A 53,296-nucleotide genomic window follows, 5' to 3' on the forward strand; every position below is an offset into this window, starting at 1 on the left:
GCGCGACCTGCTGCGCCGCTACCTGGGGGAACAGGGCTTCACCGTGCTGGTGGCGGAAAACGCCACGGCCATGAACAAACTCTGGCTGCGCGAGCGCTTCGACCTGCTCGTGCTTGACCTGATGATGCCGGGTGAAGACGGCCTGTCGATCTGCCGTCGCCTGCGCGGCGCGAACGATCAGACGCCGATCATCATGCTCACCGCCAAGGGCGAAGACGTCGACCGCATTGTCGGCCTTGAAATGGGCGCGGACGATTACCTCCCCAAACCGTTCAACCCCCGCGAACTGATTGCGCGCATCCACGCCGTGCTGCGCCGCCGCGGCCCCGCCGAAATCCCGGGTGCGCCGTCCGAGACGCCGGAAACGTTCGCTTTTGGCGATTTCGTTCTCAACCTGGCCACGCGCACGCTCAAGAAAAACGACGAAGAGATCACGCTCACGACGGGCGAATTCTCCGTGCTCAAGGTGTTTGCACGCCATCCGCGCCAACCCCTATCGCGCGAGAAGCTGATGGAAATGGCGCGCGGCCGCGAATACGAAGTGTTCGATCGCAGCCTTGATGTGCAGATTTCGCGTCTGCGCAAGCTGATTGAACCTGACGCCAGCAACCCGCGCTTCATTCAGACCGTGTGGGGCCTGGGCTACGTGTTCATTCCCGACGGCGCCAAGTAAGCACCCGAGCAACCTTTCTCTTCCGCATCCGACTTGCGCATCCCGCGTCCGGCCGCGTTGCGGCATCTGCTGATCAGTGTGTTTGGTTCGCTGTTCTGGCGAACCTTCATGCTGATCGCATTGCTCATCGCGATTTCTCTGGGCGTGTGGTTCCAGAGCTTCCGTATTTTCGAGCGTGAACCGCGCGCGCAGCAGATCGCCATGCAGGTGGTCAGCGTGGTCAAGCTCACGCGGGCGGCGCTGCTGTATTCGGATCCGTCGAGACGCCGCTTCCTGCTGCTCGATCTCGTGCAGAACGAGGGCATCAAGGTCTACCCACGCGAGAAGGAAGACGAATACCGGGAGCCGCACACCAACCCTTACCTGACGCAGCTTGTCCAGCAGGAGATCCGCAACCGGCTCGGGGCCGACGCGGTGATCGCCACGGCCGTCAACGACATCCCGGGCGTGTGGGTGAGCTTCCAGATCGAGGGCGACGACTACTGGGTCGCCATCAGCCCGGACCGTTTCGAGCACGTGCCGGGGTTGCAATGGCTGTGGTGGTCGATGGCGGCGCTGGTGCTGTCGGTGCTGGGCGCGGCGTTCATTACGTCACGCGTGAACCAGCCGCTCAAGCGCCTGGCCGATACAGCGCGCGCCATCAGCGCCGGAGACGACCCGAAGGCATTGCCCGAAGGCGGCGGCACCGAAGTGGCGCAGGCGAATCACAGCTTCAACCAGATGGTGCGCGACCTCAAGCAGCTCGAGGCCGATCGCGCCGTCATGCTGGCCGGCATCTCGCACGACCTGCGCACGCCCCTTACGCGCCTGCGCCTGGAAACCGAGATGAGCCCCGTCGACGAGCAGACGCGCGAACTGATGGTGGCCGACATCGAACAGATGGACGCGATCATCGGCCAGTTCCTGGACTACGCGCGCCCCAGCGGGGAGATGCTCGAGGACGTGGACCTGACCGAACTCGTGCGCGACACGGCGCCCGTCTACTCTGCGCATGACGATATCGACCTGACACTCAAGCTCGCGCCCGAGGCCATCGCCCGCTGCAACCGCATGGAAACACAGCGCATTCTCGACAACCTGATCGAAAACGCACGCCGCTACGGCAAGACCCCCGGCACGAACCGCGCAGAGATCACCGTCAGCACGTTCCTGCAAGGCAACGAGGTTGTATTGTGCGTGGCCGATCGCGGTACAGGTGTGCCGGCCAACCAGCTTGCATTGCTCACCCGGCCGTTCTACCGCCTTGAATCGGCACGCAGCGAAGCCAAGGGCGCCGGGCTGGGCATGTCGATCGTCAATCGCATCCTGCAGCGCAGCGGCGGCCGCCTCGTGCTTGAGAACCGCACACCGCCCGAAACGGGACTGCTCGTCAGCGCCTGCTACGCGCGCGCCTGATCCGGCACACTGCGCGGCCTCTCCCGGGCATATCCCCTGCTTCCCACGCCTGTCATGCGTCGCCGATAAGGTGCGGCGGCGGGCAGCGCTATGGCTGGCGTTGAGAATATCAATTGGCCGGTTTTGAATTCATCGCCAATACTCCAGCCGCCAGGCTGCGCGCCTGCGCGTTCTTCGTCTCCGTCCGAACATCCTCCAGTCGGACCGGACGGCCGGTGAGCGTGTGTCTGCAAGTCCCCGCTTGGGTTTCGTACCCATTGCCACACAACTCAAGGAGAAGCTCATGAAGACCATTGGTGACAAGCTCGAACCGTTCAAGGTCGTCGGCGTCAAGCCCGGGTTCAACAATCACGAAGAGAACGGCGAGTCGGCGTTCGAGGACATCACCGAGACCTCGTTCCCGGGCAAATGGAAGGTCATCTTTTTCTATCCGAAGGACTTCACGTTCGTCTGCCCGACCGAGATCGTTGCCTTCGCCAAACTGAACGATGACTTTGCCGACCGCGACACCATCGTGCTCGGCGGCTCGACCGACAATGAATTCGTCAAGCTCGCATGGCGCCGCGAGCACAAAGACCTGAACAAGCTCAACCAATGGTCGTTTGCCGACTCGACGGGTGCCCTGGTCGACCAGCTTGGCGTACGCGAGCATGAGGCCGGCGTTGCGTTGCGCGCCACCTTCATCGTCGACCCGGACAACGTCATCCAGCACGTGTCGGTCAACAACCTGAACGTGGGTCGCAACCCGGACGAAGTGCTGCGCATTCTCGACGGCCTGCAGACGGACGAGTTGTGCCCGTGCAACCGCGCAGTCGGCGGTGCGACGCTGTAACGGCCACGCGGCGCCCTCCGAAGCCGAAGCCCGCCCCTGCGCGGGCTTTCTTTTTCAGCCGCCGCTGACAGGAGACATCGATGGAATTTCTGCAGACGATCAAGGGTCGGATTCCCGACTACGCCAAGGACATCCGCCTGAATCTGGATGGCACGATCGCGCGCTCCTCGCTGGAGGGCAATGATGCCGTGGGCGTCGCGCTGGCGGCCGCTTTTGCCACGAAGAGCAAGGTGCTGACCGACGCCATCCGCAATGCCGGGGTGCTATCCCCCGAGGAGGTGAACGGCGCGCTGACCGCCGCCGCCCTCATGGGCATGAACAACGTCTGGTATCCGTACGTCGAGATGGCCGACGACTCTGACCTCGCGCAGCAGAAAGCGGAGTTGCGCATGAACGCCTACGCCAACAACGGCGGCGTCGACAAACGCCGGTTCGAGATGTATGCCCTGGCCGCGTCCATCATCGGCAAATGCCATTTCTGCATTAAATCGCACTACGACTTGCTGAAGAATCACCAGGGCATGAGCGCGCAGCAATTGCGCGACGTTGGTCGCATTGCGGCTGTCATCAACGCGGCAGCGCAAGTCATCGCGGCCGAATAGCCGCACCAGTTCAGCAAACGAAAACGGCAGCCCGGATCGCTCCGGTGCTGCCGCTTGCCTCCGCGTGATGGCGACGCGGACTTAGTCCTGCTCGGCGGCTTCTGCGCGATAGATCAACACCACCGCCTGCGCGACGATGCCTTCCTCCTTGCCTTCGAAGCCGAGCTTCTCGTTCGTTTTGGCCTTGACGTTGCACCGCTCGGGCGCAATGCCGAGGTCTTCCGCTAAGTTGGCAACCATGCCAGGCACATGTGGTGCGAGTTTGGGCTTCTGCGCGATGACGGTGGCGTCGACATTGCCGACCGCATAACCGGCCTTGTGCACGCGGCGCACGGCTTCGCGCAGCAGCACGCGGCTGTCGGCGCCGGCAAAGGCCGGGTCGGTGTCGGGAAAGTGCCGGCCGATGTCGCCCAGGCCGGCGGCGCCGAACAATGCATCGGTAATCGCATGCAGCAGCGCATCGGCGTCGGAGTGGCCGAGCAGACCGCGTGTGTGCGGAATCTCCACGCCGCCCAGGATCAGCTTGCGGCCCTCCACCAGCGCGTGCACGTCATAGCCTTGACCAATGCGGATGTCCATCCAGTTCATGCTTGCGATGCCTCGTTGGGTTGTGCGCGCTGCGCGAGGATGGCCTCGGCGAGTGCGAAATCGTCGGAATACGTCACCTTGAAGTTGCGCAGCGCCCCCGGCACAAGCAGCGGCGGGTGACCGGCGGCTTCAATGGCGCTGGCTTCGTCGGTGACGATGCGCTGTTGCAACAGCGCCTCCCGCAAGGCGCGCTCCAGCAGGCCAAGCGGAAACATCTGCGGCGTCTGCGCTTGCCACAGGCCATCGCGCGGCACGGTGGCGTTGATGTGCTGAGCCGCATCGGCACGTTTGAGCGTATCTGCCACGGGTAGCGCAAGGATGCCTCCCGCAGCTTGCGTGCCTCCGGCCTCCACGGCCGCGACCAAACGCGCGACCAGTGCGGGCGTCAGGCCCGGACGCGCCGCATCATGCACGAGCACCCAGTCGTCATCGTGCGCACCGAGACCACGCAACGCCGCCAGCCCATGCGTGACGGATGCGTGGCGCGAGTCGCCGCCGCAATCGACCTCCACCAGCTTGGGCGCGTTGAAACCGCCCTCGGGAAAGCGCTGCACGAGCGGCTGTGCGCCGGGCGTTGTCACGACCAGCACGGTGTCGATTTCGGGGCTGGCCAGGAATGCCTGCGCCGTGTGCCACAACATCGGCCGCCCGGCAATCACCTGATATTGCTTGGGCAGATCGCCGCCGGCGCGGGAGCCGGTGCCGGCCGAGGGAATCAGCGCAAAACGGCGTCGGCCAGGGTGTGAAATCGACATGAGAGGCGGGAAAGTGAACGTGGGCGCAGCATTTGCGTGGGTTTTGGCCCGCCCAAGCGCGCGGCTGGCGCGGATTTTATAATAGCGCTCTGCGTCGCGACACCCCGCCTGCACATGCCGGCGGGGTGTCGTGCTTTGTCTTGCAGTCGTGCCCCACACAACCTCACGCCTCATGTCCGATTTTTCGCTCTCTGCCCTGCCCGCCGTCAAACCGGGCGCGCGCTTCGTCTTCAGTGGCCTGCAGGGCGCGGCAGATGCCCTGCTGCTGGCACGCTACCTGGAGCAGCATCGCGCCGCGGCGCCGATGCTGGCGGTGGTCTGCGCCAATGCCGTCGATGCCCAGCGCCTGGCGGAGGAGCTACGCTGGTTTGCCCCGCAGGCGCGCGTGAAGCTGCTGCCGGACTGGGAAACGCTGCCGTACGACAATTTCTCGCCGCACCAGGATTTGATCTCCGAGCGGCTGGCGACGCTGCATGACCTGCAGAACGGTGCGTGCGACATCCTGCTCGTGCCTGCCTCCACGGCGCTGCAGCGCGTGGCGCCGCCATCATTCCTCGCCGCTTACACGTTCTTCTTCAAAAAGGGCGAAAAGCTGGACGAGGCGGCGCTGAAAGCGCAATTCACGCTGGCCGGCTACGAGCACGTCAGCGCCGTGATGCGGCCAGGCGAATACTCCGTGCGGGGCGGCCTGATCGACTTGTTCCCGATGGGCTCTCCGCTGCCGTATCGGCTGGACCTGTTTGGCGACGAAATCGAGACGATCCGCTCGTTCGACCCAGACACGCAGCGCAGCCTCTACCCGGTGAACGAAGTCCGCCTGCTGCCGGGCCGCGAATTTCCGATGGACGAGGCCTCGCGCACTGCCTTCCGCGGACGCTGGCGCGAGGTGTTCGAGGGGGACCCGACGCGCTCGCCCATCTATAAGGACATCGGCAACGGCGTGCCGAGCGCCGGCATCGAGTACTACCTGCCACTGTTCTTCGACGAGACCGCGACGCTGTTCGACTACCTGCCGGGCACCACGCATCTTGCCTTCGTGGGCGACATCGAAGGCGCGGTGCGCCGCTTCTGGGCCGACACCACGCAGCGCTACAACTTCATGCGCCACGACCGCGAGCGCCCGCTGCTGCAGCCGTCTGCGCTGTATCTGGATGAAGAGGCGTTCTTCGTCGCCGCCAAGCCGCACGCACGTCTGGTGTTGCGCGCCGAGCCCGGCGATGCACCGCTTTCGCTGCCGTTGCCGAACGTTGCCGTCAACCGCCGCGCGGAAGACCCGCTGGTCAATCTCGAATCGTTCCTGATGCGCAGCAACTGCCGCGTGATGATCTGCGCCGAATCCGCAGGCCGCCGCGAAACGCTTGCGCAAATGCTTGCCGCCAGCGGCCTGCACCCCGAAGGCGTCGCGGACTTTGCGGACCTGATGAGCGGCGATGCCAAGTTCGTGCTGGGCGTGGCACCGCTGTACCAGGGCTTCATCCTCGGCGACGAACGCATCGCGCTCATCACCGAGACCGAGCTGTACGCGCAGACCGTGCGCCGCGCAGGTCGCCGCAAGCAGGAACAGGCCACCGCCGTCGATTCAATGGTGCGCGATCTGGCCGAGTTGAAGATCGGCGACCCGGTGGTGCACAGCGAGCACGGCATCGGGCGCTACCAGGGGCTGGTGTCCATCGACATGGGTAACGGCGAGGAAGAATTCCTGCACCTCGACTACGACAAGGGCAGCAAGCTCTACGTGCCGGTGCATCAGTTGCACGTGATCTCGCGCTACTCGGGCGCCGATCCGGAAACCGCGCCGCTGCATTCGCTCGGCTCCGGCCAATGGGAAAAGGCCAAGCGCAAGGCGGCGCAGCAGATTCGCGATACGGCGGCTGAACTGCTGAACCTGTACGCGCGGCGCGCATTGCGCCAGGGCTTTGCATTCCCGCTCACGCCCGAGGACTACGCGACGTTCGCCGAGAGCTTCGGCTTTGAGGAAACTCCCGATCAGGCCGCCGCCATCGCGGCAGTGATCGCCGACATGACGTCGGGCAAGCCGATGGACCGGCTCGTCTGCGGCGACGTCGGCTTCGGCAAGACGGAAGTCGCGCTGCGTGCCGCGTTTGTGGCGGTCATGGGTGGCAAGCAGGTGGCCATCCTGGCCCCGACCACGCTGCTTGCCGAACAGCATTACCAGACGCTGGTCGACCGCTTTGCCGACTGGCCGGTGCGCATTGCCGAGATCTCGCGTTTCAAGAACAAGAAAGAAATCGACGCCGCGATCGAAGCCATCAACGCCGGGACCATCGACATCGTGATCGGCACGCACAAGCTGCTCTCGCCGGACGTGAAGTTTGACCGCCTGGGGCTCGTCATCATCGACGAGGAACATCGCTTTGGCGTGCGCCAGAAGGAAACGCTCAAAACGCTGCGCGCCGAGGTGGACGTTCTTACGCTCACCGCCACGCCGATCCCCCGCACGCTGGGCATGGCGCTGGAAGGCCTGCGCGATTTCTCCGTGATCGCCACCGCGCCGCAAAAGCGGCTGGCCATCAAGACGTTCCTGCGCCGCGAGGAAGATGGCGTGCTGCGCGAGGCCATCCTGCGCGAGCTGAAACGTGGCGGCCAGGTCTATTTCCTGCACAACGAGGTCGAGACCATCGAGAACAAGCGCGCCAAGCTCGAAGAGCTGATTCCGGAAGCGCGCGTGGTCGTCGCCCATGGCCAGATGCACGAACGCGAACTGGAACGCGTGATGCGTGATTTCGTGGCCCAGCGCGCCAACATCCTGCTGTGTACGACGATCATCGAAACCGGCATCGACGTGCCGACCGCAAACACGATCCTCATCCACCGTGCCGACAAGTTCGGCCTGGCGCAACTGCATCAATTGCGCGGTCGCGTCGGGCGCTCGCACCACCAGGCATATGCGTATCTGCTGGTGCATGACGTAGACGGCCTGACCAAGCAGGCACAGCGCCGGCTTGAAGCCATTCAGCAAATGGAAGAACTCGGTGCGGGCTTCTATCTCGCAATGCACGATCTCGAAATCCGCGGCGCCGGCGAGGTACTGGGCGACAAGCAATCGGGCGAGATTTCCGAGATCGGCTTCCAGCTCTACACCGACATGCTCAACCAGGCAGTGAAGTCACTGAAGGCCGGCAAGGAACCCGATCTGATGGCGCCGCTTGCGGCCACGACCGAGATCAACCTCGGCACGCCGGCCTTGCTGCCGCAGGACTATTGCGGCGATGTGCAGGAGCGCCTGTCGCTGTACAAACGCCTGGCCAACTGCGAAAGCAGCGAGACGATCGACAATATCCAGGAGGAGCTGATCGACCGTTTCGGCAAGCTGCCGCCGCAGGCGCAATCGCTCATCGAAACGCACCGACTGCGCATTGCCGCCGCGCCGCTGGGCATCCGCAAGATCGACACCGGCGCGAACGCCGTCACGCTGCAGTTCATCCCGAACCCGCCCGTTGACGCCATCAAGATCATCGATCTCGTGCAGAAGAACCGGCAGATCAAGCTGGCGGGGCAAGATCGGCTGCGTATCGAGAACATTCCGGTCGAATTCGCCGCGCTGGCGCAGACCATTCGCCACGCCATGCGGCAATTGACGTGATCCAGTAGGATCAGCCCGTCAGAACAAGGAAACCATCATGAGCACCGCCCTCACCCCGTTCTCCACGCTTGACTGGACGAACAAGCTCGTCAGCTTCGACACCACGAGCCGCGGCTCCAACCTGGCGCTGATCGAGACCGTGCGCGACTACCTGCGCGGCGTCGGCCTCGAGTCGCATCTGTCGCATAACGACGATGGCAACAAGGCCAACCTGTTCGCCACCATTCCGGCAGCGGACGGCAGCGTGCAAGGCGGCATCGTACTGTCGGGCCATACCGATGTCGTGCCGGTGGATGGCCAGAAATGGGACAGCAACCCGTTTGCGCCGGAAGTGCGCGACGGCAAGCTCTACGGACGCGGCACGTGCGACATGAAGGGCTTCATCGCGTCCTCGCTGGCGCTGGTGCCGTCGCTGCTCCAGGCCAGACTGCGCGAGCCTGTGCACTTTGCGCTGTCATACGACGAGGAAGTCGGCTGCGTGGGCGCGCCGCGCATGATTGAAGACCTGATCGCCCGCGGCATCAAGCCTGCCGGCTGCATCGTCGGCGAACCCACCTCCATGCGCCCGATCGTCGCCCACAAAGGCATCAACGCGTACCGCTGCCGTGTGCACGGCCGCGCCGCGCATTCGTCGCTCACGCCGCAGGGTGTGAACGCCATCGAATACGCCGCGCGCATCATCTGCTTCGTGCGTGACCTGGCCGATGAATTCCGCGCCAAGGGCCCATTCGACGACGCGTTTGATGTGCCCTTCACCACGGCGTCGACCGGTCTCATCAACGGCGGTATCGCACTCAACACGATCCCGGCGTTGTGCGAGCTGGTGTTTGAATTCCGCAACCTGCCGGGCGTGGATGCGCCGGCCATCCGCGCACGCGTCGAGCGCTACGTGCGCGAGACCATCGAGCCCGCCATGCAGCGGGAGCATCCTGACGCCCACATCGAACTCGACGAGATTGCCGCCGCGCCGTCGCTGGACGCCTCCGAGCAAGCCGCCATCACGCAGCTTGTGCGTGTGCTGACCGAAGACAACGACAAGCGCAAGGTCGCCTACGGCACGGAAGCCGGCCTCTTCCAGCGTGCCGGCATTCCAGCCGTGCTGTGCGGTCCGGGCAACATCGAACAGGCGCACAAGGCCAACGAATACGTCGAACTGGCCCAGCTCGACGCCTGCGACCGCTTCCTCGCCAAGGTGGCGCGCAGCCTGATGGTCGAGACCGCGTCCGCCTAACGCTTACACAGCAATGCCTCACCTTTTGGTGGGGCGCATGCCGCCCGGGGCGTTCGCTACAATAGCGGGCTTCCCCGGCGCCGAACCGCCCGCTCCCCGCTCCTTTCACCCCATGCCCGTCATTCTGCAAAGCCCGTCGCCGCTGTCCACCGGTGACATTGAATCCGTCCGAAGCCTGTTCGGCAGCGCCACCTATGAGATGCGCGCGCCCAACGTCGCGGCCATCGAATGGGTGCACGAACTGCCCAGCGAATTACGCGTCCAGCTTGATGCCATCTGCGCCAACCTGAAGATGGACTACGCGTGGATTCCCGACGAATGGACGTTCGGCGATTTCCGCGTGCTGGCGATGGACATGGATTCCACGCTCATCACCATCGAGTGCATCGACGAAATTGCGGATTTCTGCGGACTCAAGCCGCAAGTGGCGGCCATCACCGAAGCGTCGATGCGGGGCGAGATCAAGGATTTCAACGAGAGCCTGACGCGCCGCGTCGAACTGCTCAAGGGCCTGGATGCAAGCGTGCTGGAGCGCGTCTACGCCGAGCGCCTGCAGCTCTCCCTGGGCGCCGAAAAGATGCTCAAGGCCGTGCAGGCGCTGGGCATCCGTACGCTGCTGGTGTCGGGCGGCTTCGAATTTTTTACCTCACGCCTGCAGGAGCGCCTGGGCCTCGACCGTACGCGCGCCAACACGCTGGAGATCGTCGATGGCAAGCTGACCGGCCGCGTGCTCGGCGAGATCGTCAATGCGGATGTGAAGGCGCAGACGCTCAAGGCGTTCTGCCAGGATCTGGGCGTGTCGCCGCACAACGCCATTGCCATGGGCGACGGCTCGAACGATCTGAAGATGATGGGCGTGGCGGGCCTGTCGGTCGCGTTCCGCGCCAAGCCCATCGTGCAGGCACAGGCCGACGTGGCGTTCAACGTTGTCGGCCTGGATGGCTTGTTGAATCTGTTTCCGCAGCAATAAGCCGCGATGGCGACCCGCCCGCCTGCCCGCAGAAAACTCGCACCGGTGGTGCGAGAAACGGTAGATGCGCAGGATTACGCCGCCTTGCTCACCGAGATCAGGGCGCGCATCCAGGCTGCGCAATATGCGGCCCTACGGGCGGTCAACAAAGAGCTGGTGGGACTGTATTGGGACATCGGCCAAATGATCGTGGCGCGGCAGCAAACCGAGGGTTGGGGTAAAGCGGTCGTGCAGCAACTCGCCACAGACCTGCAGGCGAGCTTTCCTGGCACGGGCGGTTTTTCGGCATCCAACCTCTGGCGGATGAAGGGTTTCTTTGAGACCTACCGCGACGCAACAAAACTCGCACCTCTGGTGCGAGAAATCGGGTGGAGCCATAACCTGCTCATTCTTGAGCGTTGCAAAGACGCTCAAGAGCGCGAGTTCTACCTGCGCATGACGCGCAAATTCGGTTGGTCGAAAAGCGTTCTGGCACACCAGATCGACAACCAGAGCTACGAAAAGTCACTCCTGGGCCAGACCAATTTCGACAAGGCGCTGACGCCGGCCCTGCGCGCGCAAGCCAAGCTGGCGGTCAGAGACGAATACGCCTTCGATTTTCTCGAACTCGGCAACCAGCACAGCGAACGGGAGCTGGAGCGCGCGCTGATCACCCGCATCGAAGATTTTCTGCGCGCAATGGGCGGCATGTTTGCCTTCCTGGGTAGCCAATACCGGCTTGAAGTGGATGGCGACGAGTATTTCATCGATCTGCTGCTGTTCCACCGCCGCTTGCGCTCGCTGGTGGCCATCGAACTGAAAATCGGCAAATTCGAACCCGAGTTTGTCGGGAAGATGCAGTTCTACCTGGCCGCTCTGGACGAGCAGGTTCGCCAGGACGACGAGAACCCGTCCATCGGCATCATCCTGTGCAAAGAAAAGAAGCGCACCATCGTCGAATATGCACTTCGCGACGCAACGAAGCCGATTGGCGTAGCGACTTACGCCATCACCAAGAGTCTGCCCAAGGAGTTACAGGGCCAGTTGCCTTCGCCTGAAACCATTGCGCGCCTGCTTGAAACGCTGTAGCCACGACGATTGAAAACGGGGCGCCACGATCAACTCGCACGCCCCGCCATCACCGCCGCCTGAAGCTTGAAAGGTCAAGCCCGCAGGTGCGCCTCCATCGCCTGCTTCAAATCCGCAATCAAATCACGCGGATCTTCCAGCCCGATATACAGACGCACGAAACCGCCCGCGTTTTCCCAATCGGCCGGCGGCCAGGCGGTCGCCGTGCGCATCGACGGAATGTTGTACGGCAACGCCAGGCTGTGGGCCCCGCCCCACGAAAAACCGATCGCGAAGTAGCGCAACCCTTCGATAAAGGCGTCGATCTGCGCCTGCGAATAGCGCTCGTGCAGCACGATCGAGAACAAGCCGCTCGCGCCGGTAAAGTCGCGCTTCCAGTTTTCGTGGCCCGGACAATCAGGCAGTGCCGGGTGCAGAACGCGCACGATTTCGGGCCGATCCGCCAGCCATTCGGCCACTTCGCGGGCGTGTGCATCGTGTGCAGCCAGGCGCGTTGGCAGGCTCGGCATGCCACGCAACACGAAATAGCAATCGTCCGCCGAAACGCCCCAACCCATGCGCATGCGTGTGGCAAGCAGCTTATAGTGCAGCGCTTCGTCGTTGGTGATGGCGGCGCCCATGAGCACGTCGCTGCCACCCGATTGGTACTTGGTCAGCGCCTGCACAGAGATGTCGATGCCGTGCTCGAACGGCTGGTAATACACGCCACCGCTCCAGGTGTTGTCGATTGCCGTAATGGCGCCGGCCTTGCGCGCCACCTCGGCGATGGCCGTGCAATCGGGCACCTCCATCGTCACCGAACCCGGCGCTTCGAGCCACACGAGTTTGGTGTTGTGACGGATCAGGTCGGCAATGCCGGCGCCGATCATCGGATCGTAATAGCGCACGGTGATGCCGAACTGGCGTGCCATCCACTCGCCATGGTCGCGGTTCGGACCGTAGGCGTTGTCCGGAATCAACACGTCGTCGCCGGATTTGACGAGCGTGAAGTACACCAGCGAAATCGCCGCCAGCCCTGATGGGAGCAGCAGCGTGTGTGAGCCGCCCTCGATCTGCGCCAGCGCCTGGCACAGCGTGTCGGATGTCGGCGTGGCATGCAGGCCGTAGCGCCAGTGCACCACACTGCCGCTACCGAAGGCACGCATGTCTGCGAGATTCTTGAACACCACCGTCGACGCACGATGCGTGGCATGCGAGAACGCCGTGAAGCCCGGTGGGATATGCAATTCCGGATGCACAGCCTGGGTCGCGGGAAACATGGGCGGGAGCTTGGTGTCGTCGTTCACGTGGTTTCCTGTTTGATGGCGTATGAGCGTTTTGCGGCCGCTTACCAGTGCGCGCTTGATCGTGTTGGACTGCCGGCCGGTGGTGCAATCTGACCAGGCCCCGCTGGGACCAGCGGCGTCATTGGCGTGGCTGGCGAGGCCGCATTGCTGTTTGCTGCGGCATCGTACGGCGGAATCACGACCACGGCGACGGGCCGCAGCACAAACGGCAGCGTATGACCGTCGTGGGCGACGTCCGTCCACGTGCCGCGCACAATGCCGTGGCCGTCGATGGCGCCTTCCCAGGTGCCTGTGACGTGCGTACCGTCATCGGACTCCTCCATGAGGAAGCCGCCGTTTTCGTATTCGCCGGCCACCAAGCGAACGCCCGCCGCGTTGCCCGCGACGTATTCGCCGTGGACGCTGTCGATTTCACCGGCCTTGCGGCCAAGGCGCATGTGGATCGGCATGTCGCCAATTGCGCCTGTGTAGACAGGGTATTTCGCGTAGTCGGGCTGCGGTTGCAACACACGCGGCGACGCGGTCTGTGCGGAGAAGCCGTTGTCGCCCCTCCTGGCCTGAGCGCGACGCTTGTCGCCATCGGCAACGGCGCGGTTCAGGCCCAGGTCACCTGGCTGCACGTTGGTGCTGCCGGTCGACACCTCGTAGCCGTTGTTGGCGGCCGGCGTCTGGGCAGACACCGGCGCCACGCCTGCGGCCAGCACCAGCGCAAGCAACGCGCCGGTTGGCCGAATCAGGCGTTCAATCGAGAAAATGCGTTCAGATGCGCTCGAACACCGCCGCAATGCCCTGTCCTCCACCAATACACATGGTCACCAGCGCGTAGCGACCACCGATGCGCTGCAGCTCGTGCAACGCCTTGACCGTGATAAGCGCACCCGTTGCGCCGATCGGGTGGCCGAGCGAAATGCCCGAACCGTTTGGGTTGACCTTGGCCGGGTCCAGGCCGAGTTCCTTCGTCACCGCACAAGCCTGGGCGGCAAATGCCTCGTTGGCTTCGATCACATCCAGATCCTTGACCGACAGGCCTGCCCGCTCCAGCGCCTTGCGCGTGGCCGGCACCGGGCCGATACCCATGATCTTCGGATCCACGCCCGCATGGCCGTACGACACCAGCCGGGCCAGTGGCTTGAGGCCGCGCTTTTCGGCCACCGAACGCTCCATCAGCACCAGCGCCGCGCCTGCATCGTTGAGGCCCGAAGCGTTGCCCGCCGTCACCGTACCGTTTTCTTTCGTGAAGACCGGCTTGAGCTTGGTCATGTCGTCGATGGTCGCGTCGTGGCGGACGTGCTCATCGGTATCGAACTGGATATCGCCCTTGCGCGACTTGATCGTCACCGGAACGATCTGGTCCTTGAAGTAGCCGGCCTGGATGGCACGCGATGCACGCTGGTGGGACTCCAGCGCGGTCTGATCTTGCTGCTCGCGGCTGATGCCGAATTCGCGGGCGACGTTTTCCGCCGTCACACCCATGTGGATCGTGTGGAACGGGTCGTGCAGCGCGCCGAGCATCATGTCGACCATCTTGGCGTCGCCCATGCGCGAACCCCAACGGGCGGCAGGCGCCAGGTACGGCGCGCGGCTCATGCTTTCCGCGCCACCGGCAATGGCGATATCGGCATCGCCCAGCAGCACGGTTTGCGCTGCGCTCACCACGGCCTGGAGGCCAGAGCCGCACAGGCGGTTGACGTTGAATGCGGGCGTTTCGGCCGACACCCCGCCGTTGACTGCGGCCACACGCGAGAGATACATGTCGCGCGGCTCGGTGTTGATCACGTGGCCAAACACCACGTGGCCGACGTCCTCGCCCTTCACCCCGGCGCGGGCCAGCGCCTCGCGCACGACGAGCGCGCCGAGTTCGCACGGCGCCACATCCTTCAAGCTGCCGCCAAACGTCCCGATTGCGGTACGAACGCCGCTGACCACCACCACTTCACGTGCCATTGCTGTCTCCTGTGCCATCGAAATTGGATGGCGGCCAGTATAAACGCACGACCGTTCGCAAAATTTAGGTACGACTACCTAAGAGGATCAGACCTCGCCCCACAGGTCGTGGCCATCCGCGCCGGTAATCTTGACCGACACGAAATCGCCCGCCTTATAGCGCTTGTACGGCTTCGACGGCGGCGCGATATAGACGAGGCCGTCAATCTCCGGGGCATCCGCCGATGAACGGCCGATGCCGCCGTCCTGATTCACTTCGTCCACAAGCACGCGCAGCGACTTGCCAACCTTGCGCTGCAGACCGCGCGCAGACACGCGCTCGGCGACTTCCATGAAGCGCGCGCGGCGCTCCTCGCGCACCTCATCGGGCAATGCGCCCGGCAGGTCGTTGGCGGTCGCGCCCTCGACCGGCGAATACGCGAAGCAGCCCACGCGGTCCAGTTCGGCCTCGGCAATGAAGTCGAGCAGCGTTTGGAACTCTTCCTCCGTTTCACCCGGGAAACCCGCGATGAACGTGCTGCGGATGGTCAGCTCCGGGCACACCTCGCGCCAGGCGCGGATGCGGTCCAGCGTCTTCTCGGCGTTGGCGGGGCGCTTCATGCGCTTGAGCACGTCCGGGTGGGCGTGCTGCAGCGGCACGTCCAGATAGGGAAGGACCTTGCCCTCAGCCATCAGGGGCATCACCTCATCCACGCTCGGATAGGGGTAGACGTAGTGCAGGCGCACCCAGGCGCCGTACTGCGACGCCAATTCGCCGAGCGCGCCCACCAGCTCGGTCATGCGCGTCTTCAGCGGGCGGCCGTTCCAGAAGCCCATGCGGAATTTGACATCGACGCCATAAGCGCTGGTGTCCTGCGAGATAACGAGCAGTTCCTTCACGCCGGCCTTCAGCAGGTTTTCCGCCTCCAGCATCACTTCGGCCACCGGGCGCGAAACGAGATCGCCGCGCATCGACGGGATGATGCAGAAGCTGCACCGGTGGTTGCAGCCCTCGGAAATCTTCAGATACGCGTAGTGCTTCGGCGTGAGCTTGATGCCCTGCGGCGGCACCAGGTCAATGAACGGGTCGTGCGGCTTGGGCAGGTGCGTGTGCACCGCTTCCATCACCTCGCCCAGCGCATGGGGGCCCGTCACAGCCAGCACCTTCGGGTGCACGCTGGTGATGATGTCCTGGCCCGAAGCGTCCTTCTTGGCACCCAGGCAGCCGGTCACGATCACCTTGCCGTTCTCGGCCAGCGCCTCGCCAATCGCATCCAGGCTTTCCTGCACAGCCTCGTCGATGAAGCCGCAGGTGTTGACGACCACCAGGTCCGCCCCGCCGTACGTGCCGGAAATCTCATACCCCTCCGCGCGCAGTTGGGTGATGATCTGCTCGGAATCGACCAAGGCCTTGGGACAACCGAGACTGACGAACCCCACCTTGGGGCTCTGGGTACTGACGTCGGACATGGGAACAACCTGATGTGGGAGAGGATTTGCGCTGCGCACGTGGGGTGTGCCGCGCGGTTGCGTATTTTAACCGTTCGCCGCGCCTGGGCGGCCAAGCCGAAGCTGCATCTGCTCAATCACGCGCTCGATTTCCAGCGCGTCCTGCAACCTGCGAATGGCATCGTGCAGCTCGGCGGCCTGGGGCCACGTCCGCTTCAGATAGCTCAGCCACAGTTTGACGCGGCCATGCTCGTGCTTGGCAGAGATGCGCGCATGGAGCTTTTTCAAGTAGTCGGCGAGATAGCCCAGCACGATCGGCCATTCCGCCGCGGACGGCGCCTGGTCCATCTGCGCGCGGATGCGCTGGGCCAGGAATGGGTCGGACACGGCGCCACGTCCGATCATCACGTCACTGCAGCCACTGACGGCGCGGCAGCGCTCCCAGTCAGCCACGGTCCAGACTTCGCCGTTGGCGGTCACGGGGATGCTCACGGCATCGGCGATGCGTGCAATCCAGTCCCAGTGGGCGGGCGGACGGTAGCCGTGATCGCGCGTGCGGGCATGCACGACGAGCGATTCCGCACCGCCTTCCGCCAGGGCCGTCGCACAGTCAATCGCACGGGAAGTATCGGAAACGCCAAGCCGCATCTTCGCCGTCACCGAAATGTTGGCCGGCACCGCGGCCCGCACGGCGCGCACGATGTCGTGCAGCACTTCCGGCGTGGCAAGCAGCATGGCGCCGCCGCCATGCCGGTTCACGACCTTGGCGGGGCAGCCGAAGTTGAGGTCGATGCCATGTGGCGTGAGGGTTGCCGCGTATGCCGCATTGCGGGCCAGCCATTCCGGATCGCTACCGAGGAGTTGGATGGTCATCGGCGTGCCGCTGGCGGTATAGCCGCCGTTGCGGATCTCGGGCGTCTCACGCTCATAAGTCCGCGCGGGGAGCAACGAGCCCGTCACCCGGACAAACTCCGAGACGCATCCGTCGTAGCCGCCGGCTTGCGTCAGCACGTCACGCATGACGTAATCCGCGACCCCTTCCATCGGGGCAAGCAAAAGGCAGCTCATGCGAAAACGGAAGACAGCCGGCGCACACGCCGGGGGCGGACATCAAACATGGGAGACCGGGGAGGGAATCGTGATCGACGGAGAGGCGTACACCTCACCTGAAGGACCAGTATTTTACCTTGCTGCCCTCTCCGGCGTGCGCCCAACAAAAAAGGCGAACCGCCATGCGATTCGCCTCGTTTTTCCAGGCCGCCGAACTTACTTTTTCTCAGGCGGCTGGTTGAACGGGAAGGTCCCGAACATGTTCTTGGCCTGGCTCTGCATCTGCTCCTGCATCTGCACGAACAGGTTTTTGCTCTGCTCGATGTAGTTGCTCATCATGCCTTGCATCATCGGGCCCTGCATGTTCATGAACTGCGACCACATGTCAGGGTTGAACGTGTTGCCGCTGTAGAGGTCCTTCGAGTTCTCGGCCAGCTTGCTCTGGATGTCGACAAATGCCTGGATGTTCTTTTCCAGGTACGTGCCCATCATGCCCTGCATGGCGTTTCCATAGAAACGGATGATCTGCGCGAGCATCGCGCCGGAGAACATCGGCACGCCGCCGGTTTCCTCTTCCAGAATGATCTGCAGCAGGATGCTGCGGGTCAGGTCTTCACCGGATTTCGCATCGACGACGCGAAACTCTTCGGTTTCCATGACGAGCTGCTTGACGTCTGCCAGCGTGATGTAGGTGCTGGTCTGGGTATCGTAGAGCCGGCGGTTGGGATATTTCTTGATCAGCCGTTCGGTGCCCTTCTTGCTGGTGGCCATCGTGCCTTTCCGTGTTGGCGATGCTGCTGCGGTGCAGCCGATGCACTGCGAAATGACTGCACCGAGCGATGCAGCAAAATACGCGGTTGCCCGGCTGTTCCGATCTGCGCGCGAATGCTGCATTCAAGAGCAGCGCAGATGCATCCGTTTATGATCGGACGCCCCGTGTCTCCCTGCGGAGCGCCTCCGTGATTGGATTCTATGCGGATCGCTCTGCAAAGAAAAGGCGACCTCCCCCGGTAAAAACCCGCAGCATTTTGATGCGGCTCACGCACTCGGACAGTTGTACAGAGAGGACGCAAAAGGCCTGCTGCAATGCACTCAAGCATCGCAGCATGCAGGCAAATCAGGGGAAAAATTGCTGCGCCTGTGCTGCAGCATCGCCGCAGCACAGGCGTGGGAGCGTCAGCCCATGTGCAGGCCGCCGTTGAGGGAGAAGTCCGCACCGGTGGAGAAGCCGGACTCTTCCGATGCAAGCCATGCGCAGATCGAGGCAATCTCGGTCGGCTCGCCCAACCGCTTGACCGGGATCGTGCCAATAATCTTGTCGAGCACATCCTGACGAATCGCTTTCACCATGTCGGTGGCGATATAGCCCGGCGACACGGTGTTGACCGTCACGCCCTTGGTAGCGACTTCCTGCGCCAGCGCCATGGTGAAACCATGCAAGCCAGCCTTGGCGGTCGAGTAGTTGGTCTGGCCAAACTGCCCCTTCTGGCCGTTCACCGACGAGATGTTGATGATTCGACCCCAGCCGCGATCCGCCATGCCGTCGATGACCTGCTTCGTCACGTTGAACAGCGACGTCAGGTTGGTATCGATCACCGCATCCCAGTCGGCGCGGGTCATCTTGCGGAACACCACGTCGCGCGTAATGCCGGCGTTGTTGATCAGGACATCCACCTCGCCCACTTCGGCCTTGACCTTGTCGAACGCGGCCTTGGTCGACTCCCAGTCACCGACGTTCCCTTCGGACGGCACGAAATCGAAACCGAGCGCCTTTTGTTGTTCGAGCCATTTCGCCTTACGCGGCGAGTTCGGGCCGCAGCCTGCGACAACAGTGAAGCCGTCGCGCGCCAAGCGCTGGCAAATCGCCGTTCCGATACCGCCCATGCCGCCGGTGACGTATGCGATGCGTTTGGTCATGTCCACTCCTAGTCCTTGTTGTTAGAATCGCCCGGCCTCTTGCCGGGCGGCAAATGCTCAGGTGTCTCGGATTGGCGCGTCAGGCATTCGTTCCGATTCACGCCAATCCCACTGCAAAAAACTTACGGGCGCTCAACGGCCAGCGCCACGCCCATGCCACCGCCGATACACAGCGAAGCCAGGCCCTTCTTCGCATCGCGCTTCTGCATTTCGTGCAGCAGCGTGACCAGGATGCGGCAGCCCGACGCGCCGATCGGGTGACCGATCGCAATCGCACCGCCGTTGACGTTGATCTTGGACGTGTCCCAGCCCATCTGCTGATGCACGGCCAGCGCCTGAGCGGCGAACGCCTCGTTGATCTCCATCAGGTCCAGGTCGCCCACCGACCAGCCGGCGCGCGACAGGCAGCGTTTGGATGCCGGCACCGGCCCCATGCCCATGACCTTCGGGTCCAGGCCGGCGCTCGCGTAAGCACGGATGGTGGCCAGTGGCGTCAGGCCCAGTTCCTTGGCCTTGGCGGCCGACATCACCACGACTGCGGCGGCGCCATCGTTCAGGCCCGAGGCGTTGGCCGCCGTCACCGTACCTGCCTTGTCGAAGGCGGGCTTCAGGCCAGCCATCGACTCGAGCGTGGCACCATGGCGAACGAACTCGTCCTGCGAGAAGGCAATCGGATCGCCCTTGCGCTGCGGGATCAGGATCGGAACGATTTCGTCATTGAAGCGGCCCGACTTCTGCGCAGCTTCCGCCTTGTTCTGCGAAGCCACGGCAAACTCGTCCTGCGCTTCACGCGTGATGCCGTATTCCTTGGCGACGTTCTCGGCCGTGATGCCCATGTGGTACTGGTTGTAGACGTCCCATAGCCCATCCACAATCATCGAATCGATCAGCTTGGCGTCGCCCATGCGGAAACCGTCGCGCGAGCCTGGCAGGACGTGCGGCGCGGCGGACATGTTTTCCTGGCCGCCAGCCACGACGATCTCGGCATCGCCCGCGATGATGGCGTTGGCGGCCAGCATCACGGCCTTCAGGCCCGAGCCGCACACCTTGTTGATGGTCAGGCCAGGCACCATGTTCGGCAGCCCAGCCTTGATGACGGCCTGGCGCGCCGGGTTCTGACCCGAGCCTGCCGTCAGCACCTGGCCCATGATGACTTCGCTCACCTGGTCCGGCGCCACCTTGGCGCGCGCCAGCGCTTCACGGATAACGGCCGCGCCAAGCTCAGGCGCAGCGATCTTCGCCAGCGAGCCACCAAACTTGCCCACGGCGGTGCGTACCGCCGATACGATCACAACATCGGTCATTTGCTTACCTTCCACTGTCGAAAGAGAGGGTCGTTGGATACCGTCAGCGGCCGAAGCCGCGACGGCAACGGGGGTTCATGCGCGCGATCTTACGCTTTCTGTTTGACGTAGCGGCCGGGCGCCGGCTCGATGGCCGGGTAGTCCGCATTGCCGTAGCCCTTGGGCGCAGCTTTCTGCGCACCGGCGTGGGATGCGAGCCAAGTTGACCAATCCGGCCACCAGCTGCCGGGATGCTCCTTGGCACCCTCGAACCACGCATCGGCGGACTCGGGCAGCTTGGCATTGATCCAGTGCGAACGCTTGTTGGCCGCAGGCGGGTTGATGACGCCTGCGATATGTCCCGAAGCGCCCAGGACGAAACGCCGCTTGCCCTTGAGCAGCGGCACCGAGCCATAGGCCGACTTCCACGGAACGATGTGGTCTTCACGCGAGCCGTAGATGTAGACCGGCGCCTCGATCTTGCCGAGATCCACTGGCGTGCCGTTCACCTTCAGCTTGCCCGGCGTCTTGAGGTCGTTCTGCAGGTACGTATGGCGCAGGTACCAGCAGTACCACGGGCCCGGCAGATTGGTGGAATCGCCATTCCAGTACAACAGGTCGAACGGCGCGGGCGTCTTGCCCTTCAGATAGTTCTCGACAACGTAGTTCCAGACGAGATCGTTCGGGCGCAGGAACGAGAACGTGTTTGCCAGCTCCACGCCACGCAGCAGGCCCGGGCCGGTCGGCGCATTGCTGCCGATGGTCTTTTCACGCATTTCCACCTGGGCCTGGTCGACAAACACGTCGAGAATGCCGGTGTCCGTAAAGTCGAGCAGCGTGGTCAGCAGCGTCAGGCTCGCGGCCGGGTGCTCGCCGCGCTCCGCGAGCACGGCCAGGGCTGTCGAGAGGATCGTACCGCCTACACAAAAGCCCAGCACGTTGATCTGGTCCTGCGCGGAGATCTCGCGTGCAACGCGAATGGCCTCGATCGCACCACCTTCGATGTAGTCGTCCCACGTGCGGGAGGCCATGCTCGCGTCCGGATTGCGCCACGACACCAGGAATACGGTATTGCCCTGCTCCACCGCATAGCGGACGAGCGAATTGGCCGGCTGCAGATCGAGGATATAGTACTTGTTGATGCAGGGCGGCACCAGCAGCAGCGGGCGCGCATGCACCTTGGCTGTCAGCGGCTTGTACTGGATGAGCTGGAAGTAGTCGTTCTCGAAAACGACCGCGCCTTCGCTGTTGGCGACGTTGCGGCCGATCTCGAACGCAGTTTCGTCTGTCTGCGAGATCTTGCCGCGCTCCATGTCCTGCAGCATGTTCAGGATGCCGGTGCGCAGGGATTCGCCACGCGACTCAATCAGTTGTTTCTGCGCTTCCGGGTTGGTCGCAAGGAAGTTGGACGGCGACATGGCCGCTGTCCATTGCGAAACGGCAAAGCGCACGCGCTCGCGGGTCTTGACGTCCGCCTGGACTGCATCGGCCATTTCCATCAACGTGCGGGCGTTGAGCACGTAGAACGCAGCCGCGTAGCCGTAGAGCGGGCTCTTGCGCCACGCATCGTTCGAGAAACGGCGATCCGACGGCGCCACGGCTTCGGCGCTTTCGCCGGTGCTCATGTGGCGCCAGATCTGAAGCCATTCTTCAAGATACTTCTGCTGGATTTCGGCCAGCCGCTCGTGCGGAATCAGTGCGAACGGAGCCGCACCCTCACCCATCGCTGCGCCGTTGAACTGGCCAAGACCAGGCGCCGCCGCACCGGGTTGCGCGAAGGCGCCCGCAAAGGCTTGCCATTGCTTGAACTGCTCTGCCCACTGCGTAGGGTCCGACAAGCCCGGCCAGGGAGCTTGAGTGTGGGCGCTAGATGCTTTGGATGATGTCGATTGACGCGATGCCATAGTGCCCTCGATCCGACGATATGCGCCGCTCCGGTTGGAACGGCGGCGCAACTCGTAGTATTGCGAGGCATTGTTGCCTTGCCGTTTCAAGGCTGTCAATCGTAGTTACCTGACGATCGAACAGAAACGCCGGCCCAGCGCGGGTCTTGCGGCATTCAACGAAAACGGCGGCCACCAAATGGCTAAGCGCGGCGCCAGGGCTATGATCCAATTTGCGCAGTTTCGTGCGAGACTGCCCCATTGCGCCAACGCCGGGCACCGCTTCTTCCCATGTATATCGTCGCCATCGCGTGGCTCTATGTCGTGCTGATGATGTCCTTGACTGAGCAATCTTGGATTGCTGGCATCGGCACATTTGTCTTCTACGGCGTGGCGCCGCTATCGCTCTTCCTGTGGATTGTCAGCACGCCGGCGCGCAGGCGGCGCCGGAAAGCCCAGGAAGCTGCGCAGGACGAGGCGGACACCACCGCCACATTGAGCAGCGACACAGGCGACGGCGCCGCCTGAACGCTTACTCGGCGCGCCAGATCAGCGTGGCCATACGGCCTGTGATGCGCTCCCGTCGGTATGAATAGAAGCGCTCGACGTCCATCATCGTGCACAGGCCGCCGCCGTACACGTCGGTACAACCAACCCGCGCCAGCCGCAGCCGGGCCAGCGCATACAGGTCGGCAAAGACCTTGCCAGCCGATACGCCCTCCCGGAACGCCGCTTCCGTGGCAGGCAGTTCGCCGGGCCTGACGGCGTCGATAAAGGCTTGACGCACTTCCTCACCCACTTCAAAGCATGATGGTCCGATGGCGGGCCCCAGCCATGCCAGCCACGTGGGATCGGCCTCCTGCCCGCTGGCACGCAGCCGCTGCATCATGGCGTCGAGCGTGCGCTCGATCACGCCGCCACAGAGACCACGCCAGCCCGCATGCGCGGCGCCCACAGTGACGCCGCGGGCGTCGCTCAGCAAGACAGGCAGGCAATCGGCCGTCATGACTACGCAGACGCGATCCCGCCAGGACGCCACCGCCGCATCGGCGACCACAGGCGCTGACGTACCAACGAGTTGATCAAGATCAGCCACATCGGTGCCGTGCACCTGTTCCATCCATGTTGGATCGGCGGGTAGCGCTGCACGCAAGATGCGGCGATTCTGATCAACGGCTTCGGGCGCGTCACCGACGTGCTGGCCGAGGTTCAGGCCACCCGGCAAACCGCCGGCCAAACCGTAAGGTCCTGTACTGACGCCACCCAGGCGCGTCGTGGCCAGCGCCTTGACGCGAGGATGCGCAGGCCAGTCGGGGACGATCCAGTCAGTTGACATCGGCATCGGGGTCCAGGTCGAGAGCTTCCAGCAGATCGGCAAAATCGTCGGGCACGCCGGCTTCCCAGTGCACCGATTTGCCCGATGCTGGGTGCACGAGCCCCAGGCGCACTGCATGCAGCGCCTGCCGCGTAAAAGGCACCGGCAACTGCGCCTTGATCGTCTGCGGCTGGCCACGTCGGAAGTTGCGCGTGTAGACCGGATCGCCAAGCAACGGATGCCCCTCCGATTCAAAGTGCACACGAATCTGGTGTGTACGGCCGGTCTCGAGCTGGCAACGCACCAGCGACACCTGTGCGCGCCCGAGGTCCACCACGTCAAGCGTCTTGAAATGCGTGCGCGCCGGCTTGCCGCTGGCTGTCTCGATGATGGCCATGCGCGTGCGGTCACGCGGATCGCGGCCGATCGGAGCATCGATCGTGGCTTCTTCCGGCGTTTCGCCCCACACCAGCGCGAGATAAGTCCGCTTGACGGTACGTGCCTGCAATTGGCGCACGAGGTCGGTCTGCGCAGGCAGCGTACGGGCGACCACCATCAGGCCGGAAGTGTCTTTATCGAGGCGGTGAACGATGCCGGCACGCGGCAACTCTACGGCGTCGGGATAGCGGTGCAGCAGGCCGTTGAGTACGGTGCCGCTCCAGTTGCCCGCGGCGGGATGCACCACCAGCCCGGCAGGCTTGTTGATGACGAGCAGCGTGTCGTCTTCGTACACCACATCCAGGTCGATGGGCTCGGCGACGAAGGCGTTTTCGTCGGCCGCGCGTTGCGGGACGACTTCGATGCGGTCACCGCCGGAGATCGCCGCACGCGGGCGCACCACCTCACCACGCAGGCGCACCGCGCCGGCATCAATCCATTGCTGGAGGCGGCTGCGCGAATAGTCGGGCAGCAGCTTGGCAAGCGCCTTGTCCAGGCGTTCGCCGTGCATGGTTTCCGGAATCTCTATGATGATCGGCTCGGCTGCCTGGCCCGCACCGGCGGCAGGCAAATCGAGCGCCTCATCATCGAGGGCGTCTTCCGTCTCCGGCGCAGTGAGGGAAACGTCAGCCAGTGCGTCGTCTGACACAGGGCTTGGGCTATAATGCTTGATGCGATTTTTCATTCAGAAAAGGTGCCCATGTCGGTCACGAGCGTAAAGCAGGCGCGTATTGTTAGTCGAATTGGCAATCGAATCCGCGCGCAAATCGGAGCAGTGTTGATGGCAGGCGTTGCATGCCTGGCTATCTCGGCCTGCGGCATCCTGCCGGAACAGCAAGACGAAACGGCTGGCTGGTCAGCCAACAAATTATATTCCGAAGCGAAGGACTCGCTCGACGGCGGCGACTACGCCAAGGCGGTCAAGTACTACGAAAAGCTCGAAAGCCGCTATCCGTTCGGCCAATACGCCCAACAGGCCCAGATCGAGACCGCCTACGCCAACTACAAGGATGGCGAGACGGCTGCCGCACTGGCCGCCGTGGACCGCTTCATCCAGTTGCACCCCAATCACCCCAGCGTCGATTACGCCTATTACCTCAAAGGCCTGATCAACTTCAACGACAACCTGGGCTGGCTCGGCCGCTTCTCGAACCAGGACTTGAGCGAGCGCGACCCGAAGGCCGCACGCGCCGCGTACGATGCGTTCAAGACGCTGATCACGCGTTTCCCGAACAGCAAGTACACGCCGGACGCCACCCAGCGCATGCAGTACATCGTGAACGCGATGGCCGAGCATGAAGTGGGCGCCGCACGCTACTACTACCGCCGCGGAGCCTACCTGGCCGCCGTCAACCGCGCGCAGGACGCCATCAAGGATTACGACCGCGCCCCGGCTGTGGAAGAAGCGCTGTACATCATGATGAAGTCGTACGAAGCACTGGGCATGAAAGACATGCGCGACGACACCGAACGCATCATCAAGCAGAACTACCCGAAGAGTGATTTCCTCGCCTACGGCCAGCGCAAGAAAGACAAGCCCTGGTACCAATGGTGGTGAGCAAGGTTCGCACAGCACAGCAAAAAGCCCGGTCGATTGGCCGGGCTTTTTGTTTGTGCGTGCGGGTCAGTCTTCAGAGCCGCCCGTGGGCTGCTCATCCGAATCCGCCCGCAGGGAACGAAGGAATTCGGCAGCCGTCTCGGCCTCGCGCGTACGCTTGAAGGGTGGCAGGCTTTGCCAGATCTGGCGACCGTAGTTTTTCTCAACCAGCCGCGGGTCGCAGATCATCAGCACGCCGCGATCGGTCTCCGAGCGAATCAACCGCCCCGCCCCCTGCTTGAGCGTGATGACCGCGTGCGGCAACTGGTGGACGGCAAACGGGCTCAGCCCCTTTTTCTCCAGCGCCTCCATGCGGGCACTCAGCACCGGATCATCGGGCGGGGCAAACGGCAATTTGTCGATCACGACCAGCGAGAGCGCCTCGCCGCGTACGTCCACACCCTCCCAGAAACTCTGGCTACCGACCAGCACGGCGTTGCCGAGCGTGCGGAAACGGTCCAGCAGTTCCGTCCGGCTGGCCTGACCTTGCACGAGCAGCGGGAAATCCCAACCGCGTTGCGCGAATTCATCCGTCAATCGTTCGGCCGCACGGTTGACGGCGCGCAGCGTCGTGCATAGCAAGAACGTCTTGCCACCCGCTGCTTCAATGAGCGGCAAGGTAGCGTCGAGCACCGCATCGGTAAAGCGCGGATCGCTCGGCTGCGGCAGATCGCGCGGCACATAGAGCAAGCCTTGCGATGCATAGTCGAACGGGCTGTCGAGCGTCATTGATCGATCACGATCCAGGCCCAACTGCGCGGCATAGTGCGTGAAGTTCCCGCGCACCGACAGCGTAGCCGAGGTGAAGACCCACGCGCGCGGCTGGCCGGCACGCTGGCGGGAAAAAATCGGCGCGATCGACAATGGCGTCAGATGCAATTGCACGGAGTTGGCGAATACCTCGACCCAGCGCACACGTTCGTCGACAGCCGCCGCGCTTCCGCCCTCCTTGCCCTCGTCGTCACCTTCCTTCTTTGGCGCCTTTGGAGGCTTGGGATCGACCCACGCCTCAAGCTTCTCGCACAGCGCCACGGCGCGGCGATGGCATTGCTCGATGGTCTCCGCGCGTTCCGCCTGGGCCTCCAGCGCGCCGGTAAAGTCGGAGAGCGCCTGCTCCAGCTTCGGCAGTACCTCGTAGAACGGCTTGGCGAGGGCTGCATCATTGTCGATCTGCTTGATCGACAGGCGGGAGCCATCCTGGCGGAAGACCAGGCGCAGATCACGCGCGGCACGCTCCAGCGGCGCGGCAATCGCGACCCAATCCACCGCATCGCGTGCGTGCGAAAGGCCTTCGGCCACGCTGTCGCGTGCGAGTTCGAGAATCTGGTTCGTGGAGATGGTCTCGCCAAAGAACAACGTGGCGGTTTCTGGCAGCTGGTGCGCTTCGTCGAAGATGATCGTGTTGGCGGCGGGCAGCAACTCCGCCATGCCGGTGTCCTTCAACATCACGTCTGCAAAGAACAGGTGATGGTTCACCACCACCACGTCGGCCTGCTGCGCCTCCTTGCGGGCGCGCATGACGAAGCAGTCTTTGTAATACGCGCAGTCCGAACCCAGGCAATTGTCGCGCGTGGAGGTGACGAGATTCCACACCGGTGCGTTCTCGGGCACGCTGGCAAGTTCGGCTTTGTCGCCCGTTTTCGTCGTCTTCAGGAACAGGTTGATCTGGCGCAGCCACGCGGCGTCCTGGCGCGAAAAGAGACGTCCGTTCTGCGACGCGCGCTCCACGTGGTAATGGCAGACATAGTTGGCGCGCCCCTTGAGCAACGCCACCGACACCGGTGCATTGAGCGCCTTGCGCACCGTCGGGATGTCGCGCAGGAAAAGCTGGTCCTGCAGGTTCTTCGTCCCGGTGGAGACGATCACCTTGCCGCCCCAAAGCATCGCGGGAACAAGGTAGGCGTACGTTTTGCCCGTGCCGGTCCCGGCCTCGACGATGATCGAATCGGCGGCTTCGATGGCGTTGGCCACGGCCTGCGCCATCGTCAGCTGCGCACTGCGGGGCCGGTACCCCTCGATACCCTTGGCGAGCGTACCGTCGTCGGCGAACAGCGTCGACAGTTCGGCATGATGGGCATCGGCGGGTACAGAGGCAGCGGGAGCCGAAGCGTCGCCGGCATCGGCGTCGGAGTCAGCCGACGGCTCGGCCAGCGGGGAAAGCGAAGTCAACGCGGAATCCGTGGGGTCAAATGACGGAGGCCGCACGTGATTGCGGCCTCTCGGGATGAAAATCGAACCAAGTTCGGGCGGGCGCTAGGCCGGCACGTCCGGCTCAAGCTGCAACTGTAGCAGGGTGATGGTGTCCTTGAGTTTCAGGCGGCGCTTCTTGAGACGGCGCAACTGCAACTCGTCGTGATTGGCAGTCGTCGCCAGCCGGTCGATCAGGAAATCCAGATCGCGGTGCTCGATCTGCAATTCAATGATGCGACGCGAGATCGTATTCAGATCGCTGTCCATCGCTCTCCTCCGGAAACCCGGCCTTGGCTGAAGTTTAGAACCCCAGCGGACTGGTGTTGTTCTGGTTTTGCTGGTTTCGGCGCTTGGCTTGTTCGCGGCGCTCTTCCAATTCCTTCTGGCGCTTGGCGGCGTCTTGCTGCTTTTCCTGGAATTGCTTGGCGCTTTCCGCACGCTTGGCGGCATTGGCTGCGCCCTGCTCCTGCGCGGCTTTCAGCTTAGCGTCGTAATCGGTCTGCTTTTTGGCAGCGGCCTGCGCGTTGGCAGCGCGCTGCGGCGCTGCGGCCTGGCGCTGCGCCTCATTCAGCCGCTGCTGCTCCTGCTTGCTCGCAAAATCGGTGCGATTCTTCTGCTCGGCAGCTTCGCGCTGGGGCCGTTCGGCGTTGTACTGGGCCTCGCGGATGGCACGCTCCTGGTCGCGACGGGCAGCGCGGTCGGCGCGCTCGGCTTCGTCTAATGCCAACTCGCGTTCGCGGATGGAGTGGAGTTCCGTGCGACGCACATCCTTGGCCTTGTCGATGCAGCGCGTGACGAGGAATTTGTCGTAGCAGGCCCGCTCGGCCTGGGCGTACCGGTATTCGGCCCAGGATTTGGCGCTGGCGATGCGATCGTGCTCGGCGCCGAAATCGGGCTGCGTGGCGGGCACCGCCGCAGTCGGCGCAGAGGCGGGCTGAGACTGACTCCATGCGGGCGCGGCAAGCAGCGCGACACTGAGCACGGACGCCGGCAGAACCAGCTGGGAAGCGCGGCGCGCAGCAGCGCGGCGACGGGCAGAAAACAGGAGCGTAGGCATGACGCGCATTTTATCACCGCGCCTGTGCGGCAAACGCCGCGCGGCCACGGATTTCAGCTCAGGAACAGGGTTCGCGTTGTGGCAAAATGCGCGGCTTTCCATCGCACTCTCTGGAAGCAATGACTGATTCCGTGTTGCAGAAGATCGTCTCCCGCATCGCCATTGAACTGGCGGTCCGGCCCCAGCAGGTTGCCGCCGCCGTGCAACTGCTGGACGAAGGCGCCACAGTGCCCTTCATCGCACGTTACCGCAAGGAAGTGACGGACAACCTGGACGACACGCAACTGCGCAACCTGGAAGAGCGCCTGCTGTACCTGCGCGAACTGGAAGACCGCCGCGCGGCCATCCTGGCTTCCATTGAAGAGCAAGGCAAGCTGACCGATGCCCTGCGCACCGCCATCGAGGCGGCCGAGACCAAGCAGGTGCTGGAAGATCTCTACCTGCCCTACAAGCCCAAGCGCCGCACACGCGCTCAGATCGCCCGCGAATGCGGCCTGGAGCCGCTGGCCCAGGCGCTGCTGGCCGACCCCACGCTCGATCCTCAAACCGAAGCCGCCAAGTTCGTCAACGGCAATCCGACCGCCGATGGTGGCGTGCCGGACGTGAAGGCCGCACTGGACGGCGCACGCGACATCCTCTCCGAGCAATTTGGCGAGACAGCCGAGCTGCTTGGCAAGGTGCGCGACCATCTTTGGAATCAAGGCCAGGTTTCGTCGACCGTGGTGGAAGGCAAGGAAACCGCCGAAGAAGAAAAATTCCGCGATTACTACGCGTATAGCGAGCCGATCCGCAACGTGCCGTCGCACCGCGCGCTGGCCCTGTTCCGCGGCCGCAATGCAGGCGTGCTGTTCGTCAAACTCGGACTCGGCGAAGAACAGGACGCGCTGAACCCGCACCCGTGCGAAATCATGATCGCGCGCCATGTCGGCATCGAAAACAGGGGCCGCGCAGCTGACAAGTGGCTGTCGGACGTGTGCCGCTGGTGCTGGCGCGTGAAGGTTCAGCCGCATATCGAAACCGAACTGCTCACGCAACTCCGGGAATCGGCCGAAGCCGAGGCCATCAAGATCTTCGGCCGCAATCTGCACGATCTGCTGCTGGCCGCGCCGGCCGGCCCGAAAGCGGTGATGGGCGTCGACCCGGGCATCCGCACGGGCTGCAAGATCGCGGTGGTTGACCACACTGGCAAGCTGCTCGAAACCGCTACGATCTATCCGCACGAGCCGCGCCGCGACTGGAACGGTTCGCTCGCGACGATGGCCCGCCTGGCCAAGCAGCACGGCGTGGCCCTGGTTTCCATCGGCAACGGCACAGCAAGCCGCGAGACCGACAAGTTGGTGCAGGACCTGATGCGTAACGCACCGGAGCTGAAGCTGACCAAGATCGTGGTGAGCGAGGCCGGCGCGTCTGTGTATTCGGCGTCGGAGCTGGCGGCCAAGGAGTTCCCCGAACTGGACGTGTCGCTACGTGGCGCGGTGTCGATCGCGCGCCGCCTGCAAGACCCGCTGGCCGAACTCGTGAAGATCGACCCGAAGTCGATCGGCGTCGGCCAGTATCAGCACGACGTGAACCAGCGCGAGCTGGCACGCGCGCTGGACGCCATCGTCGAGGATTGCGTGAACGCGGTCGGCGTGGATGTGAACACAGCCTCTGCCCCGCTGCTGGCGCGTGTATCGGGCCTGAACTCCATCCTCGCCAAGAACATCGTCGAGTATCGCGATGCCAACGGCGCGTTCGCCAACCGCGACGCGCTCAAGAAAGTCCCGCGCCTGGGCGACAAGACGTTCGAGCAGGCCGCAGGCTTCCTGCGCATCAACGACGGCGACAATCCGCTGGATCGTTCCTCGGTGCACCCGGAAGCGTATCCGGTGGTCAAGCGCATCCTCGACAGCATCAAGAAGGGCATCGGCGACGTGCTCGGCAACCGCGAGGCACTGCGTGGCCTGACCGCCCGTGACTTCACCGACGAGAAATTCGGCCTGCCGACCGTGGTCGACATCCTGTCTGAACTGGAAAAACCCGGCCGCGACCCGCGCCCCGAGTTCAAGACGGCGACGTTCCAGGACGGCGTGGAAGACATCAAGGACCTGCAGCCCGGCATGGTGCTCGAAGGCGTGGTGACGAACGTGGCGGCGTTTGGCGCCTTCATCGACATCGGCGTGCATCAGGACGGCCTGGTACACGTGTCGGCGCTGTCGACCAAGTTCGTGCGCGACCCGCACGAGGTGGTCAAGCCTGGCCAGATCGTCAAGGTCAAGGTGATGGAGGTGGACGTGAAGCGCAACCGCATCGGCCTGACGATGCGCCTCTCGGATGAGCCCGGTCAGACGGCCGCGCGCACGGGCGGCAGCGATCGCCCGAGCAGCGGCGGCGGTCGCCACGGCGGTCAGCAACGTCGTGCGCCGGAACCGTCCGGCGCCATGGCAGAAGCGTTCGCCAAGCTCAAGCGCTAACGCGCATTCTATTGAGCGGAACCCGCCCGGTTTTCGGACTCGGCGGGTTTTTTCATGGCCGCGTGCGGGCCGTTACAAGTCCTTACGCGCATGGATCTTTGCTAACACTCATGCGTCGTCGGCCAGTCTTTTCGGCCCGTTAAGGTGACACAGGCGCACCGCCTGGGACCCACGAGGAGAAACGCCATGAAGACGAGCCACACCCTGATTGCCGCCCTGCTTGCTGTTGCCGGTACCGCCGCTTTCGCGCAGACCACGCCCGTCCAGCAAGTTCAGCAAGACAATCAGCAGATTCGCCAGGACAACCGTGACATCCGCCACGACAACCGCGATGTCCGCCGTGATCGCGCGGACATCGGCGCCGACAAGGCCGCATTGAACGCCGACCGCGCCGCCCGCAACGCCGATCAACGCCGCGAAGACCGCGACCTGGCCAAGGGCAACGTCGGGGGTGCCGAATACTGGAACAAGAAGCGCGCCGAAGAGCAGCATGAAGTCAACGCCGAGCGCCGCGACCTGCACCGCGATCGCAAAGACCTGCGACACGACGTCAAGGACCGCAACCACGACGTCCACGCCCGCAACGACGAAGTCCGCGAGCGCAATCACGCCGCTGCGAAGATGTAATTGCGGCCCCGCCCCAACAAACAAAACGCCCGTGCGTCTCTCTCGCACGGGCCGTTTTGTTATGCAGCGGAAGGTTGATCAGATTTCGACCTTGGTACCCAGTTCCACCACGCGGTTGGCGGGGATGTGGAAGAAGTCCGACGGCTTGGCGCCGTTTTGATGCATCCATGCAAACAGCCGCTCACGCCACATCGACATACCCGGCAGCTTGGACGGCACCACCGACTCACGCGCGATGAAGAACGATGTATCCATCAATTCACAGCGCGTGCCGATCTGCGGCTGCCCCAGTTCGAGCACGCGGTACACATCCGGCGTTTCCTTGAAGCCATAATCCGCCTTGACGATGTAGATGCCGCTGCCGAGATCGCGCACGGACACGCGGTGCTTGTCGTCCACGTAGGGAATATCGCGTGTGACGAAGCTGATGAAGATCACGCGCTCGTGGAGCACGCGGTTGTGCTTGAGGTTATGCAGCAACGACACCGGCACGAATTCGGTATTGCCTGTGAGGAAAACGGCCGTGCCCTCGACCCGATGCGGCGGATGGGCCAGCAACCCAGCCAGGAACGGCTCGAGTGGGATGCCATCCTCCAGGCTGCGCGCACGCAGAAGCTTCTTGCCCTTGTACCAGGTCATCAGGAGGAAGAACACACCGGCGCCCAGCGTCAACGGGAACCAACCGCCATCGCGGATCTTCAAGAGGTTCGCGGCGAAGAACGCCAAGTCCACCACCAGGAAACAGACACTCACGAGCGTCACCAGCGCCGGATGCCAACGCCAGACCGAGCGCATCACCACCGCAGCCAGCACCGTGGTAATGACCATCGTGGTCGTCACGGCGATGCCGTAGGCGGCAGCCAGGTTGTCGGACTTCTTGAACGCCAGCACCACGCCCACCACCAGGATCAGCAGCATCCAGTTGACCATCGGCACGTAGATTTGGCCGATCTCGGCTTCCGACGTGTAGCGAATGCGCATGCGCGGCACAAAGCCAAGCTGAATCGCCTGACTCGTCAGCGAGAACGCTCCCGAAATCACGGCCTGCGAGGCAATGACGGTAGCCGCCGCCGCAAGCATCACCATCGGGAGTTGCAGCGCTTCCGGCACGGAACGGTAAAACGGGTTTTCGATGGTGCTTGGGTCGGTCAGCAGCATGGCGCCTTGGCCGAAGTAGTTCACCAACAAGCTCGGCGCTACGATGAAGAACCACGCCCAGCGGATGGGCCGGGCGCCGAAGTGGCCCATGTCAGCGTACAGCGCTTCAGCGCCGGTCAGCACCAGAAACACCGAACCCAGCACGATGAACGCCTGCAGCGCATGGTCGTGCAGGAACGAAATCGCATACATCGGGTTGACGGCCACCAGAATCTGCGGCGCCTTCACCAGATTCATCATGCCCAGCGCGGCTAGCGCGGCAAACCACAGCAGCATCACCGGACCGAACAGCTTGCCGACCACCGACGTGCCGCTCCGTTGGATGAGGAACAGGACTGCCAGAATCACGATCGTGATCGGCAGCACAAACGGCGACAGCGCGGGCGCGGCGATCTCCAGGCCCTCCATGGCCGACAGGACGGAGATGGCCGGCGTGATCACGGCGTCGCCGTAGAACATGCACGCGCCGAAGACGCCCAGCATCATCAGCAGCGACATGCGCCGGGAATCGGTATTGGCCGTACGCAGCGACAGCGCCATCAGCGCGAGAATGCCGCCCTCGCCGTTGTTGTCGGCGCGCATGACGAACAGCACATACTTGAGCGACACCACGATCACCATCGCCCAAAACAGCATGGAGATGATGCCGAGCACCGCACCGCTGGAGAAGGGAATGCCGTGATCAGGGCTGAAGCATTCCTTGAGCGAATACAGCGGGCTGGTGCCGATGTCTCCGAACACCACACCCACGGCGCCGATCACCATGGCGCGCAGGTTCACGTTGGTCTGGGGCGACCCGGTTGCTGTGAGAGCTTGACTCATTAACTTGGAAATCGGCCGAACTTCTGGCCGCTCAAAAAATCGTGCATTGCACAATGAGGGCGGATTGTACTCCCCGCCTTCGTCACGCCAACCCCTCGAACGGGCATTCGTTGCCGCAGTGCATCACGATGCTCTGCCCTACAGGGAAAACGTTCCCCAGCGCCGAAATAAAATTGCCCAGGCATATAAAACCCGAATGGAGCACATTGTGCAACGCCAATCCGGCTCCCTAGCGTGCGGGCAACACATTGTGCGTGCGGCACTGCACATAGCCGAAAGTAGGACTGCAGCCGACAGAACTTTGTAGGAAAATGCCTGACAAACCTTTATTGCAAACTACGTTGAGCGACTTGCAACCAGCCGCCCGACGCATCCAAAACGGGGACGGCCTTGCCCCACTCATCCATCCGCATCCTGGGGCGTTCCAAGCCTTCGCTGACCGCACTGATCGTGCTGCTGGTTGTGGCCGCCCTATTGTTTACGATCCCGCGCATGATCCTGCCATGGGCGCAATCGGCCTTCATGCAGCGGCTCGACCCGTCTGTTTGGGCCGATTACGCCGGCCCGTACGATCTGGCAGCCGCCGTGGTGGCCGCCAGCGCGCTCATCATCTTCTTGCTGCGCCGCTAGGCGCGACCAGCCAGCATCAACGCGCCAGTGCGCGCGCGCATTCCGCCACCAGACCTGGGCCGCGATAGATCAATCCCGTATACAGCTGCACCAGCTGCGCGCCAGCGTCGATCTTCTCGCGCGCGTGCTCGCCCGCGAGAATGCCGCCCACGCCAATGATGGGCACAGCATCGCCCAGCAAACCATGCAAGGCGCGAATCACCCGCGTCGAGCCCTCGCGCACCGGCTGGCCCGACAATCCGCCCGCCTCTTCCGCGTGCGCCAGACCGGCGACGGCCTCACGGCTGATCGTCGTGTTGGTCGCAATCACGCCGTCCATCTTATGGCGCAGGAGCGCGTCGGCAACGTTGGCAATCTGGTCATCGTCCAGGTCTGGCGCGATCTTCAGTGCCACCGGTACGTAGCGCTTGTGCTGATCTGCCAGGCGCTGCTGTGCCCCGCGTAGCGTCCCGAGCAGACTGTCCAGTTCGCTCGCGCCTTGCAGTTGACGCAGGTTCTTCGTGTTCGGCGACGAAATGTTGACCGTCACATAGCTTGCATGCGGATACACACGCTCCAGGCAATGCAGGTAATCGTCGACGGCGCGCTCGATCGGGGTGTCGGCGTTCTTGCCGATGTTCAGGCCGAGCACGCCGCCGGCCTCACGCCACTTCGATGCCTTCACGTTATTGATGAACGCATCGACACCGCCGTTGTTGAATCCCATACGGTTGATGAGCGCATTGGCAGCCGGCAGCCGGAACATGCGCGGGCGCGGGTTGCCCGGCTGCGCACGCGGCGTGACCGTGCCAACTTCAATAAAGCCGAAGCCGAGCGCGCCGAGCGCATCGATATACGCGCCATCCTTGTCCAGGCCGGCAGCCAGCCCCACCGGGTTGGGAAACTTTACGCCCATCACCGTGCGCGGCCGCGGGGCTACGCGGCCACCGATGCAGCCCGAAAGGCCCATCGCGTGCGCCCGCTTGAGCTGATTCAGCGTGAAGTGATGTGCGTCTTCTGGGTCCATCGAAAACAGCAGCGGGCGGGCAAGCGGGTACAGGGCGTTGAGCACGGTCGGAATCAAGAGAAGAACGCGAAAGGCGGCATTGTAAACGGCCGGCACGCCGCAATGCATCGTGCGCACCGCTTTCGAACATGACTGCGCACGATGTGTCTAAGAACCCGTCGGCGCGTGGCATCGCGGGCCCTCTCCACGGGTAACATGCACCATCAATATGCATGCCGCGCGAAATAAGTGTTGCGTTGCCGCACAGGTTTCCCTATACTCTTTTATTCGACGGACGCGGGGTGGAGCAGTCTGGCAGCTCGTCGGGCTCATAACCCGAAGGTCGCAGGTTCAAATCCTGCCCCCGCAACCAGCCAAAGTAGAACGGCTCGCTCCAAGACCTGAGCCGAATCATCAAGCCCGCACACAGCGGGCTTTTTGTTTTCCGACGCCTCTGTGTGCACCGTTTCGCGTGCAACTCCGTGGATACTCCCGCCCCAACTGCGTCACGCGGGGCCACATCGCCGCGGTGATACACTGAGGCATTCCACCCGCGACGATTCCCCATGAAATTCTGTTCCAACTGCGGCCAGTCAGTCGTCTCGCGCATTCCCGCCGGTGACAACCGACTGCGGGACGTTTGCGACCATTGCAATACGATTCACTATGTGAATCCGCGCAACGTGGTTGGCACCGTGCCGGTTTGGAATGATCAGATCCTCCTGTGCAAGCGCGCCATTGAACCGCGCTACGGCTTCTGGACGCTGCCCGCAGGCTTCATGGAAATCGGGGAAACCACCGCGCAGGCCGCCAACCGCGAAACGCAGGAAGAAGCCGGCGCCAACGTCGAAATCGGCGAGCTGTATTCGGTGCTCAACGTGCCGCACGTGCACCAGGTGCACCTGTTCTATCTGGCCAAGCTGAACGATCTGGATTTCGCCCCGGGCGAAGAAAGCCTGGAAGTCGCACTCTTCCATGAAGCCGACATCCCTTGGGATGACTTGGCCTTCCCGACTGTCATCCACACGCTGCGTTGCTTCTTTGCAGACCGCGCAGCCGGCAGGCTAGCTGACGGCAGCTTCCGCCTCCACACGCTCGACATCTACAAGCCGATGCGCTCGGCTGCAATCGACACGCCGGCCACGACGCCGTAACACACAACCAACGTTGTCCGCATCATGATTGCCTGGCTGGATCCGCACGATCCCTTCCCGCCGGTCGATCGCGCGCTCGGGCCGGAGTCCGAAGCGCCCGGCCTGCTGGCCGCCAGCGCTGAGCTATCGCCGCAACGGCTGCTGATTGCGTATCGACAAGGCATTTTTCCGTGGTATGCCCAGGGCCAGCCGGTGTTGTGGTGGAGCACCGATCCACGCATGGTGCTCCGCCCCGAAGACTTTCGCGTATCAACCACGTTTCGCAAGACGCTGCGCCGCGTGCTTGACGACCCGGCCTGGGAAATCCGCATCGACCACGCCTTCCGCGAAACGATGGTCGCGTGCGCCACCACAGCGCGCCCTGGACAGCACGGCACGTGGATCACCGAAGACGTCATCCAGGCGTACACAGCCCTGCACCGCCGCGGCTACGCGCACAGCGTGGAGACGTGGCACGCCGGGCAACGTGTGGGTGGCCTGTACGGCGTGGCGCTTGGCCGCATGTTCTACGGTGAATCGATGTTTGCGCATCGCACCGATGCCTCGAAAATCGCGCTGGCAGCGCTCTGCGCCTTCCTCGGCGGTCAGGGCGTCGCGATGATAGACTGCCAGCAGGAAACCGAGCATCTGGCGTCGCTGGGCGGTGCCCCGGTGCCGCGCGCGGCGTTTCTCGCACATGTGCGCGAAGCGGCCAGCGCGCCGGCCATTGTGCCGTGGCACTTCGACAAATCGGTGCTCCGCCGGTGGACCGTACGCAATGAGCAAGCTTAAGGAACTCCCCCTCTCGGCATTGCAGTTCTATGCCACCGCGCCTTACGCATGCAGCTACCTCGATGGCCGCCTGGCGCGCTCGCAGGTCGCCACCCCGGCGCACCTGATCAACGCAGACGTCTATTCCAAGCTCGTGCGCGCTGGCTTCCGGCGCAGCGGGATCTTCACCTATCGCCCTCACTGCGACGATTGCCATGCGTGCACGCCATGTCGCGTCGTCGTTGATCAATATTCACCATCGCGGGCGCAACGCCGCGCCGCCGAGCGGCATCAAGGGCTTGAGGCGCTGGTTGCACCGCTCACCTATGTCGAAGAGCACTATCAGCTCTATCTGCTGTACCAGTCTGTCCGCCATGCGGGCGGCGGCATGGACCACGACAGCCGCGATCAGTACGAGCAGTTCCTGCTACAGAGCCGCGTGAATTCGCGTTTGGTGGAGTTTCGTGAGCCGCCCGAATCGCCATCGGCGGGCAAGCTGCGCATGGTGAGCATGATCGACGTGCTGGAAGATGGGCTGTCGTCCGTCTACACGTTCTACGACCCGATCGAGCAGAAGGCGAGTTATGGGACGTACAACGTCCTGTGGCAGATCGCTCAGGCGCAGGCGCTGGACCTGCCCTATGTCTATCTAGGCTACTGGATCGAACAGAGCCGAAAGATGGCTTATAAGGCGCTGTTCCAGCCACTGGAACTACTTGTCAATGGCGAGTGGCGGCGGTTTGAAGACGTGGTGCCGCGGACCACGGAAGAATGATCAGCGCGACGTGCGCTCGATCCCGACGTCGACTACACCGTACGTACTGATGCTGGAACTTTGGTTGTATTGATCGCGGGAAGTCGTACAACCTGCCAACGCACCGCCCACGCAAGCCAAGCCTGTCGCCCACAGTGTGGCGCGCTTCCACCAAGTCATTTTGCTCATGAGGTCGATTCCTTTCAGGGCGCGGTCGAAAGCCGCTCGGCGAGCGCCGTGTTGTTTGCGCGGACCATACCCGGAATCAGGAACATGTCCACCAGCACCCACAGCCCGCCGATGACGGCCAGCACCCAGCCCGCGGTGTTACCCATGTCACGAAACGCCAGCCATGTGCCGCCGATGTTGGCAATGGCCTGCGCGATACCGCTGCCTGGCCGCTTCAGGTAGAAGCGATGCGCCCCCAGGAAGCCCAGCAGAAACCACCAGAGGTAGGCAACGCCCGGACTCTTCTTCTGGGCGTCGTACAGCATGATTTCGCGGGCGGTCTGATTCATGGCATTGGCTGACACGGGAATAAGCTGTCAGACACTAGCACGCATCCTGCGTTCCATGTCGCCCCGCGATTACATGCTGGCGAGCTTCGCCTCAGCCTTGTCCGTCCACAAACGCATTTCGGCCAGCAACGACGACGGCGAGAACGAACAGCTTTCTTCGCCAAACGACACCGCCATATCCAGCCGCTGCAGCAAGGAGCGCCGCACCTGGTCATACGCCGGCGGCAAGATTGCCAACGGCGCGAGCACTGCGTCGTCGCGCCACTGCTTGAGCAAGTGCGGCAGGTCGGGCGACTTTGCGTGACGGTCGAGCGCGTCGCGCAGCGTTTGGAGGGATTCAGCGCTGGTCATGCTCGGGCCTTCTTCTCACGATACAGCTCGCGGAACGTCTTGCCTGCTGGGGCCGGCATGTCACGTGTGTCGGTCCAGCCTTTTCCGACGGGCAGCGAGTGGATCAGCTTCTTGTCACCGCCCATCCAACGCAGCACGCGCGCTGCAACCCAGGTACCGGCCGAGTACAACGCCGGTCGCCGTGCCATGAAGCCCCACACGCGCAAGCCAAAGCGCTCCGCTTGCGGGCGCAATTCGCGCTCCATTTGCTTCTCGCGCAGCGTACGCAACAGATCCGACAACGGGATGGACGCAGGACACACGCGATTGCATTCACCGCACAGCGTGGCCGCTTGCGGAAGGTCCAGTGCGTTCGACAGCCCCACGTAGCTCGGCGTCAGCACGCTGCCCATCGGGCCCGGATACACCCAGCCGTACGCATGGCCGCCGATCTTCTGATAGACCGGGCAGTGGTTCATGCACGCGCCGCACCGGATACAGCGCAGCATCTCCTGGAATTCGCCGCCGATCAGGCCACTGCGGCCGCCGTCGACGATGACGAAGTACATATGCTCTGGGCCATCCTTCTCGCCGGGCGCGCGCGGGCCCGTCAGCAGCGAGAAATAGTTCGAGATCGCTTGTCCGGTCGCCGAACGCGGCAACAAGCGCATGACGGTCGCCAGATCCTCGAGCGTCGGCAGCACCTTCTCGATGCCCGTCACGGCAACGTGCACGCGCGGCATGATCGTGCACATGCCTTCGTTGCCCTCATTGGTGACGATCGCCACGGAACCCGTCTCGGCAATGATGAAGTTGCCGCCCGTCACGCCCATGTCAGCGGACAGAAACTCGGGCCGCAGCACTTCGCGCGCCTCACGCGTCATCTCGGGAATGTCGGTCAGACGCGGCTTCTTGTGCGTCTTGGCGAAGAGGTCAGCAATCTCCTCCTTATCCTTGTGCACTACCGGCGCAATAATGTGCGACGGCGGCTCGCTATCGTTGATCTGCAGGATGTACTCACCCAGATCGGTCTCGATGCTCTGCACGCCCATCTCGCCGAGCACCTGGTTCAGGCGCATCTCTTCGGTCACCATCGACTTGCTCTTGATGACCTTCTTGACCTCGTGCTGGCGGGCGATCTCTGCGACCAGGCGAGCGGCATCGGCCGTGGTTTCGGCAAACAGCACCTTGGCGCCACGGCGCGTCGCTTCCGCCTCGAAGGTGGCGAGCCAGACGTCGAGGTTTTCCAACGCGCGGTTGCGGCGCTCCTTCAGCGCTTCACGCGTAGCCGGAAAATCGATGTCCTGGATGGCTGCCGCGCGTGCGGTGACGAATTTGGTCGAGAGCTTGGTAAGGTTCTGCTGCAGGCGCTTGTCGGCGAGCTTCTGCCCGGCGCGTGCTTTGAATTCCATGCTGCGGACTTGCATGTGATGGCGTCTCCGTCGTGTTCTTGGCGTCGCGATTACGCGTCGCCCGCAAGGACTTGAGCGATGTGCAGCACGCGCGTGTGCGTGTCGCCCATACGGCGTAGCCGGCCTTCGATGTTGAGCATGCAGCCGACATCGCCGAGCACCACGGTATCGGCGCCACTGGCCTTGATGTTGGCGCATTTCTCATCTGCAATGGCGGTGGAGATATCGCCGTACTTGATCGAGAACGTACCGCCGAAACCGCAGCACGCTTCGCATGCGGGCATCTCGGTCAACTGCACGCCCGGCAGTTTGCCAAGCAGCTCGCGCGGCTGCGCTTTCACGCCCAACTCGCGCAGACCGGAGCACGAATCGTGGTACGTCACGTGACCGTGAAATTCGGAGTCGAGCGATTCGACGCGTGCCACGTTGACGAGAAAATCCGTCAATTCGTACACACGCGGCGCCAAGCGCTCATAGCGGCCCGCGAGTTCCGGATCGTCGCGAAAGAGATCGGCGTAGCCCTTGCGGATCATGCCGCCACAAGAACCGGACGGGACGACAACGTAGTCGAACTGCTCGAATTCCTTGAGCGTTTTCTCGGCCAGGTCGCGCGCCAAAGGGCGATCGCCGGAGTTGTAGGCGGGCTGCCCGCAGCAGGTCTGCGCGGGCGGCACCACGACGTCGTAACCGGCCTTTTCCAGCAGCTTGAGCACTGAAAACCCGATCTCGGGCCGCATCAGATCAATGAGGCAAGTGACGAACAAACCTACGCGCATGGGAGTCTCGTGTGTTCTGCTGGAAGCCGCCATTATGCGCCTGCTGCCTCGCCTGGCGCGGGTCTGCGGGCACAGAACTTCTTCATGTCGATGGTGAGAGCGCTTCACGAGGTGGCGCTAAGCACAGTTGCTGGCCGACCGAGAAAGCCTTCGAAAATACACGGAATCATGCGTCGGGATGGTGCGCATTTTCACATCGTGGGATAGAATTTTGCATCGCATCCGCAACCCACTGCACCCATGGCAGAAGCAGACAAGGACCCCGGCAAGACGTCTATCCAGGTCATCGAACGCATGATGATGCTGCTCGACGCGCTTGCCGATCACGCCGATCCGGTCAGCCTGAAGGCGCTGTCGGCCAGCACCGGCCTGCACCCGTCCACCGCGCATCGCATCCTGAACGACATGGTGGCTTGCCGCTTCGTCGATCGCTCCGACCCGGGCAGCTACCGTCTCGGCATGCGTTTGCTCGAACTCGGCAACCTGGTCAAGGCGCGCCTCTCGGTACGAGAAGCGGCGCTCGCGCCGATGCGCGCCCTGCACCGCCTGACGGGCCAGACCGTCAACCTCTCGGTGCGTCAGGGCGACGAGATCGTCTACATCGAGCGCGCCTATTCCGAGCGCTCTGGCATGCAAGTGGTGCGCGCCATCGGTGGCCGCGCACCGCTGCATCTGACTTCGGTTGGCAAGTTGTTCCTGGCTGCTGACGAACTCGGCCGTGTGCGCGCCTATGCGACACGCACGGGCTTGTCTGGCCACACCCGCACCTCCATCACGGATTTGCCCAAGCTTGAACGCGAACTCAACTGGGTGCGCACCAACGGCTACGCGCGTGACAACGAAGAACTGGAACTCGGCGTGCGCTGCATCGCTGCCGGCATCTATGATGATTCGCGCCGGCTGGTAGCAGGTCTGTCGCTGTCTGCACCGGCAGACCGGTTGCAGGACAGCTGGCTCGACAATCTCAAGGACACCGCGCTACAGATCTCCAAAGGCATGGGCTACACGTATGAAGAGGACGCCGTGCGCGCGGAGTGAGCCGCCGGTTTTGCTCAACAAAAAAGCGCGTCATCGAACGCGCTTTTTTGTTGGGTGATGCGGTGGCTCAGGCGCCGTGCTGCTCCGACGCCAGCACGGTGGCGGGCTGCGTCGACACCGGTACATTCCGCAGCGGCGCAGCCGCTTGCGTGGCCGGCTCGATGTGCGGATTGCGCTCCAGCCAATTGCGCACACGCGTGGCGTCCGCAAAGCGCGTGAGGTTGCCGGCCGAATCCAGGAACACCATCACGACATTGCGGCCATGCACGTTGGCCTGCATGACGAGGCAGCGGCCGGCTTCGTTGATGAAGCCGGTCTTCTGCAGGCCGATATCCCATTCGCCGCCGCGCACCAGACGGTTGGTGTTGACGTAGTGCAGCGTGCGGCCGTTGGCGCTGACCGTATGTTCGGGGGTGGTTGTGAATTGACGAATGAGCGGCACCTTGTAGGCAGCTATCACGATCTTGGCGAGATCCTGCGCGCTCGACACGTTGCTGCTAGACAGGCCGTTCGAATCTACATAGTGCGTATCGTTCATGCCGAGTTCATGCGCCTTGCGGTTCATGGCGGCAACAAATGCCGGACGACCGCCCGGATAGTTGCGGCCCAGCGCGGAGGCTGCACGGTTTTCCGACGACATCAGCGCCAGCAGCAGCAGGTCTTCGCGCGTGAGCATCGTGCCGAAGCGCAGGCGCGAGCCCGTGTTGCGCTCGTAGTCGCGATCCTCATCGGTAATTTCAAGCAGCTCGTCCATCGGCTGATGTGCATCGGTCACGACCAGTGCGGTCATCAGCTTGGTGATCGAGGCAATCGGCAGCACGGCCGACGAATTCTTCTGGAACAGCACTTCGCCGTTGTTCTGGTCCATCACCAGCGCAACGGAGGAACGCAGCGCCAACGCATCGGGCGTCGAACGCAGTCCCATCGCTTCACCAAGTGTCGGGGACGCCGGCACGAACGCCGCACGCACCGGACGTGCACCGCGCTCGACCATGATCACGCGACGCTTGCCTTTGACGGTGACGACCTTGCGGACTTTGGTGGAGGCGACTTCATCGCCGCTCGTAGCCGCGACTTTGGCGCTGGCCTTGCGATTGGCGACGGTCTTGCCTTTGGATTTGGCTTTCTTGCTAGCGGCGGGTTTTTTGTCGGTCGTGGCAGCGTTGGCCACGGTAGTGACAGAGACGGCAGCGAGCGCGACGGTCATCAGCGAAACGAAGCCGAGACGTCGAAAAAATGAGGAAACAGACCGTGACATGGTTCGATCACCCGCGCGTGAGATGGCGCAAGTGTAGGCAAAAACAAAATTCTTAGCAAGATGAAGGACTTAGCTCACGGCCTTAAAGTTTGACCTGTGGAGCCTTATCATTCGGTCATCATTTCGACGCAATCGTCTGCCGGAGCAGGAGCCTAATCACGAAGAAAGTTGCACAAGACGCACATTTCTCCCCGTGTAGATCGGAAGTGGGACCGGAAAATACCCCGTGATTCGATCGCAAGTGACGACAATCACGGTTTACAACCGTCCCCAACATTCCCTCACAACACACGCGCCGCGTACGTCGAGTCGCAGATGGAAGTCTAACGACGGATCGGTCGTATCTGTTGACATAATTCGGCGACTTTTCACCGCCAATTCTCGCTTTGCACGAAGATGTGCGCTGTAGCGTGCAGGCAGCGCCGTGATAACGACGTCAGTCCAGGAACCGGGTGAAGTCGGAGACAGGCGCCCGCTCGGTGACAAGCGTATTTTCGATGGCGGCAGGATTCGCGTAACCCATCGACATGCCGCAGACGACCATCTCGTCATCCGTCAGCCCGAGATGCTCTGCGATGACCCGATGGAACTGCGTGAACGCGGCCTGTGGGCATGTATCGATGCCCCGAGCACGCGCGGCCACCATCACGGCTTCCAGGAACATGCCGTAATCGAGCCAACTGCCCTGCTCCATCACGCGGTCGATTGTGAAGATGATGCCGACCGGCGCATCGAAGAATCGGAAGTTGCGCGCGTGCTGTGCGTGCATGCGTTCCTTGTCGGAGCGTCCAATGCCGAGCAGGCCATAAAGATCCCAGCCGACCTTGCGGCGCCGACTCTGGTACGGATCGACCCACGTGCGCGGGTAGTACGGATACTCCTCGCGATGCAGCGTGTCCACCTCCGGGTGGTCGTACGCCACCAACACGGATTCGGACAAGCGCGCCTTCGACTCGCCCGTCAGCACATAGACCTTCCACGGCTGCGTATTGCTGCCTGACGGCGCACGGCGCGCTACATCGAGGATCGCCTCGATGTCTTCCCGGGCGACGGGCGTCGGCAAGAATGCGCGAACGGAGCGGCGCGAAGTGATTGCCTGATCGACGCGTTCGACTTCTGTGGAGGTGGGGCGTCGGTCGGTCATGGCGATGCGCAAAATTCAGGCGGTGATATTGGACGCGAGCGGTTCGAGCACAGCACGCAGCGCATCGGGCAGTGGCACCGGGCGACGTGTTTCGCGGTCGACGTAGACGTGCACGAAATGGCCCTGAGCGGCGGCCTCCTGGGCGTCGCAGCGGAACAGACCCACCTCATAGCGCACGCTCGTGTTGCCAAGGCGTGCAACGCGCAGCCCTGCCACCACGGGATCGGGAAACGACAGCGGCGCGAAGTAGTTGCATTGTGTCTCGATGACGAGGCCGATGGTGTCGCTGTGTTCAGGGTTCAGCACGCCCTGCTCGATCAGATACGCGTTCACCACGGTATCGAAGTAGCTGTAATAGACGACGTTGTTGACGTGACCGTAGACGTCGTTGTCCATCCAGCGCGTGGTGATGGTGTGGAAGTGGCGGTAGTCGTCGCGCGTCTGACGGGGCGTGCTCATAGGCGGCTGGCCGGTGGCAGTGGAAAGTGATCAGGATACGCCAGGCACTCAAACGCGGTCACTTGCGGATGACGAGCGCCACACCGCAGGCGGCAATCACCATGCCCAGCGCCGCAAGCGGCGGAAAACGTTCGCCGAACAGCGCCCACGCCATCACGGCGGTCGTAGGCGGCGTCAGATACAGGAGCGACGTCACCTTGGTGGCCGCGCCCCTGCGGATCAGCACAAAGAGCAGCGAGATCGCGCCGATCGACAGCGCCAGCACCGACCACACCAGCGAGCCGATCATCGGCAGCGTCCAATGCACCTCGCGCGTCTCAAACAGAAACATGAACGGCAGGCACAGCAGCGCCGATGCCCCGAACTGGATGCACGCGCCCATCCGCAGGTCGAACACCGGGCAATGGCGCTTTTGATAGAGCGTACCCACGGTGATCGACAGCAGCGCGCTCACGCACAGCGCAAGCGTCGTCGCGCCCACGCCCGCCAGATGCAACTTGTTGGCCACCACCAGGCCCACGCCCGCGATGCCGCATAGCAATCCCAACCATTGGCGGCCCGACACACGCTCCCCACGCATCGAGACATACAGCGCAGTCAAAATCGGCTGCATGCCGACGATCAGCGCAGTCATCCCTGCCGGCATGCCCAGCTTAACCGCTGCCCACACGCCCGCAAGGTACCCCCACTGCATCAGCAAACCGGCCACCGCGATGTGGCCGACTGTCGCCCAGTCGGTTTCGCCCGTGCCGGAGCGGCGCGGCAGCGGCACTCGCGCCATCCACACCAGCGGTAGCAGGCATACCAGCACGCCCACAAAGCGGAAAAACAGAAAGGTCATCGGCTCCGCATACGGCATCCCGTACTTGGCCACGATAAAGCCCGTGCTCCAGATCAACACGAACAGCCACGGCATGGCGACGACAAACAGGGAGTCGCGCGCCAAGTTTGGCGCGACGGAAGACGCTTGGGTCATGCGGAAAGCGGAAGAGAGTGCGAGGCGGCGGCCTCGTCGCGGGCCGCCCAGCGCTGTGCGTGCCGCGCAGCCAGCGCGATGGTCTGCGCGTGGACGGCCACGGTATCGTCGATATTGTTGCCGTAGCCGCCCGCCATGGTAACGGCAATCGGTATGCGCCGTTGATATGCGAAATCGAAGACTTCCTGGTCGCGCCGGGCCAGACCCTGGAGAGTCAGTTTGAGCCGGCCGAGGCGATCGCCCTCGTGCGGGTCCGCGCCGGCCAGATAGATGATCAACTGTGGCTTGAAGCGCCCGGCCAGGATATCGAGAGCGCCAGTCAGCGCCTGCAGATAGTCCTCGTCGCCGCAGCCATCGTGCAGGCCGATGTCCAGATCCGAGGCTTCTTTGCGGAACGGGTAGTTCTTCTCTCCATGCAAGGACAAGGTGAAAACAGCCGCGTCATCGCGCAGGATCGACGCCGTGCCGTTGCCCTGATGTACGTCGAGATCGACGATGGCGACCGGAAAATTCGCCGGCGTCCTGCCCGGCCGGCGCTGAATCCAGCGCGAGGCGATGGCAGCGTCGTTGAATACACAGAAACCGCCGCCCTTGTCCGCATAGGCATGGTGCGTGCCGCCCGCCAAATTGACGGCAATGCCATCCGCCAGCGCAGCCTCGCACGCGGCCATCGTGGCCCCCGCCGAACGGCGGCTGCGCTCGACCATTTCCGGCGACCAGGGAAACCCGATCTCCCGCTGACGCGCGGGGTCAAGCCGCCCGGCGCTTACCGCCTCAACATATTCAGACGTGTGCGCCAGCAGCAACGCGTCGTCATCGGCCCGCGGCGCCTCATGCATGGATAGCCCCGGCACGTCGGCCAGAACCCGTGCGCGCAGGTCGCTGTACTTGCGCATTGGAAACCGATGGCCCGGCGGCAGCGGCAAGACAAAGTGGTCGGTATAGAACGCCCGCATGTGAATAACAAATCGCAACGCAACAAAAATAGCACTCGGGCGCATCGTAACCTACGCTGCACTCGTATGTTTTTTGAGACGGATTTGCGGCCAGAGTTGGTCAAATGCATTTCGCATGCACCACGGACGCGCATTTTCCTGCCACAAAAAATTATGCCAAACGGTTGGTCACGCAATTCCTGTGCACGGAAAATCAACGAATTCTGTTTTTTGTGCGATGCACAAAGGACGCTTGACACTGGTTTGACATTCAACAACAATGAAATTGTTGCGATGCACCATCCCTAATTCATCGCGATGTCGCCTGGAAGGCCCGACGCAGACCGTCATGCTTTGTACATCTGGGCGATCTAAATTTTCATTTTGATTCCCACCCACCTTTGTATTTGGAGAGACAACATGCTGACTCAGGAACAGATCGCTGCGGCGCATAAGGCCAACCTGGAAACGTTCTTCGGCCTGACCAACAAGGCATTTGAAGGCGTCGAAAAGCTGGTCGAACTGAACCTGCAGGTCGTCAAGGCTACCCTGGCCGAGAACGTCGAACACGCCAAGAAGGCACTGACCGCCAAGGACGCCCAAGAGCTGCTGTCGGTGCAAACCGCCGCAGTGCAGCCGCTGGCTGAAAAGGTTCTGGCTTACAGCCGTCACCTGTACGAAATCGCTTCGGACACGCAAACTGAATTCAGCAAGGCTGCTGAAGCGCAAATCGCTGAAAACAGCCGCAAGCTGCAAGCGCTGGTCGACAACGTGTCGAAGAACGCTCCGGCCGGTTCGGAATCGGCAGTTGCCCTGGTGAAGTCGGCTCTGTCGGCCGCCAACAACGCTTACGACTCGGTGCAGAAGGCCACCAAGCAAGCTGTGGAACTGGCTGAAAGCAACTTCCACGCTGCTGCCAACGCTGCCAGCAAGGCAACCGCTCAAGCATCGGCCCAAGCGCGCGCTGCCACCGGCAAGAAGTCGGCAACGACCGCTGCGTAAGCGCTAAGCTGCTTTCTTTAGTCCTCTGATTGTTGAAGCGGGCCTCCTTCGGGAGGCCCGTTTTGTTTTGGCCGTCGAGCCATCCTCCAAACACATCGTTTGCGTGCATTTACGCGGAACCCAAACGCGCGGCCGCTGGTCCATCCCACCGTGTTCGTTGGATTGTCTCCTCGGTCCCGCTACCGAAACCTGTCCTCAGTGGTGATCAGTGGGTACCTTTGCCCGGCTTCGGCCGGGTTTTTTGTGTGCATGGGAAACGTCTCCTCTTCAAATTGCGAACTTTTACACGCAGCCGACGCTCCATTCTGTATTGCGGTTCGCCGCCCTCTTCTCCTTCCCAATGTCTCGCGAATCCATGGCCAAGCGAAGTCTGATCGTCGCGGCTGCGCTTATCCTGCTGTTAGAAGAGTGGATCTGGAACGTCATGCGACAGGTAACCGCCCGTCTGGCGGCGCATCCCTGGGTCCAAGCGGCGGAGCGGAAGTTGGCGCAACTGGAGCCCATCGAAGCCCTCTGTGCCTTTGCCCTGCCAATGCTCGCATTGCTGCCGTTCAAGCTGGCGGCCGTCTACGTGCTGGCGCGGGGCCACCTCATTGCAGGCGCCATCGTTCTGGTCGCAGCGAAAATCGTCAGTACGGGGCTGGGCGTGCGCATCTATTCCGCCGTGCGCCCACAGTTGCACACGATCGCCTGGTATGCCCGCTGGGAATCCGCGTTCCTGGCATGGAAGCAGCGCATGCTGGCCACCCTGCAAGCAACATCGACCTGGCAAGCCTTCCAGGTACGAATTGCCGTCTGGCGCGCCCGTCGACATGGGACGATGCAGCAGATATGGCGCCGCCTGATCGCGGCAGTGCGCGTGCTACGTCGGCATCGGCGCCCAGCCGAGCCTCGGCACTGACCTGCCGCCGATCATCCCAAACAAAAGGGCCGCCCATTCGAGCGGCCCTTTTGTTTGCCAGCCAGATCCGGAGTTGCCTCCACACTCTGGCGGTTAATTGCAGTTCATCGCTTACGAGCCGGGGGCACGTCCGTGCAAACACCCTCGTAGATTTCCGCAGCCATGCCCACCGACTCACCCAGCGTCGGGTGCGGGTGGATGGTCTTGCCGATGTCCACGGCGTCCACGCCCATCTCGATGGCCAGGCAGATTTCGCCGATCAAGTCGCCGGCGTGCGTGCCAACGATGCCGCCACCGATGATGCGGTGCGTTTCCTCGTCGAAGATCAACTTCGTGAAGCCTTCGTCGCGGCCGTTGGCAATCGCGCGGCCCGAAGCGGCCCACGGGAACACGCCCTTGCCGTACTTGATGCCCTGCGCCTTGCACTGGTCTTCGGTCAGACCTGCCCAGGCCACTTCCGGATCGGTATAGGCGACCGACGGAATCTGCTTGGCATCGAAATACGCCTTCTCGCCGTGCGCGGCTTCTGCCGCCACGTGACCTTCATGCACGGCCTTGTGTGCCAGCATCGGCTGCCCCACGAGGTCGCCGATCGCGAAGATGTGCGGCACATTCGTGCGCTGTTGCTTATCCACGTCGATGAAGCCACGGTCGGTCACCGCCACGCCGGCCTTCTCGGCGCCAATGCGCTTGCCGTTCGGGGTGCGGCCCACGGCCACCAGCACCATGTCATAGCGTTGCGGCTCGGCAGGTGCGGCTTCGCCCTCGAACTTGACGTAAATGCCGTCCGGCTTGGCCTCGACCCCGACCGTCTTGGTCTTGAGCATGACCTTGTCGAAGCGGCTCTTGTTCATCTTGTCCCACACCTTGACGAGGTCGCGGTCAGCGCCCTGCATCAGGCCATCGAGCATTTCCACCACGTCGATGCGGGCGCCCAGCGTGCTGTACACGGTCGCCATTTCCAGGCCGATGATGCCGCCCCCGATGACCAGCATCCTGCCCGGCACTTCGCGCAGCTCCAGCGCGCCGGTCGAATCGACGATGCGCGGATCTTCCGGAATGAACGGCAGCTTCACGGCCTCGCTGCCTGCAGCGATGATCGCCTTGGCAAAACGGATGACCTTCTTCTCGCCCGTCGTTGCCTTGCCGTCGCCGTCCGTCAGTTGCACTTCGAGGTGATTCGGATCCAGGAACGTGCCAACACCGCGCACGACCTGCACCTTGCGTGCCTTGGCCATGCCGGCCAGCCCGCCGGTCAGCTTGCCGATGACGGACTCCTTGTGCTTGCGCAGTTGGTTGATATCAACCGTCGGCTCGCTGTAGACAATGCCGTGTGCGGCCATCGCCTTGACTTCGTCCATGACGGCCGCCGTGTGCAGCAACGCCTTCGACGGGATACACCCCACGTTCAGGCAAACGCCGCCCAGCGTTGAGAAACGCTCCACCAGCACAGTGTTCATGCCCAGATCCGCACTGCGGAATGCGGCCGAATAACCGCCCGGGCCGGAGCCCAGGACGAGCATCTCGCACTCGATGTCGGCGCCGCCGGCGTGCTTGGCCGCTTGCGGTGCCGGGGCTGATGCTGCCGGTGCGGCAGCCGGTGCTGGGGCCGGAGCCGGCGCTTGTGCAGGTCCTGGAGCAGCAGCCGCGCCAGCTTCCGCCGTCGCGATCACCGTGCCCTTGCTGACCTTGTCGCCCACCTTGACTTTTACGTCGACGATCTTGCCAGCCACCTCCGACGGCACTTCCATGCTGGCCTTGTCGGATTCCAGCACGATCAGCGACTGCTCGGGCGCCACGGTATCGCCCGCCTTGATCAGCACTTCGATGACTTCCACCGCATCGAAATCGCCGATGTCCGGCACCTTGATTTCCACCACGCTCATTCCTGACTCCTTGTTCTTGTCGTCGGCACCCGGCATCGCCCGGGCCCGCTGACGCTTTTCAATCCTGCAGACGTACTGTGTGCACTTCGATCGGACCGCCCGAGCTCTTGTCGAATTCCACGCCTGCGGACACGCCCACCTGTGCAACGTCCGCCGCCGACTTGCCCGGCATGTCAAACACCGCCGACATGGCTCCCAGCGCAAAATTGCGCCCCGAGCCAATGCCCCAGAAGCGGTCGAACGAAAACACCTCGCGGTACGAATAGACGCCGTAGATGCCGGTGGCGTTGGCGATCAGGCAGGTGATCTGCGACGACTCGTACGGGTCGTCGTCGTCCTCCTTGGTGTTGACGAAATACTCGTCCTTGAGCTTTTCGTGCACCTTGAGGAAGGTCCGGAAGACGTCGTCACGCGTGCCGAGGCGACACTCATCGGCCAGACCCGCTAACAGACTCCGCATGACCGGGAAGTGGGCCGTCGTGCCCGCCAGCGCGATCAGCGAATCGCCCACCTGGAAGATCTTCTGGTTCTGCTCGTAGCCACGCGCCAGGCGCGTATCGCCGAACGTCACCAGCGAATCGGCCGCAATCGCCACTTCGCCGTCTTTCTTGACCACCACGCACGTCGTCATGTCGTCCTCGCCATCAATCCACTGACCAGTCCGCCGACCGCTGCAAACCCAACCGGGCCGGCACGCACAGGCCCGAAGCCAGATGCGTGCCGCGCCCGCGTGGGCTTACAGGCTGACGCGGCGGAAGTCCGCCAGCACGCTGGCCAGATACGCGTTGAAGCGTGCAGCCTCGGCGCCGTCGATCACGCGGTGATCGTACGACAGCGACAGCGGCAGCGTCAGGCGCGGCACGAACTGCTTGCCGTCCCAAACGGGCTTCTGATAACCACGCGACAAGCCAAGGATGGCCACTTCCGGTGCGTTGATGATCGGCGTGAAATGCGTGCCGCCGATGCCGCCCAGTGACGAGATCGAGAAGCAGCCCCCCTGCATCTGGTCCGGCTTGAGCTTGCCTTCGCGGGCAGCCTTCGACAGGTCCGCCATCTCCTTGGCGATGTCGATCAGACCCTTCTTGTCCGCATCGCGGATCACCGGCACCACGAGCCCGTTGGGCGTATCGGCCGCGAAGCCGACGTGGAAGTACTGCTTGAAGACCAGGTTGTCGCCGTCCAGGCTCGCGTTGAAGGTCGGGAATTTCTTCAGCGCGCCCACGACTGCCTTGATCACGAATGCCAGCATCGTGAACTTCACGCCGGCCTTTTCGTGGTCCTTGTTCATCTGCACGCGGAAGGCTTCCAGTTCGGTGATGTCCGCCTCGTCGTTGTTGGTGACGTGCGGAATCATGACCCAGTTGCGGTGCAGGTTCGCGCCGGAAATCTTCTTGATACGCGACAGCGGCTTCGGATCGACCGGACCGAACTTGGTGAAGTCCACCTTCGGCCACGGCAGCAGATTCAACTCACCGCCACCGGCCGGTGCACCCGCGGCAGCCTTGCCCGGCGCCGCAGCCTGGCCGCTCATCACGCCCTTGACGTAGCGCTGCACGTCTTCCTGCGTGATGCGGTTCTTCGGACCCGTGCCCCCGACCAGATTCACGTTGACGCCCAGCTCGCGCGCGTACTTGCGCACCGAGGGGCTGGCGTGAGCAGCCTTGCCAACCGTACCGACCGTGTCAGCGGTGTAGGTAGCGGGCGCTGCGGTCGACGCAACTGCGGGCGCAGCCGCAGGGGCCGGGCTCGGCGCAGCGGCAGCCGGTGCGGACACCGGCGCTTGTGCGGGTGCTGGCGCAGCAGCAGCGCCGCCAGCACCTTCCAGGACGACGATCAGCGTGCCTTGCGACACGGCATCGCCCACCTTCACGCGGATTTCCTTGACCGTGCCGGCAGCCGGCGACGGCACGTCCATCGTGGCCTTGTCCGATTCCAGCGTGATCAGCGACTGCTCGGCTTCCACCCTGTCGCCCACCTTCACGCTGATTTCGATGACGGGCACGTCGGTGTAGTCGCCGATGTCCGGCACCTTCACTTCAACCGTGCCGCCGCCAGGCGGACGTCACGCTATTGTTCAGCCTAGTCGTTTATCGAGACTAAACGGGAGCGGGAAAACGGCGTGCAGCCATCCATCGCCACGGCCTGCAATTGGTCCATATCGAGAATCCGGATGTCTTTGCCGCGCACTTCAAGTAGCCGACGCTGCTGCAGTTTCGTCAGCA

The 53,296-nt window shown here is 63.2% G+C and carries 50 protein-coding genes, 1 tRNA gene and 1 pseudogene; 21 read left to right on the forward strand and 31 right to left on the reverse strand.

Annotated elements, in window-relative coordinates:
* From ompR to BEK68_RS12470, 4 genes are all read left to right on the forward strand, one after another.
* A partial coding sequence (ompR, locus tag BEK68_RS12455) for an osmolarity response regulator transcription factor OmpR (protein ID WP_065851738.1) occupies window positions 1–673 on the forward strand: 673 nt, incomplete at its 5' end.
* Window positions 674–706: 33 nt separating this feature from the next.
* Complete coding sequence (locus tag BEK68_RS12460; protein ID WP_012435872.1) at window positions 707–2,068, forward strand: ATP-binding protein; 1,362 nt, start codon at window positions 707–709, stop codon at window positions 2,066–2,068.
* Between the two features lie 283 nt (window positions 2,069–2,351).
* Complete coding sequence (locus tag BEK68_RS12465; protein ID WP_004627068.1) at window positions 2,352–2,900, forward strand: peroxiredoxin; 549 nt, start codon at window positions 2,352–2,354, stop codon at window positions 2,898–2,900.
* Between the two features lie 80 nt (window positions 2,901–2,980).
* Entirely contained in the window at window positions 2,981–3,502 is a 522-nt protein-coding gene (locus BEK68_RS12470) for a carboxymuconolactone decarboxylase family protein (protein ID WP_012435873.1), read from the forward strand.
* An 81-nt stretch (window positions 3,503–3,583) separates the two neighbouring features.
* Here BEK68_RS12470 and ispF read toward each other — a convergent pair whose 3' ends face one another.
* Both ispF and ispD read right to left on the reverse strand, forming a co-directional pair.
* Entirely contained in the window at window positions 3,584–4,090 is a 507-nt protein-coding gene (ispF, locus tag BEK68_RS12475; protein ID WP_012435874.1) for a 2-C-methyl-D-erythritol 2,4-cyclodiphosphate synthase, read from the reverse strand.
* Window positions 4,087–4,845, reverse strand: coding sequence for a 2-C-methyl-D-erythritol 4-phosphate cytidylyltransferase (gene ispD / locus BEK68_RS12480; protein ID WP_012435875.1), 759 nt, complete (start codon window positions 4,843–4,845; stop codon window positions 4,087–4,089). The genes ispF and ispD overlap by 4 nt, the downstream gene beginning before the upstream one ends.
* A gap of 172 nt (window positions 4,846–5,017) precedes the next feature.
* Here ispD and mfd point away from each other — a divergent pair, with 172 nt between their 5' ends.
* The 4 genes from mfd to BEK68_RS12500 all read left to right on the forward strand — a co-directional run bounded on the left by mfd (window position 5,018) and on the right by BEK68_RS12500 (window position 11,718).
* Window positions 5,018–8,449, forward strand: a complete 3,432-nt coding sequence (mfd, locus tag BEK68_RS12485) for a transcription-repair coupling factor (RefSeq protein ID WP_012435876.1) — start codon at window positions 5,018–5,020, stop codon at window positions 8,447–8,449.
* 37 nt (window positions 8,450–8,486) lie between these two features.
* The gene (gene argE, locus BEK68_RS12490; protein ID WP_012435877.1) at window positions 8,487–9,680 is read left to right on the forward strand and encodes an acetylornithine deacetylase; all 1,194 of its coding nucleotides are present in this window, start codon (window positions 8,487–8,489) and stop codon (window positions 9,678–9,680) included.
* A gap of 112 nt (window positions 9,681–9,792) precedes the next feature.
* On the forward strand, window positions 9,793–10,650 hold the full coding sequence (gene serB / locus BEK68_RS12495) for a phosphoserine phosphatase SerB (RefSeq protein ID WP_024541694.1): 858 nt from the start codon (window positions 9,793–9,795) through the stop codon (window positions 10,648–10,650).
* Window positions 10,651–10,656: 6 nt separating this feature from the next.
* A complete protein-coding gene (locus BEK68_RS12500; protein ID WP_012435879.1) occupies window positions 10,657–11,718 on the forward strand; it encodes a PDDEXK nuclease domain-containing protein in 1,062 nt (353 codons plus the stop codon).
* A 74-nt stretch (window positions 11,719–11,792) separates the two neighbouring features.
* Here the strand turns inward: BEK68_RS12500 and BEK68_RS12505 are convergent, their stop codons facing one another.
* The 9 genes from BEK68_RS12505 to phaC all read right to left on the reverse strand — a co-directional run bounded on the left by BEK68_RS12505 (window position 11,793) and on the right by phaC (window position 22,530).
* Window positions 11,793–13,004, reverse strand: a complete 1,212-nt coding sequence (locus BEK68_RS12505) for a cystathionine beta-lyase (protein WP_012435880.1) — start codon at window positions 13,002–13,004, stop codon at window positions 11,793–11,795.
* Window positions 13,005–13,045: 41 nt separating this feature from the next.
* Window positions 13,046–13,789, reverse strand: a complete 744-nt coding sequence (locus BEK68_RS12510) for a hypothetical protein (protein WP_004627087.1) — start codon at window positions 13,787–13,789, stop codon at window positions 13,046–13,048.
* A complete protein-coding gene (bktB, locus tag BEK68_RS12515; protein WP_012435881.1) occupies window positions 13,764–14,948 on the reverse strand; it encodes a beta-ketothiolase BktB in 1,185 nt (394 codons plus the stop codon). The genes BEK68_RS12510 and bktB overlap by 26 nt, the downstream gene beginning before the upstream one ends.
* An 87-nt stretch (window positions 14,949–15,035) precedes the next feature.
* Window positions 15,036–16,397 (reverse strand): 30S ribosomal protein S12 methylthiotransferase RimO, encoded by a 1,362-nt coding sequence (gene rimO, locus BEK68_RS12520; RefSeq protein ID WP_012435882.1) that lies wholly within the window; start codon window positions 16,395–16,397, stop codon window positions 15,036–15,038.
* 66 nt (window positions 16,398–16,463) lie between these two features.
* Complete coding sequence (locus BEK68_RS12525; protein WP_024541695.1) at window positions 16,464–17,444, reverse strand: tRNA dihydrouridine synthase; 981 nt, start codon at window positions 17,442–17,444, stop codon at window positions 16,464–16,466.
* Between the two features lie 198 nt (window positions 17,445–17,642).
* On the reverse strand, window positions 17,643–18,197 hold the full coding sequence (phaR, locus tag BEK68_RS12530; RefSeq protein ID WP_004627096.1) for a polyhydroxyalkanoate synthesis repressor PhaR: 555 nt from the start codon (window positions 18,195–18,197) through the stop codon (window positions 17,643–17,645).
* A 405-nt stretch (window positions 18,198–18,602) separates the two neighbouring features.
* A complete protein-coding gene (locus tag BEK68_RS12535; protein WP_004627097.1) occupies window positions 18,603–19,343 on the reverse strand; it encodes a 3-ketoacyl-ACP reductase in 741 nt (246 codons plus the stop codon).
* A gap of 122 nt (window positions 19,344–19,465) precedes the next feature.
* Window positions 19,466–20,647 (reverse strand): acetyl-CoA C-acetyltransferase, encoded by a 1,182-nt coding sequence (locus BEK68_RS12540; RefSeq protein WP_004627100.1) that lies wholly within the window; start codon window positions 20,645–20,647, stop codon window positions 19,466–19,468.
* Window positions 20,648–20,736: 89 nt separating this feature from the next.
* On the reverse strand, window positions 20,737–22,530 hold the full coding sequence (gene phaC, locus BEK68_RS12545) for a class I poly(R)-hydroxyalkanoic acid synthase (RefSeq protein WP_012435884.1): 1,794 nt from the start codon (window positions 22,528–22,530) through the stop codon (window positions 20,737–20,739).
* Between the two features lie 270 nt (window positions 22,531–22,800).
* Between phaC and BEK68_RS12550 the strand changes: the two genes are divergently transcribed.
* Complete coding sequence (locus tag BEK68_RS12550; RefSeq protein WP_012435885.1) at window positions 22,801–23,037, forward strand: hypothetical protein; 237 nt, start codon at window positions 22,801–22,803, stop codon at window positions 23,035–23,037.
* Between the two features lie 4 nt (window positions 23,038–23,041).
* Here BEK68_RS12550 and pgeF read toward each other — a convergent pair whose 3' ends face one another.
* Window positions 23,042–23,851 (reverse strand): peptidoglycan editing factor PgeF, encoded by an 810-nt coding sequence (pgeF, locus tag BEK68_RS12555; protein ID WP_012435886.1) that lies wholly within the window; start codon window positions 23,849–23,851, stop codon window positions 23,042–23,044.
* Entirely contained in the window at window positions 23,835–24,947 is a 1,113-nt protein-coding gene (locus BEK68_RS12560) for an RluA family pseudouridine synthase (protein WP_009240763.1), read from the reverse strand. Before BEK68_RS12560 ends, pgeF begins: the two co-directional genes overlap by 17 nt.
* 15 nt (window positions 24,948–24,962) lie before the next feature.
* Between BEK68_RS12560 and BEK68_RS12565 the strand changes: the two genes are divergently transcribed.
* Entirely contained in the window at window positions 24,963–25,820 is an 858-nt protein-coding gene (locus tag BEK68_RS12565; protein ID WP_024541696.1) for an outer membrane protein assembly factor BamD, read from the forward strand.
* A gap of 66 nt (window positions 25,821–25,886) precedes the next feature.
* Here the strand turns inward: BEK68_RS12565 and BEK68_RS12570 are convergent, their stop codons facing one another.
* The 3 genes from BEK68_RS12570 to BEK68_RS12580 all read right to left on the reverse strand — a co-directional run bounded on the left by BEK68_RS12570 (window position 25,887) and on the right by BEK68_RS12580 (window position 29,115).
* Window positions 25,887–28,028: an ATP-dependent DNA helicase gene (locus BEK68_RS12570; protein ID WP_024541697.1), complete on the reverse strand. Its 2,142-nt coding sequence runs from the start codon at window positions 28,026–28,028 to the stop codon at window positions 25,887–25,889.
* 84 nt (window positions 28,029–28,112) lie between these two features.
* Complete coding sequence (locus BEK68_RS12575; protein ID WP_004627116.1) at window positions 28,113–28,316, reverse strand: DUF465 domain-containing protein; 204 nt, start codon at window positions 28,314–28,316, stop codon at window positions 28,113–28,115.
* Between the two features lie 34 nt (window positions 28,317–28,350).
* Window positions 28,351–29,115: a hypothetical protein gene (locus BEK68_RS12580; RefSeq protein WP_012435888.1), complete on the reverse strand. Its 765-nt coding sequence runs from the start codon at window positions 29,113–29,115 to the stop codon at window positions 28,351–28,353.
* On the opposite strand from BEK68_RS12580, the gene BEK68_RS26380 reads away from it, so the two are divergent.
* The 3 genes from BEK68_RS26380 to BEK68_RS12590 all read left to right on the forward strand — a co-directional run bounded on the left by BEK68_RS26380 (window position 29,105) and on the right by BEK68_RS12590 (window position 32,186).
* Window positions 29,105–29,233 (forward strand): hypothetical protein, encoded by a 129-nt coding sequence (locus BEK68_RS26380; RefSeq protein ID WP_259393685.1) that lies wholly within the window; start codon window positions 29,105–29,107, stop codon window positions 29,231–29,233. The genes BEK68_RS12580 and BEK68_RS26380 overlap by 11 nt on opposite strands.
* Entirely contained in the window at window positions 29,226–31,559 is a 2,334-nt protein-coding gene (locus tag BEK68_RS12585; RefSeq protein ID WP_012435889.1) for a Tex family protein, read from the forward strand. The genes BEK68_RS26380 and BEK68_RS12585 overlap by 8 nt, the downstream gene beginning before the upstream one ends.
* Window positions 31,560–31,745: 186 nt before the next feature.
* Entirely contained in the window at window positions 31,746–32,186 is a 441-nt protein-coding gene (locus tag BEK68_RS12590; RefSeq protein WP_012435890.1) for a hypothetical protein, read from the forward strand.
* Window positions 32,187–32,264: 78 nt separating this feature from the next.
* On the opposite strand, the gene BEK68_RS12595 is transcribed toward BEK68_RS12590, so the two are convergent.
* Window positions 32,265–34,166: a potassium transporter Kup gene (locus BEK68_RS12595; protein ID WP_012435891.1), complete on the reverse strand. Its 1,902-nt coding sequence runs from the start codon at window positions 34,164–34,166 to the stop codon at window positions 32,265–32,267.
* 390 nt (window positions 34,167–34,556) lie between these two features.
* Between BEK68_RS12595 and BEK68_RS12600 the strand changes: the two genes are divergently transcribed.
* Window positions 34,557–34,796 carry a hypothetical protein gene (locus BEK68_RS12600; RefSeq protein WP_004627127.1) on the forward strand — a complete coding sequence of 80 codons (240 nt, stop codon included), beginning with the start codon at window positions 34,557–34,559 and terminating at the stop codon, window positions 34,794–34,796.
* Between the two features lie 16 nt (window positions 34,797–34,812).
* Here the strand turns inward: BEK68_RS12600 and BEK68_RS12605 are convergent, their stop codons facing one another.
* Entirely contained in the window at window positions 34,813–35,847 is a 1,035-nt protein-coding gene (locus tag BEK68_RS12605) for a quinone-dependent dihydroorotate dehydrogenase (protein WP_024541698.1), read from the reverse strand.
* 230 nt (window positions 35,848–36,077) lie between these two features.
* On the opposite strand from BEK68_RS12605, the gene BEK68_RS12610 reads away from it, so the two are divergent.
* The 4 genes from BEK68_RS12610 to BEK68_RS12625 all read left to right on the forward strand — a co-directional run bounded on the left by BEK68_RS12610 (window position 36,078) and on the right by BEK68_RS12625 (window position 38,460).
* Window positions 36,078–36,154 (forward strand) — tRNA-Met (locus tag BEK68_RS12610).
* 193 nt (window positions 36,155–36,347) lie between these two features.
* Window positions 36,348–36,935, forward strand: coding sequence for an NUDIX hydrolase (locus tag BEK68_RS12615; RefSeq protein ID WP_012435893.1), 588 nt, complete (start codon window positions 36,348–36,350; stop codon window positions 36,933–36,935).
* A 24-nt stretch (window positions 36,936–36,959) separates the two neighbouring features.
* Complete coding sequence (gene aat, locus BEK68_RS12620; RefSeq protein WP_004627134.1) at window positions 36,960–37,706, forward strand: leucyl/phenylalanyl-tRNA--protein transferase; 747 nt, start codon at window positions 36,960–36,962, stop codon at window positions 37,704–37,706.
* Complete coding sequence (locus BEK68_RS12625; RefSeq protein WP_012435894.1) at window positions 37,693–38,460, forward strand: arginyltransferase; 768 nt, start codon at window positions 37,693–37,695, stop codon at window positions 38,458–38,460. Before aat ends, BEK68_RS12625 begins: the two co-directional genes overlap by 14 nt.
* Here BEK68_RS12625 and BEK68_RS25755 read toward each other — a convergent pair whose 3' ends face one another.
* The 5 genes from BEK68_RS25755 to BEK68_RS12645 all read right to left on the reverse strand — a co-directional run bounded on the left by BEK68_RS25755 (window position 38,461) and on the right by BEK68_RS12645 (window position 41,475).
* Entirely contained in the window at window positions 38,461–38,628 is a 168-nt protein-coding gene (locus tag BEK68_RS25755; RefSeq protein WP_170816385.1) for a hypothetical protein, read from the reverse strand. It lies immediately after the preceding gene.
* A gap of 14 nt (window positions 38,629–38,642) precedes the next feature.
* Complete coding sequence (locus tag BEK68_RS12630) at window positions 38,643–38,957, reverse strand: TM2 domain-containing protein (protein WP_012435895.1); 315 nt, start codon at window positions 38,955–38,957, stop codon at window positions 38,643–38,645.
* 69 nt (window positions 38,958–39,026) lie between these two features.
* On the reverse strand, window positions 39,027–39,308 hold the full coding sequence (locus BEK68_RS12635; protein ID WP_012435896.1) for a hypothetical protein: 282 nt from the start codon (window positions 39,306–39,308) through the stop codon (window positions 39,027–39,029).
* Window positions 39,305–40,714: a LutB/LldF family L-lactate oxidation iron-sulfur protein gene (locus BEK68_RS12640; RefSeq protein ID WP_004627143.1), complete on the reverse strand. Its 1,410-nt coding sequence runs from the start codon at window positions 40,712–40,714 to the stop codon at window positions 39,305–39,307. The genes BEK68_RS12635 and BEK68_RS12640 overlap by 4 nt, the downstream gene beginning before the upstream one ends.
* A 35-nt stretch (window positions 40,715–40,749) precedes the next feature.
* Window positions 40,750–41,475, reverse strand: a complete 726-nt coding sequence (locus BEK68_RS12645; protein WP_012435897.1) for a (Fe-S)-binding protein — start codon at window positions 41,473–41,475, stop codon at window positions 40,750–40,752.
* A gap of 240 nt (window positions 41,476–41,715) precedes the next feature.
* Between BEK68_RS12645 and BEK68_RS12650 the strand changes: the two genes are divergently transcribed.
* The gene (locus BEK68_RS12650) at window positions 41,716–42,513 is read left to right on the forward strand and encodes an IclR family transcriptional regulator (protein WP_004627146.1); all 798 of its coding nucleotides are present in this window, start codon (window positions 41,716–41,718) and stop codon (window positions 42,511–42,513) included.
* A 67-nt stretch (window positions 42,514–42,580) separates the two neighbouring features.
* Here BEK68_RS12650 and pbpG read toward each other — a convergent pair whose 3' ends face one another.
* The 5 genes from pbpG to BEK68_RS12675 all read right to left on the reverse strand — a co-directional run bounded on the left by pbpG (window position 42,581) and on the right by BEK68_RS12675 (window position 47,351).
* Window positions 42,581–43,771 carry a D-alanyl-D-alanine endopeptidase gene (pbpG, locus tag BEK68_RS12655; RefSeq protein ID WP_012435898.1) on the reverse strand — a complete coding sequence of 397 codons (1,191 nt, stop codon included), beginning with the start codon at window positions 43,769–43,771 and terminating at the stop codon, window positions 42,581–42,583.
* Between the two features lie 436 nt (window positions 43,772–44,207).
* Window positions 44,208–44,915, reverse strand: coding sequence for a nitroreductase (locus tag BEK68_RS12660; protein ID WP_012435899.1), 708 nt, complete (start codon window positions 44,913–44,915; stop codon window positions 44,208–44,210).
* Window positions 44,916–44,930: 15 nt separating this feature from the next.
* On the reverse strand, window positions 44,931–45,374 hold the full coding sequence (locus BEK68_RS12665; protein WP_004635933.1) for an acyl-CoA thioesterase: 444 nt from the start codon (window positions 45,372–45,374) through the stop codon (window positions 44,931–44,933).
* Window positions 45,375–45,432: 58 nt separating this feature from the next.
* The gene (locus BEK68_RS12670; RefSeq protein ID WP_012435900.1) at window positions 45,433–46,350 is read right to left on the reverse strand and encodes a DMT family transporter; all 918 of its coding nucleotides are present in this window, start codon (window positions 46,348–46,350) and stop codon (window positions 45,433–45,435) included.
* Complete coding sequence (locus BEK68_RS12675) at window positions 46,347–47,351, reverse strand: histone deacetylase family protein (RefSeq protein ID WP_004635937.1); 1,005 nt, start codon at window positions 47,349–47,351, stop codon at window positions 46,347–46,349. Before BEK68_RS12675 ends, BEK68_RS12670 begins: the two co-directional genes overlap by 4 nt.
* 354 nt (window positions 47,352–47,705) lie before the next feature.
* Here BEK68_RS12675 and BEK68_RS12680 point away from each other — a divergent pair, with 354 nt between their 5' ends.
* Entirely contained in the window at window positions 47,706–48,287 is a 582-nt protein-coding gene (locus tag BEK68_RS12680) for a phasin family protein (RefSeq protein WP_009240786.1), read from the forward strand.
* Between the two features lie 340 nt (window positions 48,288–48,627).
* Window positions 48,628–49,188 (forward strand): hypothetical protein, encoded by a 561-nt coding sequence (locus tag BEK68_RS12685; RefSeq protein WP_024541700.1) that lies wholly within the window; start codon window positions 48,628–48,630, stop codon window positions 49,186–49,188.
* Window positions 49,189–49,292: 104 nt separating this feature from the next.
* On the opposite strand, the gene lpdA is transcribed toward BEK68_RS12685, so the two are convergent.
* The 3 genes and pseudogenes from lpdA to aceF all read right to left on the reverse strand — a co-directional run.
* Window positions 49,293–51,074, reverse strand: a complete 1,782-nt coding sequence (gene lpdA, locus BEK68_RS12690) for a dihydrolipoyl dehydrogenase (RefSeq protein ID WP_065851740.1) — start codon at window positions 51,072–51,074, stop codon at window positions 49,293–49,295.
* Window positions 51,075–51,132: 58 nt separating this feature from the next.
* Window positions 51,133–51,705 carry an MFS transporter gene (locus BEK68_RS12695; protein ID WP_004635945.1) on the reverse strand — a complete coding sequence of 191 codons (573 nt, stop codon included), beginning with the start codon at window positions 51,703–51,705 and terminating at the stop codon, window positions 51,133–51,135.
* Window positions 51,706–51,810: 105 nt separating this feature from the next.
* Window positions 51,811–53,127: pseudogene (gene aceF, locus BEK68_RS12700) on the reverse strand (dihydrolipoyllysine-residue acetyltransferase); the annotation flags it as partial.
* Window positions 53,128–53,296 lie beyond the last annotated feature (169 nt).

It is taken from the genome of Ralstonia pickettii (assembly GCF_001699815.1).
In the GTDB taxonomy this organism is placed as follows: domain Bacteria; phylum Pseudomonadota; class Gammaproteobacteria; order Burkholderiales; family Burkholderiaceae; genus Ralstonia; species Ralstonia thomasii.

Bases quoted from the DNA above. Each gene is read 5' to 3' on its own strand.
- BEK68_RS12465 (WP_004627068.1), top strand. From the start codon at position 2,352: ATGAAGACCATTGGTGACAAGCTCGAACCGTTCAAGGTCGTCGGCGTC.
- BEK68_RS12470 (WP_012435873.1), top strand. From the start codon at position 2,981: ATGGAATTTCTGCAGACGATCAAGGGTCGGATTCCCGACTACGCCAAG.
- ispF (WP_012435874.1), bottom strand. From the start codon at position 4,090: ATGAACTGGATGGACATCCGCATTGGTCAAGGCTATGACGTGCACGCG.
- ispD (WP_012435875.1), bottom strand. From the start codon at position 4,845: ATGTCGATTTCACACCCTGGCCGACGCCGTTTTGCGCTGATTCCCTCG.
- mfd (WP_012435876.1), top strand. From the start codon at position 5,018: ATGTCCGATTTTTCGCTCTCTGCCCTGCCCGCCGTCAAACCGGGCGCG.
- argE (WP_012435877.1), top strand. From the start codon at position 8,487: ATGAGCACCGCCCTCACCCCGTTCTCCACGCTTGACTGGACGAACAAG.
- serB (WP_024541694.1), top strand. From the start codon at position 9,793: ATGCCCGTCATTCTGCAAAGCCCGTCGCCGCTGTCCACCGGTGACATT.
- BEK68_RS12500 (WP_012435879.1), top strand. From the start codon at position 10,657: ATGGCGACCCGCCCGCCTGCCCGCAGAAAACTCGCACCGGTGGTGCGA.
- bktB (WP_012435881.1), bottom strand. From the start codon at position 14,948: ATGGCACGTGAAGTGGTGGTGGTCAGCGGCGTTCGTACCGCAATCGGG.
- rimO (WP_012435882.1), bottom strand. From the start codon at position 16,397: ATGTCCGACGTCAGTACCCAGAGCCCCAAGGTGGGGTTCGTCAGTCTC.
- BEK68_RS12525 (WP_024541695.1), bottom strand. From the start codon at position 17,444: ATGAGCTGCCTTTTGCTTGCCCCGATGGAAGGGGTCGCGGATTACGTC.
- phaR (WP_004627096.1), bottom strand. From the start codon at position 18,197: ATGGCCACCAGCAAGAAGGGCACCGAACGGCTGATCAAGAAATATCCC.
- BEK68_RS12535 (WP_004627097.1), bottom strand. From the start codon at position 19,343: ATGACCAAACGCATCGCATACGTCACCGGCGGCATGGGCGGTATCGGA.
- BEK68_RS12540 (WP_004627100.1), bottom strand. From the start codon at position 20,647: ATGACCGATGTTGTGATCGTATCGGCGGTACGCACCGCCGTGGGCAAG.
- phaC (WP_012435884.1), bottom strand. From the start codon at position 22,530: ATGGCATCGCGTCAATCGACATCATCCAAAGCATCTAGCGCCCACACT.
- BEK68_RS12550 (WP_012435885.1), top strand. From the start codon at position 22,801: ATGTATATCGTCGCCATCGCGTGGCTCTATGTCGTGCTGATGATGTCC.
- pgeF (WP_012435886.1), bottom strand. From the start codon at position 23,851: ATGCCGATGTCAACTGACTGGATCGTCCCCGACTGGCCTGCGCATCCT.
- BEK68_RS12560 (WP_009240763.1), bottom strand. From the start codon at position 24,947: ATGAAAAATCGCATCAAGCATTATAGCCCAAGCCCTGTGTCAGACGAC.
- BEK68_RS12565 (WP_024541696.1), top strand. From the start codon at position 24,963: ATGTCGGTCACGAGCGTAAAGCAGGCGCGTATTGTTAGTCGAATTGGC.
- BEK68_RS12575 (WP_004627116.1), bottom strand. From the start codon at position 28,316: ATGGACAGCGATCTGAATACGATCTCGCGTCGCATCATTGAATTGCAG.
- BEK68_RS26380 (WP_259393685.1), top strand. From the start codon at position 29,105: ATGACGCGCATTTTATCACCGCGCCTGTGCGGCAAACGCCGCGCGGCC.
- BEK68_RS12580 (WP_012435888.1), bottom strand. From the start codon at position 29,115: ATGCGCGTCATGCCTACGCTCCTGTTTTCTGCCCGTCGCCGCGCTGCT.
- BEK68_RS12585 (WP_012435889.1), top strand. From the start codon at position 29,226: ATGACTGATTCCGTGTTGCAGAAGATCGTCTCCCGCATCGCCATTGAA.
- BEK68_RS12590 (WP_012435890.1), top strand. From the start codon at position 31,746: ATGAAGACGAGCCACACCCTGATTGCCGCCCTGCTTGCTGTTGCCGGT.
- BEK68_RS12595 (WP_012435891.1), bottom strand. From the start codon at position 34,166: ATGAGTCAAGCTCTCACAGCAACCGGGTCGCCCCAGACCAACGTGAAC.
- BEK68_RS12615 (WP_012435893.1), top strand. From the start codon at position 36,348: ATGAAATTCTGTTCCAACTGCGGCCAGTCAGTCGTCTCGCGCATTCCC.
- aat (WP_004627134.1), top strand. From the start codon at position 36,960: ATGATTGCCTGGCTGGATCCGCACGATCCCTTCCCGCCGGTCGATCGC.
- BEK68_RS12625 (WP_012435894.1), top strand. From the start codon at position 37,693: ATGAGCAAGCTTAAGGAACTCCCCCTCTCGGCATTGCAGTTCTATGCC.
- BEK68_RS25755 (WP_170816385.1), bottom strand. From the start codon at position 38,628: ATGAGCAAAATGACTTGGTGGAAGCGCGCCACACTGTGGGCGACAGGC.
- BEK68_RS12630 (WP_012435895.1), bottom strand. From the start codon at position 38,957: ATGAATCAGACCGCCCGCGAAATCATGCTGTACGACGCCCAGAAGAAG.
- BEK68_RS12635 (WP_012435896.1), bottom strand. From the start codon at position 39,308: ATGACCAGCGCTGAATCCCTCCAAACGCTGCGCGACGCGCTCGACCGT.
- BEK68_RS12640 (WP_004627143.1), bottom strand. From the start codon at position 40,714: ATGCAAGTCCGCAGCATGGAATTCAAAGCACGCGCCGGGCAGAAGCTC.
- BEK68_RS12645 (WP_012435897.1), bottom strand. From the start codon at position 41,475: ATGCGCGTAGGTTTGTTCGTCACTTGCCTCATTGATCTGATGCGGCCC.
- BEK68_RS12650 (WP_004627146.1), top strand. From the start codon at position 41,716: ATGGCAGAAGCAGACAAGGACCCCGGCAAGACGTCTATCCAGGTCATC.
- pbpG (WP_012435898.1), bottom strand. From the start codon at position 43,771: ATGTCACGGTCTGTTTCCTCATTTTTTCGACGTCTCGGCTTCGTTTCG.
- BEK68_RS12660 (WP_012435899.1), bottom strand. From the start codon at position 44,915: ATGACCGACCGACGCCCCACCTCCACAGAAGTCGAACGCGTCGATCAG.
- BEK68_RS12665 (WP_004635933.1), bottom strand. From the start codon at position 45,374: ATGAGCACGCCCCGTCAGACGCGCGACGACTACCGCCACTTCCACACC.
- BEK68_RS12670 (WP_012435900.1), bottom strand. From the start codon at position 46,350: ATGACCCAAGCGTCTTCCGTCGCGCCAAACTTGGCGCGCGACTCCCTG.
- BEK68_RS12675 (WP_004635937.1), bottom strand. From the start codon at position 47,351: ATGCGCCCGAGTGCTATTTTTGTTGCGTTGCGATTTGTTATTCACATG.
- BEK68_RS12680 (WP_009240786.1), top strand. From the start codon at position 47,706: ATGCTGACTCAGGAACAGATCGCTGCGGCGCATAAGGCCAACCTGGAA.
- BEK68_RS12685 (WP_024541700.1), top strand. From the start codon at position 48,628: ATGTCTCGCGAATCCATGGCCAAGCGAAGTCTGATCGTCGCGGCTGCG.
- lpdA (WP_065851740.1), bottom strand. From the start codon at position 51,074: ATGAGCGTGGTGGAAATCAAGGTGCCGGACATCGGCGATTTCGATGCG.
- BEK68_RS12695 (WP_004635945.1), bottom strand. From the start codon at position 51,705: ATGACGACGTGCGTGGTGGTCAAGAAAGACGGCGAAGTGGCGATTGCG.